56 protein-coding genes and 1 pseudogene (2 of these 57 running past the window's edge) are annotated in these 56979 nt (G+C 73.6%); 21 read left to right on the top strand and 36 right to left on the bottom strand.

Annotated elements, in window-relative coordinates:
* Both PSED_RS03820 and PSED_RS03815 read left to right on the top strand, forming a co-directional pair.
* A protein-coding gene (locus tag PSED_RS03820; protein ID WP_013672945.1) for an NADH-ubiquinone oxidoreductase-F iron-sulfur binding region domain-containing protein crosses the window boundary here: on the top strand, window positions 1–383 show its 3' end. The gene continues 892 nt to the left of window position 1, outside the view; 383 of the gene's 1275 nt are visible here — the last part of the coding sequence; its start codon lies off the left edge, out of view; it ends in the stop codon at window positions 381–383.
* Between the two features lie 14 nt (window positions 384–397).
* Entirely contained in the window at window positions 398–649 is a 252-nt protein-coding gene (locus PSED_RS03815; RefSeq protein WP_233899288.1) for a ferredoxin, read from the top strand.
* Between the two features lie 17 nt (window positions 650–666).
* On the opposite strand, the gene PSED_RS03810 is transcribed toward PSED_RS03815, so the two are convergent.
* The 13 genes from PSED_RS03810 to PSED_RS03750 form a co-directional block, all read right to left on the bottom strand.
* On the bottom strand, window positions 667–1230 hold the full coding sequence (locus tag PSED_RS03810; RefSeq protein WP_013672943.1) for a manganese efflux pump MntP: 564 nt from the start codon (window positions 1228–1230) through the stop codon (window positions 667–669).
* Complete coding sequence (gene pqqE, locus PSED_RS03805; RefSeq protein ID WP_013672942.1) at window positions 1227–2312, bottom strand: pyrroloquinoline quinone biosynthesis protein PqqE; 1086 nt, start codon at window positions 2310–2312, stop codon at window positions 1227–1229. The genes PSED_RS03810 and pqqE overlap by 4 nt, the downstream gene beginning before the upstream one ends.
* A complete protein-coding gene (pqqD, locus tag PSED_RS03800) occupies window positions 2309–2596 on the bottom strand; it encodes a pyrroloquinoline quinone biosynthesis peptide chaperone PqqD (RefSeq protein ID WP_143770347.1) in 288 nt (95 codons plus the stop codon). Before pqqD ends, pqqE begins: the two co-directional genes overlap by 4 nt.
* The gene (gene pqqC, locus PSED_RS03795) at window positions 2593–3291 is read right to left on the bottom strand and encodes a pyrroloquinoline-quinone synthase PqqC (protein WP_013672940.1); all 699 of its coding nucleotides are present in this window, start codon (window positions 3289–3291) and stop codon (window positions 2593–2595) included. The genes pqqD and pqqC overlap by 4 nt, the downstream gene beginning before the upstream one ends.
* Window positions 3292–3298: 7 nt before the next feature.
* Window positions 3299–4192 (bottom strand): pyrroloquinoline quinone biosynthesis protein PqqB, encoded by an 894-nt coding sequence (gene pqqB, locus PSED_RS03790; protein WP_013672939.1) that lies wholly within the window; start codon window positions 4190–4192, stop codon window positions 3299–3301.
* Window positions 4193–4254: 62 nt separating this feature from the next.
* Entirely contained in the window at window positions 4255–4353 is a 99-nt protein-coding gene (pqqA, locus tag PSED_RS03785; RefSeq protein WP_013672938.1) for a pyrroloquinoline quinone precursor peptide PqqA, read from the bottom strand.
* Between the two features lie 35 nt (window positions 4354–4388).
* A complete protein-coding gene (locus PSED_RS03780) occupies window positions 4389–6077 on the bottom strand; it encodes a methanol/ethanol family PQQ-dependent dehydrogenase (protein ID WP_013672937.1) in 1689 nt (562 codons plus the stop codon).
* 14 nt (window positions 6078–6091) lie between these two features.
* Complete coding sequence (locus tag PSED_RS03775; RefSeq protein ID WP_013672936.1) at window positions 6092–6553, bottom strand: MSMEG_3727 family PQQ-associated protein; 462 nt, start codon at window positions 6551–6553, stop codon at window positions 6092–6094.
* 206 nt (window positions 6554–6759) lie between these two features.
* Window positions 6760–8955 (bottom strand): catalase/peroxidase HPI, encoded by a 2196-nt coding sequence (katG, locus tag PSED_RS03770; protein ID WP_013672935.1) that lies wholly within the window; start codon window positions 8953–8955, stop codon window positions 6760–6762.
* A 232-nt stretch (window positions 8956–9187) separates the two neighbouring features.
* Window positions 9188–10579 carry a DNA-binding protein gene (locus PSED_RS03765; RefSeq protein ID WP_013672934.1) on the bottom strand — a complete coding sequence of 464 codons (1392 nt, stop codon included), beginning with the start codon at window positions 10577–10579 and terminating at the stop codon, window positions 9188–9190.
* 293 nt (window positions 10580–10872) lie between these two features.
* Window positions 10873–12201, bottom strand: a complete 1329-nt coding sequence (locus PSED_RS03760) for an acyl-CoA dehydrogenase family protein (protein WP_013672933.1) — start codon at window positions 12199–12201, stop codon at window positions 10873–10875.
* 51 nt (window positions 12202–12252) lie between these two features.
* Window positions 12253–12699 (bottom strand): RrF2 family transcriptional regulator, encoded by a 447-nt coding sequence (locus tag PSED_RS03755; RefSeq protein WP_013672932.1) that lies wholly within the window; start codon window positions 12697–12699, stop codon window positions 12253–12255.
* An 85-nt stretch (window positions 12700–12784) separates the two neighbouring features.
* Window positions 12785–14095, bottom strand: a complete 1311-nt coding sequence (locus PSED_RS03750; RefSeq protein WP_013672931.1) for an acyl-CoA dehydrogenase family protein — start codon at window positions 14093–14095, stop codon at window positions 12785–12787.
* A 230-nt stretch (window positions 14096–14325) separates the two neighbouring features.
* On the opposite strand from PSED_RS03750, the gene PSED_RS03745 reads away from it, so the two are divergent.
* Window positions 14326–15216: a diacylglycerol/lipid kinase family protein gene (locus PSED_RS03745; RefSeq protein ID WP_013672930.1), complete on the top strand. Its 891-nt coding sequence runs from the start codon at window positions 14326–14328 to the stop codon at window positions 15214–15216.
* Window positions 15217–15283: 67 nt separating this feature from the next.
* Here PSED_RS03745 and PSED_RS03740 read toward each other — a convergent pair whose 3' ends face one another.
* Complete coding sequence (locus PSED_RS03740; protein WP_013672929.1) at window positions 15284–17659, bottom strand: arylsulfatase; 2376 nt, start codon at window positions 17657–17659, stop codon at window positions 15284–15286.
* 260 nt (window positions 17660–17919) lie between these two features.
* Here PSED_RS03740 and PSED_RS03735 point away from each other — a divergent pair, with 260 nt between their 5' ends.
* From PSED_RS03735 to PSED_RS03720, 4 genes are all read left to right on the top strand, one after another.
* The gene (locus PSED_RS03735; RefSeq protein WP_013672928.1) at window positions 17920–18828 is read left to right on the top strand and encodes a formylglycine-generating enzyme family protein; all 909 of its coding nucleotides are present in this window, start codon (window positions 17920–17922) and stop codon (window positions 18826–18828) included.
* An 84-nt stretch (window positions 18829–18912) separates the two neighbouring features.
* Window positions 18913–19848, top strand: coding sequence for an HAD family hydrolase (locus tag PSED_RS03730; RefSeq protein ID WP_013672927.1), 936 nt, complete (start codon window positions 18913–18915; stop codon window positions 19846–19848).
* 268 nt (window positions 19849–20116) lie between these two features.
* The gene (locus PSED_RS03725) at window positions 20117–20518 is read left to right on the top strand and encodes an LOG family protein (protein ID WP_041759249.1); all 402 of its coding nucleotides are present in this window, start codon (window positions 20117–20119) and stop codon (window positions 20516–20518) included.
* 28 nt (window positions 20519–20546) lie between these two features.
* A complete protein-coding gene (locus PSED_RS03720) occupies window positions 20547–21524 on the top strand; it encodes a nucleoside hydrolase (protein WP_013672926.1) in 978 nt (325 codons plus the stop codon).
* On the opposite strand, the pseudogene PSED_RS03715 reads toward PSED_RS03720, so the two are convergent.
* Window positions 21515–21667, bottom strand: a pseudogene (locus PSED_RS03715) (acyl-CoA dehydrogenase family protein); the annotation flags it as partial. The gene PSED_RS03720 and the pseudogene PSED_RS03715 sit on opposite strands and share 10 nt — an antisense overlap.
* Window positions 21668–21805: 138 nt before the next feature.
* Here PSED_RS03715 and PSED_RS03710 point away from each other — a divergent pair.
* Window positions 21806–22168: a hypothetical protein gene (locus PSED_RS03710; protein WP_013672925.1), complete on the top strand. Its 363-nt coding sequence runs from the start codon at window positions 21806–21808 to the stop codon at window positions 22166–22168.
* 133 nt (window positions 22169–22301) lie between these two features.
* Here the strand turns inward: PSED_RS03710 and PSED_RS03705 are convergent, their stop codons facing one another.
* Together PSED_RS03705 and PSED_RS03695 are read right to left on the bottom strand one after the other, a co-directional pair.
* Entirely contained in the window at window positions 22302–22973 is a 672-nt protein-coding gene (locus PSED_RS03705; RefSeq protein WP_013672924.1) for a maleylpyruvate isomerase family mycothiol-dependent enzyme, read from the bottom strand.
* Window positions 22973–23566 (bottom strand): TetR/AcrR family transcriptional regulator, encoded by a 594-nt coding sequence (locus tag PSED_RS03695; RefSeq protein ID WP_013672923.1) that lies wholly within the window; start codon window positions 23564–23566, stop codon window positions 22973–22975. Before PSED_RS03695 ends, PSED_RS03705 begins: the two co-directional genes overlap by 1 nt.
* A gap of 148 nt (window positions 23567–23714) precedes the next feature.
* On the opposite strand from PSED_RS03695, the gene PSED_RS03690 reads away from it, so the two are divergent.
* Window positions 23715–24359, top strand: a complete 645-nt coding sequence (locus PSED_RS03690; RefSeq protein WP_013672922.1) for a response regulator — start codon at window positions 23715–23717, stop codon at window positions 24357–24359.
* A gap of 37 nt (window positions 24360–24396) precedes the next feature.
* Here PSED_RS03690 and PSED_RS03685 read toward each other — a convergent pair whose 3' ends face one another.
* From PSED_RS03685 to PSED_RS03675, 3 genes are all read right to left on the bottom strand, one after another.
* A complete protein-coding gene (locus PSED_RS03685) occupies window positions 24397–25242 on the bottom strand; it encodes a universal stress protein (RefSeq protein WP_013672921.1) in 846 nt (281 codons plus the stop codon).
* Window positions 25239–26153, bottom strand: coding sequence for a universal stress protein (locus PSED_RS03680; RefSeq protein WP_013672920.1), 915 nt, complete (start codon window positions 26151–26153; stop codon window positions 25239–25241). The genes PSED_RS03685 and PSED_RS03680 overlap by 4 nt, the downstream gene beginning before the upstream one ends.
* Window positions 26154–26215: 62 nt before the next feature.
* Window positions 26216–27859 carry a sensor histidine kinase gene (locus PSED_RS03675; protein WP_013672919.1) on the bottom strand — a complete coding sequence of 548 codons (1644 nt, stop codon included), beginning with the start codon at window positions 27857–27859 and terminating at the stop codon, window positions 26216–26218.
* 170 nt (window positions 27860–28029) lie between these two features.
* Here PSED_RS03675 and PSED_RS03670 point away from each other — a divergent pair, with 170 nt between their 5' ends.
* From PSED_RS03670 to PSED_RS03660, 3 genes are all read left to right on the top strand, one after another.
* Window positions 28030–29031: an Acg family FMN-binding oxidoreductase gene (locus PSED_RS03670; protein ID WP_233899286.1), complete on the top strand. Its 1002-nt coding sequence runs from the start codon at window positions 28030–28032 to the stop codon at window positions 29029–29031.
* Window positions 29032–29153: 122 nt separating this feature from the next.
* Complete coding sequence (locus PSED_RS03665) at window positions 29154–30062, top strand: universal stress protein (protein ID WP_013672917.1); 909 nt, start codon at window positions 29154–29156, stop codon at window positions 30060–30062.
* Between the two features lie 56 nt (window positions 30063–30118).
* Entirely contained in the window at window positions 30119–31096 is a 978-nt protein-coding gene (locus PSED_RS03660; RefSeq protein ID WP_013672916.1) for an Acg family FMN-binding oxidoreductase, read from the top strand.
* A gap of 8 nt (window positions 31097–31104) precedes the next feature.
* On the opposite strand, the gene PSED_RS03655 is transcribed toward PSED_RS03660, so the two are convergent.
* Window positions 31105–31698 carry an Rv1733c family protein gene (locus PSED_RS03655; protein ID WP_013672915.1) on the bottom strand — a complete coding sequence of 198 codons (594 nt, stop codon included), beginning with the start codon at window positions 31696–31698 and terminating at the stop codon, window positions 31105–31107.
* A 279-nt stretch (window positions 31699–31977) separates the two neighbouring features.
* Between PSED_RS03655 and PSED_RS03650 the strand changes: the two genes are divergently transcribed.
* Both PSED_RS03650 and PSED_RS03645 read left to right on the top strand, forming a co-directional pair.
* Complete coding sequence (locus PSED_RS03650; RefSeq protein WP_013672914.1) at window positions 31978–32523, top strand: flavodoxin family protein; 546 nt, start codon at window positions 31978–31980, stop codon at window positions 32521–32523.
* Window positions 32524–32740: 217 nt separating this feature from the next.
* On the top strand, window positions 32741–33592 hold the full coding sequence (locus PSED_RS03645) for a universal stress protein (RefSeq protein ID WP_013672913.1): 852 nt from the start codon (window positions 32741–32743) through the stop codon (window positions 33590–33592).
* A gap of 112 nt (window positions 33593–33704) precedes the next feature.
* On the opposite strand, the gene PSED_RS03640 is transcribed toward PSED_RS03645, so the two are convergent.
* From PSED_RS03640 to PSED_RS03625, 4 genes are all read right to left on the bottom strand, one after another.
* Window positions 33705–34319, bottom strand: coding sequence for a CBS domain-containing protein (locus PSED_RS03640; protein WP_013672912.1), 615 nt, complete (start codon window positions 34317–34319; stop codon window positions 33705–33707).
* A 169-nt stretch (window positions 34320–34488) separates the two neighbouring features.
* Window positions 34489–35418, bottom strand: coding sequence for a universal stress protein (locus tag PSED_RS03635; protein WP_013672911.1), 930 nt, complete (start codon window positions 35416–35418; stop codon window positions 34489–34491).
* Window positions 35419–35545: 127 nt separating this feature from the next.
* Window positions 35546–35899 carry a three-helix bundle dimerization domain-containing protein gene (locus PSED_RS03630; RefSeq protein ID WP_013672910.1) on the bottom strand — a complete coding sequence of 118 codons (354 nt, stop codon included), beginning with the start codon at window positions 35897–35899 and terminating at the stop codon, window positions 35546–35548.
* Window positions 35896–36780: a universal stress protein gene (locus tag PSED_RS03625; protein WP_013672909.1), complete on the bottom strand. Its 885-nt coding sequence runs from the start codon at window positions 36778–36780 to the stop codon at window positions 35896–35898. Before PSED_RS03625 ends, PSED_RS03630 begins: the two co-directional genes overlap by 4 nt.
* A 169-nt stretch (window positions 36781–36949) precedes the next feature.
* On the opposite strand from PSED_RS03625, the gene PSED_RS03620 reads away from it, so the two are divergent.
* From PSED_RS03620 to PSED_RS03610, 3 genes are all read left to right on the top strand, one after another.
* Window positions 36950–38197 carry a PP2C family protein-serine/threonine phosphatase gene (locus tag PSED_RS03620; RefSeq protein WP_173400035.1) on the top strand — a complete coding sequence of 416 codons (1248 nt, stop codon included), beginning with the start codon at window positions 36950–36952 and terminating at the stop codon, window positions 38195–38197.
* 238 nt (window positions 38198–38435) lie between these two features.
* Window positions 38436–40505: an MMPL family transporter gene (locus PSED_RS03615; protein ID WP_013672907.1), complete on the top strand. Its 2070-nt coding sequence runs from the start codon at window positions 38436–38438 to the stop codon at window positions 40503–40505.
* 92 nt (window positions 40506–40597) lie between these two features.
* On the top strand, window positions 40598–41620 hold the full coding sequence (locus PSED_RS03610) for an adenosine deaminase (RefSeq protein WP_013672906.1): 1023 nt from the start codon (window positions 40598–40600) through the stop codon (window positions 41618–41620).
* Between the two features lie 105 nt (window positions 41621–41725).
* Here the strand turns inward: PSED_RS03610 and PSED_RS03605 are convergent, their stop codons facing one another.
* The 7 genes from PSED_RS03605 to PSED_RS03575 form a co-directional block, all read right to left on the bottom strand.
* Complete coding sequence (locus PSED_RS03605) at window positions 41726–43282, bottom strand: FAD-dependent monooxygenase (RefSeq protein WP_013672905.1); 1557 nt, start codon at window positions 43280–43282, stop codon at window positions 41726–41728.
* Window positions 43283–43338: 56 nt separating this feature from the next.
* Window positions 43339–45612: an ATP-binding protein gene (locus PSED_RS35455; RefSeq protein WP_041759241.1), complete on the bottom strand. Its 2274-nt coding sequence runs from the start codon at window positions 45610–45612 to the stop codon at window positions 43339–43341.
* Between the two features lie 12 nt (window positions 45613–45624).
* Window positions 45625–46776, bottom strand: coding sequence for an RNA polymerase sigma factor (locus PSED_RS03595; protein ID WP_013672903.1), 1152 nt, complete (start codon window positions 46774–46776; stop codon window positions 45625–45627).
* Window positions 46773–47183: a YciI family protein gene (locus PSED_RS03590; protein WP_199796637.1), complete on the bottom strand. Its 411-nt coding sequence runs from the start codon at window positions 47181–47183 to the stop codon at window positions 46773–46775. The genes PSED_RS03595 and PSED_RS03590 overlap by 4 nt, the downstream gene beginning before the upstream one ends.
* Window positions 47184–47311: 128 nt before the next feature.
* Window positions 47312–48019 (bottom strand): flavin reductase family protein, encoded by a 708-nt coding sequence (locus PSED_RS03585; RefSeq protein ID WP_013672901.1) that lies wholly within the window; start codon window positions 48017–48019, stop codon window positions 47312–47314.
* A gap of 194 nt (window positions 48020–48213) precedes the next feature.
* A complete protein-coding gene (locus PSED_RS03580; RefSeq protein ID WP_013672900.1) occupies window positions 48214–48495 on the bottom strand; it encodes a hypothetical protein in 282 nt (93 codons plus the stop codon).
* A 136-nt stretch (window positions 48496–48631) separates the two neighbouring features.
* Complete coding sequence (locus tag PSED_RS03575) at window positions 48632–49702, bottom strand: tartrate dehydrogenase (protein ID WP_013672899.1); 1071 nt, start codon at window positions 49700–49702, stop codon at window positions 48632–48634.
* Between the two features lie 116 nt (window positions 49703–49818).
* Here PSED_RS03575 and PSED_RS03570 point away from each other — a divergent pair, with 116 nt between their 5' ends.
* The 3 genes from PSED_RS03570 (at window position 49819) to PSED_RS03560 (ending at window position 51918) form a co-directional block, all read left to right on the top strand.
* Window positions 49819–50736 carry a LysR family transcriptional regulator gene (locus PSED_RS03570; protein WP_013672898.1) on the top strand — a complete coding sequence of 306 codons (918 nt, stop codon included), beginning with the start codon at window positions 49819–49821 and terminating at the stop codon, window positions 50734–50736.
* A 354-nt stretch (window positions 50737–51090) separates the two neighbouring features.
* Window positions 51091–51390: a hypothetical protein gene (locus PSED_RS03565; RefSeq protein WP_013672897.1), complete on the top strand. Its 300-nt coding sequence runs from the start codon at window positions 51091–51093 to the stop codon at window positions 51388–51390.
* A 207-nt stretch (window positions 51391–51597) separates the two neighbouring features.
* Window positions 51598–51918, top strand: coding sequence for a hypothetical protein (locus PSED_RS03560; RefSeq protein ID WP_013672896.1), 321 nt, complete (start codon window positions 51598–51600; stop codon window positions 51916–51918).
* Here the strand turns inward: PSED_RS03560 and PSED_RS03555 are convergent.
* Window positions 51905–52444 (bottom strand): DUF1707 SHOCT-like domain-containing protein, encoded by a 540-nt coding sequence (locus PSED_RS03555; RefSeq protein ID WP_013672895.1) that lies wholly within the window; start codon window positions 52442–52444, stop codon window positions 51905–51907. The genes PSED_RS03560 and PSED_RS03555 overlap by 14 nt on opposite strands.
* 49 nt (window positions 52445–52493) lie before the next feature.
* Complete coding sequence (locus PSED_RS35450; protein ID WP_013672894.1) at window positions 52494–53786, bottom strand: M23 family metallopeptidase; 1293 nt, start codon at window positions 53784–53786, stop codon at window positions 52494–52496.
* A gap of 205 nt (window positions 53787–53991) precedes the next feature.
* Between PSED_RS35450 and PSED_RS03545 the strand changes: the two genes are divergently transcribed.
* Entirely contained in the window at window positions 53992–55209 is a 1218-nt protein-coding gene (locus tag PSED_RS03545) for an MFS transporter (RefSeq protein ID WP_013672893.1), read from the top strand.
* 143 nt (window positions 55210–55352) lie between these two features.
* On the opposite strand, the gene PSED_RS03540 is transcribed toward PSED_RS03545, so the two are convergent.
* Both PSED_RS03540 and PSED_RS03535 read right to left on the bottom strand, forming a co-directional pair.
* Window positions 55353–56492 carry a 3-isopropylmalate dehydrogenase gene (locus PSED_RS03540; protein ID WP_013672892.1) on the bottom strand — a complete coding sequence of 380 codons (1140 nt, stop codon included), beginning with the start codon at window positions 56490–56492 and terminating at the stop codon, window positions 55353–55355.
* A gap of 24 nt (window positions 56493–56516) precedes the next feature.
* Window positions 56517–56979, bottom strand: the 3' portion of a protein-coding gene (locus tag PSED_RS03535) for an asparaginase (RefSeq protein WP_013672891.1). The gene runs 545 nt beyond the window's last position; only the last 463 of its 1008 coding nucleotides appear in the window; its start codon lies off the right edge, out of view; its stop codon occupies window positions 56517–56519.

Below are 56979 nucleotides of genomic sequence, written 5' to 3'. Positions count from 1 at the left end.
GATCGGCACTCGGCGTCCCGACGCTGCTCGCGCTGCCCACCCGCGTGTGCGGGCTGGGTCAGACCGCCCACCTGCTCGACCATCTCGCCGCCGAGTCCGCCGGGCAGTGCGGACCGTGCCGGTTCGGCCTGCCGGCGATCGCCCAGGACCTGCGGGCGATCGTGCACGGCTCTCCCGGCGCCCCCGACGCGCACGCCCGCCTCCAGCGCCGGCTGGGGACCGTCGACGGCCGTGGCGCCTGTGCACATCCGGACGGCTCCGTCCGGCTGGTGCGCAGCGCCCTCCGGGTCTTTCGGCACGACCTGCACGATCACCTGCGGGGCCTGCCGTGCGCGGGTGCGGCCGCACCGGCACTCTTCCCCCTGCCGGGCCGTGCCCGATGAGCGATCGCCGCCGGGTGTCGGACGTACGTCTACGCGTCGACTTCGTCGCCTGCGACGGGCACGCGCTCTGCGCCCAGCTGCTGCCCGAGGTGATCACGCTGGACGAGTGGGGATACCCGATACTCGCGAACGGGCGGACGAGCGACCCGCTTCCGCACTCGCTGCTGCGACTCGCCCAGGCGGCGATCGACGCCTGCCCCACCCTGGCGCTGCAGCGAGACCGGCAGGATTCCCCGCGGCACCCCCCACCTGCCGCGGGAGTCTGACGATGCGGGCAGGCGCGTCAGGAAGAGAACACGAGCGGCAGCACCACGGCGGCGGTGACGAGCGAGATGCCGGAGAGCAGGTCCGCGCGGATCGGGATGGCACGGGCGACCAGCCGCCCGATGAACAGTCCCGCCAGCGACATCACGACGGTGGCGAGGCCGAACACCAGCGCCGGGACGACGGGCGCGACGCCGAGCAGACCCAGACCCGTACCGGCCAGCAGGTTGTCGACGCTCAGCGCGAGCGGCATGCCCAGCAGCGTCACCCAGGGATGGTCCACCTCCTCCGGCTCGGGTTTCCGCAGCGCCCCGATGAGCAGGTACAGCCCGTAGACGCCGAGGACGACCGGGCCGACGTACTCGGAGACGTCGCCGATCGCGTCGCCGACGAGGTGGCCCAACTCGCCGCCCACCAGGGGCGCGACGAAGTCCCAGAGCCCGAAGACGAGTGCGATCTGCACCGCCCGCCGGATCCCGAACGGGACGGTCCCGATCGCGATCGCGGACCGGAAGTTGTCCAGGCTGAGGAAGAAGGCGAGGACGGCGATGCTGATCGCCGAGTCGGCGTTGATCTCGGTCACGACGCGCCCGCCCGGTGCGGCCGCGGCACGAGCTCCAGCTCCACCGGCTCCCCGTTCGCGACCCGCACCGCCTCGTCGACGAGGTGGTGGTCGGGTGAGAGGTGGCAGACGGGATCCGTGCGCCCCGCGTCGCCCGTGAGCTGGAACGCCTGACACCGGCAACCGCCGAAGTCGATCTCCCGCCGGTCACAGCCGCGGCACGGGTCGGGCATCCAGTCCGTGCCCCGGTAGCTCTCGAACAGCGGCGAGCTCGTCCAGATCCGTTCGAGCGGGTCCTCGCGCACGCTCGCGCGCGGCAGGGGCAGCGACTGCGCTGCCGGGCAGGGCAGCACGTCGCCGTTGGGCGCCACCGTGAGCTGGCGTTCGGCCCAGCCGCCCATGCACGGCTTCGGGTAGCGGCTGTAGTAGTCGGGCAGCACGTACACGACCTCCATGCGGCCGGCCAGCCGCGCCCGGGCCGCGCTGACGACCGGCTCGGCCTCGGCGAGCTGCGCCCGGCTGGGCAGCAGCGCGTCGCGGTTGCGCCAGGCCCACCCGTAGTACTGGGTGTTGGCCAGCTCGATCCGGTCGGCGTCCAGCTCCTCGGCCAGCGCCAGCAGGTCGCCGACCCGGTGGATGTTCTGTCGGTGCAGCACGACGTTGAGCGTGAGCGGCCAGCCCAGCTCCTTCACGAGCCGGCACGCCTCGATCTTGCGGTCGAACGAGCGCGTGCCGGCGATCCGGTCCGACATCTCCTGCTCGTCCGCCTGCACGCTGACCTGCACGTGATCGAGGCCCGCTGCGCGCAGCCGCTCGGCACGGCGACGGTCGAGTCCGAGCGCGCTCGTCACGAGGTTCGAGTACATCCCCAGCTCGCGGGCGGTGGCCGCCAGCTCGACGACGTCGCGGCGCAGCAGGGGCTCCCCGCCCGACAGGTGCAGCTGCAGCACACCCAGCTCCTGGGCCTGCTCGAACACGCGGCACCACTCGGCCGTCGTCAGCTCGTCGCCGTACTCGGCCAGGGTGACCGGGTTCGAGCAGTAGGCACACGACAGCGGGCAGCGGTAGGTCAGCTCGGCGAGCAGTCCGAACGGCCGGTTCATCGCACCTCCACGCAGCGTCGCTCGGCCATCTGCCGCAGGAACTCGCGCACGTCCGCCTCCTCGACGTGGTCGTACCGCGCCCGCAGCTCCGCGACGATCTCGGCGACGGTCCGCCCGTCGCACAGCAGCAGGATGTCCGCGCTGGTCGCGTTGAGCACCGCGACGGTCTCGGGGCTGAGCAGGACGTGCCGGCCACGGACGGCGTCGAACCTCAGCCGGACGTGCGGGGCGAGCCGCGGCCTGCGGACGTCCTCGACGACCTCCCCGCCGTCCACGGCGGTCACTCCGGGTACGCCCGGTCGATGCCGTCCAGGATGCTCCAGAGCACGTCGCACTTGAACGCCAGTGCGGCCACGGCGCGCTGCTGGTCCTCCGGCGTGCGGCAGTGCTCGGTGACGACCTCCAGCGCGTGCTCGGAGTCGCGCGGCGCCTGGTACAGGCGGGCACGGAAGTAGGCGAGGCCGTCGCGGTCGATCCAAGGGTAGTGGCGCTCGAACGCGGCGAGCCGCTCGGCCATGAGGTCGGGGGCGAACAGCTCGGTCAGCGACGAGGCGACCGCGTCCACCCACGGGCGGGTGCGCGCGAAGGTCACGTACGCGTCGACGGCGAACCGCACGCTCGGCACGATGAGGGTCTCGGCGAGCATGTCCTCGCGCGAGAGCCCGACGGCCTCGCCCAGCCGCAGCCAGGCCTCGATGCCGCCCTCCCCGGGCCCCGTGCCGTCGTGATCGACGATGCGCCGGATCCAGCGCCTGCGCACCGCGACGTCCGGGCAGTTGGCGAGGATCGCGGCATCCTTGCGCGGGATGGCCAGCTGGTAGCAGAAGCGGTTGGCCACCCAGCCCTGCAGCTGGTTGCGGCTCAGCAGTCCTGCGTTCATCCGCACGTGGAACGGGTGCTGGTCGTGGTAGGCACGCGACTGCGCGCGCAGCGCCTCGACGAACGCCTCGGTGTGCGACGTCTGCAACGACGTGGTCATGGGCCCCCTACACCTTCACTTCGAGACCGTCCTCGGCCACGTCCAGGCCGCGGTCGGTGAGCGTCCGTCGCTGCGCGGAGTCCTCGAGCAGGACGGGGTTGGTGTTGTTCATGTGGATGTAGATCGTGCGCTCGACGTCCAACCCGGCCAGCTGCTCCAGGCTCCCGCCGGGACCGCCGATCGCCAGGTGCCCCATCTCCTGCGACGTCTTCGCCGCGAGCCCGAGGCGGATCAGCTCGTCGTCGTCCCAGCAGGTGCCGTCGAGGAACAGGCACGCGCAGCCGTCGATCTCCGCGCGCACCTGGGGGGTGAGCCGCTGCATGCCCGGCAGGTGGACGGCCGCCCGGCCGCTGCGCCCGTCGGTCAGCCGGTAGCCGACGACCCGGCCCTCCAGCGGACCGCCGCCGAAGCGCGCCCGCTTGGTGGTCGGGACGTCGAAGGCGCGGTAGGTCAGGCCGTCGGCGAGCGGCACGTCGACGCCGGGTACGACCGTCCGGAGGTCCACGTCGCAGTAACGCTCCAGCGTCGCGAGCACGCCGCTGCCGTCGCGCAGGGTCGCGGCGACGGCCTCGGTGGCGTGCACCTCCAGGCGCTCGGCCTCCCGCAGCAGGAGCAAACCCAACGTGTGGTCGAGCTCCCCGTCGGTGAGCAGGACCGCGCCCAGCGGAGTGGCCCGGCCGGCGCGCGGTTGCAGGGGCGGGAACGCCTCGACCTGGCTGCGGACGTCCGGCGATGCGTTGAGCAGGAACCAGCGCTGCCGGTCGGCACTCACCGCCACGCAGGACTGCGTCCGCGGGCGGGCGGGTCGCGAGCCGTCGCGGACCGCGCGGCAGCCCGGGCACCCGCAGTTCCACTGCGGGAAGCCGCCGCCCGCAGCCGAGCCGAGCACCTGCAGCCACATCGCGGACCTCCCCGTCCGACGGACGCGGGGCGCCGACCGTGCGGCCGGCGCCCCGCGCGCCCTCAGTCCTCCTTGCGGGCGACGTACATCGTCACCTCGGGAGCGCAGCCGATCTCGTCGAACTCGGGTGCCTCCCACTCGCTACGAGCGGTCGTTTCCACTGGTCACCTCCTGTCTGTCGATCGCGGGCGGGTGGTCACTCCGGCGGCAGGGCGAAGACCATCAGCGCGCTGCCGTGGCCGGCGCCGAGCATCCCGGGCAGGAAGCCCTCGGCCCAACCGCCCCAGCCGACGGGGACGGCGACGAACTGCCGGCCGTCGACGCTGTAGCTGACGGGGCTGCTGTGGTGGCCGCTGCCGCACTGGAACTGCCACAGGTGCTCGCCGGTGCGGGCGTCGAGGGCGTTGAACATGCCGTTGGGCTCCCCGGCGAAGACGAGGCCGCCGCCCGTGGTCAGCACCGACGCACACATCGGGAGCTTGGCGCGCCAGCGCCACTTCTCCTCGCCGTTCGCGTCGTAGGCGCTGACGTAGCCGGTCATGTCCTCGATGTCGACCTGCACGCCGGCACCCCAGTACGGGATGCTCTCCTTGAACTCGCGGCGGCGCCGGGTCGCGGTGGCACCGACGTCCTGCACCGGTACGTAGAACAGCTCCGTCTCCGGGTTGTACGCCGCGTGCGTCCACTCCTTGGCACCGGCCGGACCCGGGAAGAAGTGGACCGGCTCGCCCTCCTTCTCCGGATAGCGCGACGGTGTGACCTTGCCGTCGCGGGTGATGTTGCCCCAGTCGATCCGGTCGACGAACGGCGTGATCCGGACCAGCTCGCCGTTGGTGCGGTCGACGACGAAGAAGTATCCGTTCTTGTCGAAGTGCCCGAGCAGCTTGCGGCCCTCGTGCTCGAACAGGATGCACTCGGAGATCGAGTCGTAGTCCCACACGTCGTGCGGCGTGCACTGGTAGTGCCAGCGGATCTCACCCGCGTCGGCATCGATCGCGACGATGCTGTCGGTGTAGAGGTTGTCGCCCTCGCGCACCTCGCCGTCGAAGTCCGGGGCCGGGTTGCCGGTGCCCCAGTAGAGAAGGTTGGTCTCCGGGTCGAACGTGCCGGTGAGCCAGCAGTTGCCGCCGCCGCGCGCCCACGCCTGTCCCTCGGACGGCCACGTGTCCGAGCCGGGCTCGCCGGGCTTGGGCACCATGTAGCAGCGCCACGCGTGCTCGCCGCTGTCGAGGTCGAAGGCGTCGAGGTGGCCGCGGACGCCGAACTCGCCGCCGGAGCTGCCCACGATGACGAGGTTCTTCACGATCAGCGGGGCGCACGTCGCGCTCTCCCCTGCCCGCACGTCGCCGTAGGTCCGGTCCCAGAGCTTCTTCCCGGTGGTCGCATCGAGGGCGATGAGGTGTGCGTTCGGCGTGACGCTGAAGACCTTGCCCTTGGCGACGGCGACGCCGCGGTTGACGTTGCCGCAGCACAGCGACACGTCGTACGGGGTCGCGTGCTTGTAGCGCCAGATCTCGTTGCCGGTCGCCGCGTTCAGCGCCCAGACCCAGCCGTCCCAGCCCGAGACGAACATGACCCCGTCGACCACGAGCGGGGCGGCCTCGAACGCGTAGGTCGAGGCGCCCGCGATCATGCCGCTGGACCCCGCCTGGAAGACCCAGGCCGGCCCGATCCGCTTCACGTTCTCGGTGTTGATCTGGTCGAGCGGGCTGAACCGCTGCCCGTTGTAGGCGCCGTAGTAGGTGAGCCAGTTCTGCGGCTCGGAGCGGGCCTCGAGGATCCGCTCGTAGGTGACGCCCTCGACGACCGGCGGCGCGGTGCCGTGGTTGCCGCTGAGATCTCCCTGGTCGATCGCCTCGCCGGCGTCGACGTACTCGACGGTCATGGCGTGTGCTCCTCCTATGGGCGCGGCTGGTCGGGTCGGTCGAGGCGCGCTTCCGGCGGCACGTCGCCGAGCACGACGATGGCACCGGTCAGACCGCGGCCCTCGTCGTTGCCGGTCGGCGAGCTGTACCAGTAGCAACCGGGGCCGTCGAGGTTGAGGGTCGCCCGGCCGCGCGAGTGGTTCACCAGCCAGATGAACTTGCGGTCGCCGTTGCTCGGCAGCAGCGCGCAGTGGGTGTTCTGGTCGTCGTTGATGAGCTCGAGCTCGATGTCGCCGCCGTGCGGCATGACCAGGATCTGCGGGTCCCAGGTCAGTTCGTCCGGGTTGATCCGGATCGTGGCCGTCATGCGGCCGTCCCCGTGTTCCTTGGCCTCACCGACATTGCCCGAATTGAGCAGCCTCCCGATCGCCGCTCTGTTCTGCACGTTCAGCCCGAGTTTGCCCATCAGGTCCGATCGCTCCTGAGCACTGGTCACGGGCGTCACCTCCCTGAGCCTGGAATCCGTTTCTCGACAGCATTCTTGGTCCGCGGGATTGAATTCGAGACCCCTCGCGGCAATGCTTTGCGAATTCGGTATTCGGAGCGTACGCCCGCCGGATTTCCGCTCACAAGAGCCGCGCCGCTCACCCTGACCCGCCTACCGTTCGTGTGAGCAGGGGCACCGCTCGTGCCACGCGTGGGTCATCGGAGGTCGAAGCGGTCGAGGGTCATGACCTTGTCCCAGGCCGCCGCGAAATCCGTGACGAACCGCCCATGGGCGTCGTCGGCGGCGTACACCTCCGCGATCGCGCGCAGTTCGGAGTTCGAGCCGACGGCGAGGTCGACGCGACTCGCGGTCCACCGGAGCTCCCCGGTGGCGCGATCGCGGCCGTCGAAGGCGTCGGCGCCCGCGGGGGTCCACGACGTGCCCGGGTCGAGCAGGTTCACGAAGAAGTCGGTGGTCAGCACACCGGGCGTCGCGGTGAGCACCCCCCGCCGCGACCCGCCGACGGTCACCCCGAGCGCCCGCAGGCCCCCGAGGAGCACCACCGTCTCCGGTGCGCTGAGGCCCAGCAGGGCGGCGCGCTCGACCAGCGCGTGCTCGCCCGGCAGCCGGCAGCCCGGGCCCCGGTACTGGCGGAAACCGTCCGCGACGGGTTCCAGCGCCGCGAACGAGTCGACGTCGGTCTGCTCCTGGGTGGCGTCGGTGCGGCCCGGCACGAACGGGACCTGCAGGTCGTGGCCCGCGTCGGCCGCGGCCCGCTCGACGGCCGCGCACCCGCCCAGGACGACGAGGTCGGCGAGCGACACCGGGTGCGGTGCCGCCGCCCGGACCTGCTCGAGCGCGTCCAGGACCTCGGCGAGCCGGGCGGGCTCGTTGACCTCCCAGTCGCGCTGCGGACGCAGGCGGATCCGGGCACCGTTCGCGCCGCCGCGGCGGTCGCTCACCCGGAACGTCGAGGCCGACGCCCATGCCGTGGTCACGAGCTGCGCCACGGACAGCCCTGCGGCGAGGAGCCGCCGCTTCAGGTCGGCGACCTCCGCCGGCCCGACCAGCTCGTGGTGGACGTCGGGGACGCGGTCCTGCCACAGCTGTGGCTCCGCGGGGACCAGCGACCCGCGATAGCACTGGATCGGGCCCATGTCCTGGTGGGTGAGCTTGAACCACGCGTGGGCGAAGGCGTCGGCGAACAGGTCGGGCCGTTCGAGGAAGCGCCGCGAGACCGGCTCGTACCCGGGGTCGTAGCGCAGCGCCAGGTCCGTCGTGAGGAACGTGGGGACATGGGTGACCGCCGGGTCGTGGGCATCGGGCACCGTGCCGGCACCGGCCCCGCCGGACGGGACCCACTGCCAGAGCCCGGCAGGGCTGAGCACCGCGTCCCAGTCGTAGCGGTAGAGCGTCTCCAGGTAGCCGTGGTCCCAGCGGGTCGGGTGCGCCGTCCAGACGCCCTCCAGGCTGCTCACGATCGCGTCGGGTCCGACGCCGGTGCCGTGGTCGTTGCGCCAGCCCAGACCCTGCTCCTCCAGCGGGGCGCCCTCGGGCTCCGGCCCGAGGTGACGGTCGTGCGCGGCACCGTGGGTCTTGCCGAACGTGTGCCCGCCCGCGATCAGGGCGACCGTCTCCTCGTCGTCGAACCCCATGCGCCGGAACGTCTCCCGGATGTCCCGCCCGGCGAGCCACGGATCGGGGACGCTGCGCGGGCCCTCGGGGTTGACGTAGATCAGGCCCATCTCCGAGGCGGCGAGCGGCTCGTCCAGCTCGCGGACACGGGTGTGCCGCTCGTCGGCGAGCCAGGCGCGCTCCGGGCCCCAGTCGACCGAGTCGTCCGGCGCCCACGCGTCCTCGCGGCCACCACCGAAGCCCAGCGTCGGCACGCCCATGGTCTCCAGCGCGACGGTACCGGCGAAGATCATCAGGTCGGCCCACGACAGCGCGCGGCCGTACCGCTTCTTCACCGGCCACAGCAGTCGCCGCGCCTTGTCCAGCCCCTTGTTGTCCGGCCAGCTGTTCTGCGGCGCGAAGCGCTGGTAGCCGCCGCGGGCACCGCCGCGCCCGTCGCGGACGCGGTAGGTGCCGGCGGCGTGCCACGCCATGCGCACCATGAGCGGGCCGTAGCTGCCGTAGTCCGCGGGCCACCAGGGCTGCGAGGTCGTGAGGACCCGCTCGATGTCGCGGCGCACGGCGGCGAGATCGAGCGTCTCGAACGCGGCGCCGTAGTCGAAGCCCGCAGCCCACGGGTCGGCGGCGTCGGGCGCGAGGACCGTCAGGTCCAGCCGGTGCGGCCACCAGACCCGGTTGGCGCCGCCGCGCGTCGGGTGCGGGAGGGCGGCGCGCTCGGCGTTCCGCGTACGGAGGACGACGTCATAGGTGGCGGACACGTCATGGGTGGCGGACACGGAATTCCTTCGGAGACGCTCCAGAACTGTCACGACGGCGCGGCGGAATCGTCACGCCCACGGCGGCGCCCGCCCCGCGCTCGCACACACGCGAATCCGGGCCGGCACCCGTTCGGGCCGTCCCGGGAGAACGACTCTACGCCCGCCGCGATCGGGGTCCGCCGAGTTCACCGTCCGTTCCCCGGAACGCGCCGTTCGCGGACCGATCGACACCGTTCGCACCCGGTTCCGCTCAGATTCCGAGCGCGCGGCGGACGGCCGCGGAGTTGCGTCGCGAAACGGGCACCGCTTCCCGCTGCCGACCCTCCATGACCAGCAGCATCTCGCCCCGCGGCCCCCGCTCGATCTCGCGGATCCGGTCCACGTTGACGACGTAGCGGCGGTGGACCCGCAGGAACCCCGAGTCGGCGAGCTCGGCGTCGAGCTTGTCGAGGCCGGGCGTGGCCGCGCGCAACCGCCCCTCGTCGGTCGCCAGCCAGACGTCGTTGCCGTCGGACTCGGCGAAGGACACCTCCGGCAACCGCAGCAGCACCATCCGGTCGTCCCGGACGCCCACCAGGCGCCGGACCGGCATGCGGGGGTGCGCGGCCCCCTCGCCGGGCGCGAGGCGCTCGCCGTCCGAGGACCCGAACGCGATCAGGCTGCCGACCAGGTGCCCGGACAGGAAGACGGGCCGGATGCTGACGGGCGTCGGGTCGTCGGCGAGGTGGGTGAAGACCTGGGTGGAGCCGACCCAGGCGGGGTTGTGCGCAGCGTGCACGCTGGCGTATCGCGCGGCGCCGATGATGTCGGGTAGCCCGGAGTTCCAGCGGACCGTCGGATCCACCGCCGGCGTCGATGCCGGCACGCCCATCAGCACGCTCGCCGGGTCGTTCGCGATCACGACCTTGCCGGCGGTGTCCACCGCGGCCAGCGGGCTGCTCGACTGCCCCTTGGCCTGCGTGAACGCGGCGACGAGCTCCGCGCCGCTGTCGCGGGCGCGGCGTTTCAGGATGCTCTGGGCCCGCATGACCGCGTTGGCGAGCCAGCCCGCGGTCGACCGGGGCAGCGCGGTGCGCCAGCACGAGACGTTCAGGACCGCGATCGGCTCGCGGGTCACGACGTCACGCACGGCGACGCCGGCGCACACCCAGTTGTGGAACGCCTCGCACCAGTGTTCGGCCCCGCCGACCAGCACAGGGCCGTGCGTCTCCAGTGCCGTCCCCATGCCGTTGGTGCCCGCGGCGCACTCCGACCAGCAGTGCCACGGCTTCAGGTTCGCCTCGTCGGCGCGCAGCCGGGTGGCCGGGTCACCCCAGACGGCCAGGACACGGCCCGTGCAGTCGGTGACGGTGACGATGCCGTTGAGGCCCTCCACCTCGCGGGTCGCGGACGCCGCGACCCCACCCATCTCGGTGAAGACCACACCGTGCTCCAGCGCGTGCTCGCCGGCGGCGGGGGCCGCGGGCGCCTCGGTGAGGTGCGGGTCGACCTTGTACTTCTCCCGGCAGCGCAGCCACGACACCACCACTTCGGGCCGGACCCCACGGATGTGGTCGTCGCCCTGCTGGAACCGCTCCCATGCGTCCAGCACCGAACCGTTGCCCGTTCCGGGTGGTGTTGCGAGCCGCTGTCCGTCGGTCATATGGAGAACCGCCTTTGGTTCGTCCGAAGCCGGCCCGGTGCGTACCGGCCCCGCGCGTCCACGGTCGGGCGACGCTGCCGCAAGCGGATCTTCCGATGGCCGCCCCAGGAGTACGCATTCCGGTGTACGCGCCGACCGCGGTGCGACGCAATAACGCAAACGAGGCTCGCCGGTCACTCACCCGTCGGAACCACACGAGTGAGCCCGCCGCCACGGCCGACGGCACCCGAACCGGATCTTCCGGCGGCGCGTCTCGCGCCCGCTGTCGCGGCGGCCCGCCCGCCGGCTCACGGTCAGGGGAGGCCGGGTACGCCCCCGGCGCCGTAGCCCTCCATCGCCTTCGTGAACGGCAGCGGGTCCCCGTCCACGAAGGTGTCGGGGCTGAATCCGCGATCGGCCATGACCCCCCAGGCCCGGCGGCGCTGCATCCCCAGGTTGCCCGCGTCGTAGAGCGGGAACACGACCGACTCCCGGTAGAGGCGCGCCAACGGGAACCGCGTGTCGAGGGCGTTGACGCCGACCAGACGCATGCAGTCGAAGACGACCCTCTGCATGAGGTCGCCGCAGAAGGTCTTGTTCATCGCGCCGATCGCGTGGCCGCCGTCGGGATGGGCGTCGAGGTAGTGGGCGGCCTTCCAGCAGAAGTACCGGGCAGCCTCGATCCTGGCCGCGATGTCGGTGAGCAGGTGCCCGACGGCCTGGTGCTCGATGATCGGCCCCGCTCCCCCGCCGGTGTAGGACTTCGCCCACTTGAGCGCGAAGTCGTAGGCCCCGCGCGCCACGCCGACCGAGGCGATCGCGGCGATGGGGCCCGACCACGTGAAGTTCCGACTGATCAGCAAATCCCCGTCGCCGGGGCAGAGGAGGTTCGCGGCCGGGACCCGGGCGCCGCGGAACGTCATCGTCACGTTCTGACAGGTGCGGTGCGCGAGCTTGTCGATGGATTCGTAGGTGATGCCCGGGGTGCCACGCTCGACGATGATCGCGCTCAGCGCCTCCGTGCCGCCGCCGGACCGGTCCGTCCGCACGATGCAGACGCTCATGTCGGCCCCGTCGAGGTCCCAGCCCCCCGAGTTGCAGGGCCAGTGCTTCTCGCCGGTGAGCACGTACTCGTCGGTGGCCGCGTCGAGCTCGGCGAGCAGCTGGATCCCGGCGCGCGGGCTCGGATGGTCGAAGTTCGCGGTGCCACCCCGTTCGCTCACGGCCCAGCCCGCCAGGAAGTCGCTGCGGCGCGGTCCGGTCGCGTACCCGAGCCACCTCTCCCGCTGCTCGTCGGTGCCGTGCCAGAGCACGGGCATGAGGGCCAGCCCGTTCACGAGCAGGATCGTCGGGAACCCCGGGTCGACCGCGCAGAGCTCCTCGATGGCGATCAGGAAGTCGACGTTCGACGCGCCGCCCCCGCCGTACTCCGCGGGCAGGAACATGGTGGTCATGCCCGCCGCAGCGGCCTGCTCGTACACCGGCTTCATGGCCCGGAACGCCTCGTGCGGATCGGCGATCCGGTCGGCCGCCTCCGCGGCGGGCCGCAGCACCTCACGGGCGAACTCACGAGCATTGCGCTTGAGCGCACGCTGCCGATCCGTGAGCGCGAAGTCGACGGCCACGATGTCCCCTTCAGGCACGAGACGATGGTCCCCGGGGCGTCACGACGGCCGTCCGGGAACGCGAGCGGTTCAGTGTCCGGTGCCGCCGCTCAGACCGAGCGCGCCGCGCAGACCGAGGTCGTTGTCGGCGATCTCCTCGAGCGTGGCGTCGTCGAGCACGGCGAAATAGGCGTCCAGTGCGCGCGAGAAGACGTTCCGCGCCCCGCAGACCCCGGCCACCCGGCAGAACCGCGCCGGGCCCAGGCACTCCACCACCGCGTAGTCGTTCTCCATCGCCCGCATGATCTCGCCCAGCGTGATCGAGGCCGGATCCCGGACGAGGCGCACCCCGCCGCCGCGGCCCCTGGCCGTCTCCACCAGCCCCGCCGCGGCCAGCCCGGTGACGACCTTGTCGAGATGGTGACGGGAGATGTGGTGCGCGGTGGCGATGTCGCCGACCGAGCCCCGCCTACCCGGCGCGACCCGGAGGTAGAGCAGGACACGCAGCGCGTAGTCGGCGTGGTTGGTGTGTCTCAACTTCGGCTCGTCTCGTTTGGGACGGCCCGAACCTACCCGATACCGGCCCGGCCCGGCGGAGCAGCGCCGGGCCGGGCCGCCCGGCTCAGCCGGCGATCGTGTCGATCTCCTCGTGGTGCTTCCCGAACACCACGTAGTCGTCCTCCATGATCGCCCGCGGGTTGAACAGCGGGTCGGCGAGGATTCCGTGCACCCGGCGACGCTGCATACCCATGTTCCCGCCGTCGTAGATGGGCAGGACGGAGGCCTCACGCAGGATCTTGCCGAAACCGTTCTTGGTCTCCAGGCTGTTCACCCCGACGATCTGCATGCACTTGTACACGCACTCGAACATCAGCTCGGTGACCTGGATCTTGTTCATCGCCCCGACCAGCTCCGCGTGCTGGTCGTGCTTGTCCAGGTAGTCCGCGGCCCGCCAGGAGAAGTAGCGGCCCATCTCGATCTTCGCCGCGACGTCACCGAGGACGTACCCGACGTTCTGGAAGCCCATGATCGGCTTCAGCGCACCGGCGGTGTTGCCCTTGGCGAAGTCGAGCGCCATCTCGTAGGCCGCCCGCGCCATGCCCACCGCAGCGATCGCCGCGACCGGCCCGGACCAGGCGAAGTTCCTGTTGATCACCAGATCGCCGTTCCCGACGGCACCCGGGAGCAGGTTCGTCGCGGGGATCCTGGCGTTCTCGAAGACGATCTCCGCGTTCGACGCCAGCCGATGCCCCGTCTTGTCGAGGTGCCGGTAGGTGACGCCCGGGGTGTCCCGCTCCAGGACCAGGGCCGAGAGACCGGAGGTGCCGCCGACGTTCGGGTCGGTCCGGACGATCAACGTGCCCGCGTTGACCCCGCGTTCGTCCCAGCCCGCCGATGACGGCCAGTACTTGCGGCCGTTGACGACGTAGTGGTCACCATCGAGCTCGGCGGTGAGGCCGACCCCGGCCGGCCGCGGCAGCGGGATGTCGAAGTTCGCGGTCCCGGACGGGTTGCCGGGCGGTTCGCTCGCGGTCCAGCCACCGAGGTACTCGCCGGTCGGGTCCGAGGTCGCGGCACCCAGGAACTTCTGCTTCTGCTCCTCCGAGCCGTACCACGCCACCGGCATCAGGCCGAGCCCGTTGCACAGCACGGTGCAGGCGAACCCGGGGTCGACGACGCAGATCTCCTCGGCGGCGATCACCAGGTCGACGCAGGAGATGCCGCCGCCGCCGTACTCGGCCGGCAGCATGCACATGGCGATCCCGGCCTTGTACGCCTCGACGTAGGCCGGCTTGGTCATCTGGAAGCCCTTGAGCGGGTCCGGTTCCGCGTCGGCTGCGGCGACGATCGGCTTGAGCACGTTCTCGGCGAACGCACGCACGTCGTACTGCAGCTTCTTCTGCTCGTCGGACATCGTGAAGTCGATGGTCATCGATTCTCCAGGTGGGGTGTGGGACGAGGACTCGCCGGTGCCCGGGTGTGCACGGCCACGGCCGCCGGCTCGATGACCTTCCCGAATCCGTATTTCACATGCGTTTTTTCGACGTTGCGGGCCGGTTGCCCCGTGTTGCGTTCCGCCGACGGGCTCGTACCGTGCAGTCCGGGGCTCGGCGAGTGCCTGCCCGAGGCGGAGGACGACACGGGACACCGCGGGAGGCAGACGTGACCACCCGGCCCCGGTTCGATCGCATCGTCGTGATCTTCAACCCGCACAGCACGGGTTCCGCCGCCGAGCTGGCGGCGGAACTCGGCGCCGAGCTCACCCGGCGCCTGCCGCGGACGACGGTTCGCCTGCGCCCCACCGAACGCGCGGGCCATGCTCGCGAGCTGGCCGGGGAGGCGGCCCGCGTGCCCCGTTCCCTGATCGTCTCGGTGAGCGGGGACGGCGGCTACAACGAGGTCGTCGACGGCGTCATGCAGGCGGGCGACACCGGAACGGTCTGTGCGGTCATGGCCGCGGGCAACGCCAACGACCACCGCCGGACCACCCGCGAGCAGGCCCTCGGCGACGCCATCGTCGCCGGCGAGGTACGGCACCTCGACCTGCCGCGCCTCACCGTCGGCGAGGGGCCCGGCACCGTCGTCCGCTACGCGCATTCCTACATCGGCGTCGGCCTCACCCCGATCGTCGCCATCGACCTGGAGAAGGGGGGCAAGAACTCACTGCGGGAAATCGTCTCGGTGGTGCGCACGTTCGCGCGGTTCCGCCCGTTCGCCGTCACCCTGGACGACGGCACCCGCCGCAACCTCGACAGCCTCCTCTTCGCCAACATCGCCCAGATGGCCAAGTACGCGACGATCAGCGCGACCGGGCGACCCGACGACGGCCGGTTCGAGGTGATCGCGCTCCCGCACGTGTCGAAATGGAAGGTCCTCGGCGTCGCGATAAGGGCGGCGACCCGCGGACTGGGCCCGCAACCGACGGCGACCGCCTACCGGTTCGTCACCCACAAGCCGACCCCCCTGCAGCTCGACGGAGAGGTCCTCGCCGTCGAGGCGCACACCCCCGTCCGGGTCGAGATCGCACCCGGCGCTCTCGCGACGGTCGGCTGAACCGCGGTGCGGCCCGCTCCGGGGGATCGGCTGTCGCCCACCGATCCCCCGGAGGACGCACGTGCCGCTACTCCCTCGCCATCATGGCCTGGGCCTCACGCTCCAGGTCGACGTACAGGTCACCGCTGACGTCGACGGCGACGCGCCGGATCGTTCCGCCGGTGAACGCGAACGGGTGCTCGCCGGGGTAGTCCGACGTCACCGCCTCGCCGCTGTCGCGCCCGACGCACAGGCCTTCCCCGGCCAGGCTGTAGAGCCCGGGCTGGGTCTTGATCCGGCCCTCGCCGACCTTCCGGTCGGCGTGGTAGAGCGACAGGATCCCGGTGGCGACACCCTTGGGGTCCTCGCCGTCCTTGTCGAACGAGGCCGCGAGCAGCAGCTTCTCACCGGTCGGCAGGTCGACCGTGCCGTCGATCTTCTGCTCCGTCAGACCGACGAAGTTGTTGACGTAGTGCAGCCGGCCCTCCTTGACGTAGAGGGCGTGGCCGCCGAAGCGTGAGCCGTGGGCGAACAGCACACCCTGCGCGCCCGGGGCCGGGATGTCGACGAGCGCGCCGATCGAGAACGACCGGTTGCGGACGTTGACCGCCTGCTGCTCGGGAACCTCGGCGGTGTTCGGGTAGTAGATGTATCGGTCGCGCTCGGCCGTCACCTGTGGGCGCGGCGTGATCATGATCTCCAGCGCGGACCGGTCGTCGAGCGGGAAGGCACCGTTGTCGCCGGCCTCGGCGTACCACAGGCTGACCAGCTCACGCAGCTTGTCGGGCTGCTCCTCCGCCAGGTCGTGCAGCTCGGCCCGGTCGACGTCGACGTGGTAGAGCTCCCAGGTGTCGTTGTTGAAGTCGCTCCAGCCGCTCAGCGTGGGGTGGGTCGTGACCGCCTTCCAGCCGTCGTGCCAGATGCCGCGCGAGCCGAGCATCGAGTAGAACTGCGTCGTCCTCGCCGACGGCGCGGACGGGTCGCCGATGCTGTAACGCATGCTGACGCCGTCGATCCGGCTCTGCACATGACCCTTGATCGTGTCCGGGGCCTCGACGCCGAGCGTGTCCAGGATCGTCGGCACGATGTCGATCGCGTGGTGGTACTGGTGGCGCAGCTGACCGTTGCCCGCCACGTCGGCCGCGGCGCCGGCCGTGGGCCAGGAGATGATGCACGGGTCGGCGGTGCCGCCGTTGAACTCGTAGCGCTTCCACATCTTGAACGGCGTGTTGAAGGCCATCGCCCAGCCGTTCGGGTAGTGGTTGTAGGTGCGCGTGCCGCCGAGCTCGTCGAGCATCGCCAGGTTGGACTGCATGTCGTCGGGGATGCCGTTGGCGAACTTCATCTCGTTGATCGACCCGTCGGGGCCGCCCTCGCCGCTGGCGCCGTTGTCCGACACCACGATGATCATCGTGTTGTCGCGCTGTCCGGACTCCTCCAGGTAGTCCAGCAGCCGGCCGATGTGATGGTCGGCGTGCGCGAGGAAGCCGGCGTACACCTCGGCCATCCGCGTGAACAACCGCTTCTCGTCGTCGCCCAGCGAGTCCCAGGGCCGGGTCTCGTCCAGCGGCGGGAACGGCTGCCCGTCGGGCCCGGTGCGGGTCTCCGGCGTGCCGAGCGGGTTGATGGGCGGCAGTTCGGTGTCCTGCGGGACGATCCCGAGCTCCTTCTGCCGCGCGAGGGTCTGGACGCGCATGGCCTCGTAGCCCATGTCGAACTGCCCGGCGAACCTGCTGATCCACTCCTTGGGGGCGTGGTGCGGGGCGTGCGCCGCACCGGGGGCGTAGTAGAGGAAGAAGGGCTTCTCCGGCGCGATGGTCTTGGCGTCGCGGATGAACTCGATCGCCTTGTCGGTGAGGTCCTCGGTGAGGTGGTAGCCCTCCTCCGGCGACTTCGGCTGGTCCACCGGGTGGTTGTCGTAGACCAGGTCGGGATACCACTGGTTCGTCTCCGCCCCGAGGAACCCGTACCAGCGCTCGAAGCCTCGCCCGGACGGCCAGTTCCGCCGGGTCGAGGCCAGGTTCATCTCGACCGTCGGGCACAGGTGCCACTTGCCGACCATGTAGGTGTTCCAGCCGCGCTCGCCCAGGATCTCGGGCAACATGCCGTTCTCCGGCGGGACGGTGCCACTCGCGTTCGGGAAGCCGACGGCCGCTTCGGTGATGCAGGCCATCGAGTTGCGGGTGTGGTTGCGCCCGGTCAACAGGCACGACCGCGTCGGCGAGCAGAGGGCCGTCGTGTGCCACTGGGTGAAGCGGACCCCGTCGTCGGCGATGCGGTCGATGTTCGGGGTCGCGATCGGGCCGCCGTAGCAGGACATGGCCGAGAAACCGACGTCGTCGAGCACGATGTAGACGACGTTCGACGCGCCGTCGGGCGCTCTCGGCGGCTCGAACGGCGTCCAGTCCGGTTTCGAGTCGCGGATGTCGACGTTGATCACACCGCGGAACGGTCGTGGTGCCATGGAACTGTCTCCTCTGCCGCCTCGTCACCAGGACGCGCGCCGCCGCGGACCCGGCCCGCCGATCACGCCCGTGCGCGGTCCGGTCCGCGCGAGGTGTGAGGCGGAGGACGGCGAGGACTCAGACCCTGCCCAGCCCGGGGCGCGCCACGGACCACCCGGCGAGGGTGAGCGAGCCAGGCTCGGGCGGGGCGCGGCGCGGCGGCGGCCCTCACCCTTCGCGAGTGATGCGATGAGGTGGGCGGGCCGCCGATAGTCGGGCCGTGACCCGACCCGTCGGTGCCGGCAGCGACACGTGCTGCTGTCCGTCCTCGCCGACCATCCGGGCCACCGTCGAGGAACCGGGTCCCGGCGCGCGCGCACCGGCGGAGACCGCACTCGTGGCGCTCGCCGGGGGCGAGTTCACGATGGGCTCCGACGAGCAGCGCTACCCCGAGGACGGTGAAGGCCCCACGCGGGTCGCCAGGGTCGCGCCGTTCGGGATCGCGGCACACGCGGTGAGCAACGACGACTTCGCGGCGTTCGTCGACGCCACCGGGTACCTCACCACGGCCGAACGGGAGGGCTGGTCCTTCGTGTTCGTGGGTCTGCTGCCCGACCGGTTCCCCCCGACCCGCTCGGTCGTCGGGGCCCCGTGGTGGCGCCAGGTCCACCTCGCCGACTGGCGCCGACCGGAAGGCCCGCGGTCGGACCTCGAGGGTCGCGGCGACCATCCCGTCGTCCACGTCTCGTGGCTCGACGCCCGCGAGTACTGCCGCTGGGCCGGCGGGCGCCTGCCGTCGGAGACCGAGTGGGAGTACGCGGCGCGCGGCGGGCTGGACGGCGCCCGCTACCCGTGGGGCGACGAGCTGACGCCCGGCGGCCAGCACCGCATGAACGTCTTCCAAGGCCGCTTCCCCGCACACGACACCGGCGCGGACGGCTACCGCGGTACGGCGCCGGTGCACGCGTTCGCGCCCAACGGGTATGGGCTGCACAACATGACGGGCAACGTCTGGGAGTGGTGTGCCGACCGGTTCGGCCCGGGCCGGCCCGGGCAACGGAACATGCGCGGCGGGTCCTACCTCTGCCACGAGTCCTACTGCTGGCGCTACCGCTGCGCCGCGCGTTCGGCCAACACCCCCGACAGCAGCGCCGGCAACATCGGCTTCCGCATGGCGGCCGATCCCTGACCCTCCCCCACCCGAGCACGACCGGCCGCCCGGTCGTCGGACCAGAGCAAGAGCAGCGGCGCACCGAGCCCAGGAGGACGAGTCGTGGCCGACACCCCACTCGCGACGTGGCGCGACGGACCGACGAAGGACGCCGTCCTCGACTTCGTCCGGCGCACCTGCGGCGAGGACGGATCCCCGCCGGTGCCGGTCGAGGAACGCGTCGCCGTGTTCGACAACGACGGCACCCTCTGGTGCGAGAAGCCGATGCCCATCCAGCTCGACTTCATCCTGCGCCGGCTCACCGAGATGGCGGAGGCACGACCGGAGCTGCGCGAACGTCAGCCGTGGGCGGCCGCCGCCACCGGTGACCTCGGCTGGTTCGCCTCCCTGATGACCGCGCACTACGCCGGGGACGACACCGATGTGCGGACGCTGGCGGGCGGGATCCTCGCCGCCTACGCCGGGATCAGCGTGGAGGACTTCGAACGCCAGGCCGACACGTTCCTGCGCACCGCGACCCACCCCACACTCGGTCGCGGCTACCTGCGCTGCGCCTACGCCCCGATGGTCGAGCTGCTCGACCACCTGACCGACAACGGGTTCACGACCTACATCGCCTCCGGCGGCGGCCGCGACTTCATACGTCCGGTCAGCCAGGACATGTACGCCATCCCCCGCGAGCGCGTGATCGGCAGCAGCAGCACCTTCACCTACACCAGCAACGACGTCGGCGGGACGATCACGCACAGGCCCGAGGCCGACTACCTCGACGACGGCCCCGAGAAGCCGATCCGGATCTGGAACCGCACCGGCCGCCGTCCCCTCCTCGCCGCCGGCAACTCCAACGGTGACGTCCCGATGCTCGAGTTCACCCACCGCCCCGACGCGCCCACCCTGCGGCTCCTCCTGCTGCACGACGACCCCGAGCGCGAGTTCGCCTACACCGCCGGCGCCGAGGAGGCGCTCTCGCGGGCGAAGACCGACAACTGGACCGTCGCGAGCATCAGGAACGACTGGACCACCGTCTTCCCGGCCTGACCTCCGGGGCCTCGCGGCCGACCGGCGAGCGAGCGGACCCTTGCCTCGTGAATCGATTCTATCCTCGCAGGCCTTCTTGAGTGGCGTGAGCCATGACCACTCCGATTCGGCAGCCGCCGTCCGTCGTTGACCGCGTTCGCGTTCGGACTCCACAGTGACAGAAACGTTTCTCTCCCCGCTCGCCACTCCACTGCCCGGCCGGTCGGTCCGCGATCGACCGAACGCCACGTCGACGCCCGAGGTGACCTGTGGGCACGATCGACACCCTGTGCGTGTTCTGCGGATCGAACGTCGGCCTACCTCGACGCCGCACGACGGCTCGGCACCCGGCTCGCCACCGACGGCATCGGGCTCGTGGACGGGGGCGCCGCCGTCGGCACGATGGGCGCACTCGCCGACGCCGTTCTCGCCGCCGGGGGCCGGGTGGGCTCGCGGACGCCCTGCCTGGTCGCAGCTGGGCATCCACGCGAAGCCGACGGCGCTGCTCGACACCGCCGGGTACTACGACCATTTCCTCCGCTTCCTCGACCACGCCGTCGAGCAGGGCTTCCTCCGCGCGGCCGACTGCGCACTCGTCCTCTCCGCGACCGACCCCGCCACGCTGCTCGACCGGCTGCGGGCGTGGCAGCCTCGACATGACCGGCGGTGGGAGCCGGTGGAAGGCTCCTGACCACGAGCCCGACGACAGGAGACGAGCGGTGACGAGCGGTCCGATCCCCATGATCATCGACACCGACCCGGGTGTCGACGACGCGTTCGCGCTGGTCCTCGCGCTGCGGAGCCCCGAGTGCGACGTGCGGGCAGTGACCGCGACGTTCGGCAACGTCGGCCGGGAGCAGACGTTCCCGAACCTGCGGCGCATCCTCGCGCTCGCCGACCGCGCCGACGTGCCGGCCGCTGCCGGCGCGGTCCGTCCGCTCGTCCACCCGCAGGCCGAGACCGCGCCCGACTGGCACGGCGTCGACGGTCTCGGGCTCCGCGCCGACGCGTTCCCCGCGCCCGGCCCGGGCGATGCCCGGTCGGCCGTCGAGCTCATGGCCGACGTGCTCACCTCCGCGGAGGCCCCGGTGACGATCGTCTGCCTGGGCCCGATGACCGACGCCGCGCTGCTGCTCGGGAGCCACCCCGCGCTGATCCCCCGGATCGGGCGGATCGTCGCGATGGGCGGGTCGCTGGGCAGCGGGAACACCCGTGGCGCCGGGGAGTTCAACATCTACGCCGATCCGGAGGCGGCACACCGGGTGCTCACCCAGGCCGACGTGCCCGTCACCCTCGTGCCGCTCGACCTGACCATGCGCTGCGCCGTCGAGGGCACGTGGCTCGACGAGCTCACCGCGGCGGGCCCCCGGTGCGCCACGCTCGCCGGGACCGCCGCGCTCTACCGCAGCACCTTCCTCGGCCGCTACGGCCGCGACGCCCTGGTCCTGCACGACACGCTGGCGGTGCTCGAGGCCGCCGTCCCGGGCACGCTCCGGACGACCGCGTTCCGGCTCGGCGTCGCGTGCACGATGGGCCCGGAGCGGGGGCTCATGGTCCCGGACCGCCGCCCCGAGGCACCCGGCGCACCCGTCGAGGTCGCCCTCGACGCCGACGTCGACGCGGTCCTCACCGAGATCCTGCGGCGGCTGACGACGCTCGACCGGGTCGCGCACGCGGCGCAGCCCGGTCACCGGTAGGCGGCCTGCCCGGTGAGCGCCTGGCCGACGACGAGGGTGTGGACCTCGTCGGTGCCCTCGTAGGTTCGCACCGACTCGAGGTTGTTGGCGTGCCGCAGCGGCGAGTACTCGCCGGAGATCCCGTTGCCGCCCAAGATGTGCCGGGACAGGTGGCCGTCCGCGGTCGCTCGGCCCGTGTCACCGCGTTCACCGGACGAGGAGCACCGGCGAGGTCGTGCGTCTCGTCCCCGCTCGGAGGTGCCGAGTTGCCCGGCCCGCGGCGGCGCGGCCATCCTGGACGGGTGAGCGAGAAGTCAGTAGCCCTGGACCTCGACGACTCCGGCCTGGCCCGCGGCCTCCCGCGGCCGGATCACCGGCACGACGCGATCCAGGACGTACCGTTCCGGCCCGTCGGATTCCGCGACGACGACCTGCCCTCGGCCCTGGAGCGTTCGGCCCGTTGGCTGCGGGAGGTCCAGGAGTGGCTCGGGGAGCCCGTCGACGTCATCGGCATCCACCTCGACTACGACGACAGCCCCGACGGCGTCTACTACGAGGTCAAGTTGCTGTGCAACGACGAGGACCTCGCCGGGGCGCCGATCGCGGTGCGCGCCCACGAGGGCACCGGTCAGCAGGCAGCCGGGGAGTCGTCAGCCGCCGGGTGACCCTGCGGCCCGACAGGAACCCCTCCTGACCCGACGCACCGGCACGCGGCCCGATCGACGTGGGGCCCGGCGATGTTCGCCGGGCCCCACGTCGTCACCCGCGGCCGCGCCGCTCCGGAGGCGCGGCCGGGTGTCACGGCGCCGCGGGGGCGCGCAGCGCGGGCACCCCGGGACCGGTCAGCCGGTCCAGCGCGGCGGGGCGGCCGGTGAGCAGCAGGAGCAGGGCGCCGATGGACCCGCGGACCTCGCGGCCCGCCCCGGCGGCCCACTCGATGTCGTCGGCCACGAACCGGTATCCGGCCAGCCGCCGCCGGGCGTGGAACATCGCCCCGTGCGACCACACGCGGTCGGCGGCCAGGGCGGCGAGCCGTGGCGGCATCGCGAGGGTGCGCCCGAGCGGGAGGGCGATGTCCTGCCCGTGCACGAGGTAGTCGATGGCGGTCGCGTGGTGGGTCAGGGTCGGCAGCGGACGCCAGACCCCGATCCGGACGCGGATCTCGTCGACGATCACGTCGACCGGGAGTTCCGCGTGCCGGCACGCCGCGGCATGGATCGCCGCGTTCATCCCGCCGTGCCGGATCGTGTCGACCATCGCCCGTGGCATGTCGGACCAGCCTGTGTTCTGCAGCGCGATGTGCGCGGCCACCTGGCGGACGGTCCAGCCCGCGCACAGCGAGGGTCGTCGCCACTCGTCTGCCGACAGATCCTCCAGCAGCCGCACCAGGTCCTGGCGGTGCGCGTCGATGGCGGTCCATGCCTGGGTGCGGTCCATCTGGGCCGGGCTCCAGGGTTCCTGGCGCGTCATCAGATCGTCCTCCCCGCGGTCTCGGACTCGTGTGTGCCGACGGCCGCGACCAGGGACTCGAGGAAGCCGGCGATCATGGCCGTCGGGTCGAACGCCGGGTCGGGCACGGCGAGCTGGTGCAGGATCAGCCCGGTGAGGTAGTTGGCGACCAGGTGCAGATGGCCGGGATCGTGGGACCCGATGAGCCGCAACCAGACGGCGAACCACGCATCGACCCTGCTCCCGTTCTCGGCGACGCGCCGGCGGATCGCGGCGTTGTGCCCGGCCTCGACGAGGATCGCGTACCGCGCGAGCGTCAGCTCGCGGTGCACGCCCGCGGCGTCGCGGGCCGCCGCACCGAGGACGCGGGCGAGCTCGGCCGGGGTCGTCGGCGAGACCGTCCTGGCGATCTCCTCGAAGTTCGCGCGTTCGCGGGCCGAGATCCGTTCGACGATCGCGCCGAGCAGCGACTCCCGGTTCGGGAAGTAGTTCGCGGTCGAGCCGACGGGCACGGCCGCCTCCGCGTCGACGGCCCGGTGGGTCAGCGCCCGCATCCCGCGGCCGCCGAGCACCCGGACCGCCGCGTCGAGCAGGACCTCGCGCCGGTTGGACACATCGCGAAACTACAGCTGTAGTGTCATCCACAACAAGTGTTGTCGAACAGTCAGGGACCTTGGTCCCGCGACGTGAGGTCGTCGGGTCGGTGCCCCGGGGGACGAACGGGGGTTAGTGTCGAGGGCACGGCACCCCAGGAGGCCCCCGGTGACGATCTCGGTGTTCCTGCTCGACGACCACGAGATCGTCCGACGCGGCATCGCCCAACTCCTCGAGACCGAGGACGACATCCAGATCGTCGGCGAAGCCGCCACCGCCGCCCAAGCCCTCGCCCGCATCCCCGCCGTCCGCCCCGACGTCGCCATCCTCGACGTCCGCCTCCCCGACGGCGAAGGCGTCGCCGTCTGCCGCGACGTCCGCTCCGCCACCTCCCCACCACCCGCCTGCCTCATGCTCACCTCCTTCTCCGACGACGAAGCCCTCTTCGGCGCGATCATGGCCGGCGCCTCCGGCTACCTGCTCAAACAAGTCGCCGGCACCGACCTCATCGGCGCCGTCCGCACCGTCGCCGCCGGCGGCTCACTCCTCGACCCCAAAGCCACCGCCTCCGTCCTCGAACGCCTCCGCCGCGGCGAGGACACCGAAGACCCCCGCTACGCCGGCCTCTCCCCCCAGGAACGACGCATCCTCGACCTCGTCGCCGACGGCCTGACCAACAAACAGATCGGCGCCGAACTGTTCCTCGCCGAGAAAACCGTCAAGAACTACGTGTCCTCACTGCTGCACAAGCTCGGCTTCTCCCGCCGCACCGAGGCCGCCGTCTACGCCGAACGACGCCGCGCCGGCCAGTAGCCGCCGGGTCGCCCGACGACGCGGCGCACGGGCACGGTCAGGCGCGTCCGTCCCGGCTGCGCACGACGACCGTCGGGCAGCGGGCGTGGCGCAGCAGCGCGCGGTGGACGTGCCCGCGTGGCGACCACGGACGGCGCCGCACCCGGGTTCCGAGCACCACGAGCTGGGCGGTCGCCGACAACCGGGTCAGGACGTCGACCGGGTCGCCCTCGACGACGCGCGGAACGACGTCCACCGAGGGACGGCGCCGGGTCTCGTCGGCCAGCAGGCCGTCGAGGGCGGCCCGGTCGTCGGGCCGGGCCGTGCGGACCACCCGCACGACGTGCAGCGCGGCGGCGCGCCGCTCGGCCTCGTCGAACGCGAAACGCACCGCCTGCGCCGCGCCGGCCAGGTGCCCGACACCGACGACGACCGGATCACCGTCGGCGCGCAACGCCTCCCACCACCCGCGCTCGTGCACCACGACGACGGGACACGGCCCGGTCTCCGCGAGCGTGCGGCCCACGGAACCCAGCAGCGCCCCGGTGACGGGCCCCCGGCCGCGGGAACCGAGCACGACGAGCTCGGCGTCGCGGCCTGCCGCGGACAGCACCGCCGCCGTCGGGCCGCGGCCGGCGGCCCGGGTGACCGGAACGGTCGGCGCCACCGAACGCACGAGGGCGGCGGCCGCCGCCAGCTGCTCGGCGGCGCACCCGTCGAACAACCTGTCCGCCGACGGCGCACGACGGCGCGCGGGCCACCGCGCCACCGCGACCAGCCGCAGCGGCAGCCCGCGCAGGGCCGCGTCCGCCGCGGCCCAGCGGACGGCGTCCGACGCGGCGGCCGACCCGTCGACGCCCACGACGACGCAGGGCCGTGTGGACGTCCCGTTCGGGTGCGTCACGGCTGCTCCAGGAGGGCGGCCGCGTCCACGGTGCGGCTGCGCACCACGGCCACCGGGCACGGCGCGTGCTGCAGCATCGCCTGGCTGACCGAGCCCAGCAGCAGCCCCCTGGCCGCGCCGTAGCCCCGGGACCCGACGACGACGAGGTCCGCGCCCGCGGCCGCCGACAGCAGTGCGCGGGCCGCGCCGTCACGGACGACGACCTCGCGCACCTCGACACCCGGGTACTTGCCGGTCCAGGGCGCCAGCGCGTCGGTCAGGACCCGGCGTTCCTCGAGCGCGACGGACTCCCAGTCGACGTACGGGACCAGGTACGGGTCGACGACCGTCTCGATCCAGGAGTGGACGGCGACGAGCGGCACCCCGCGGCGGGCGGCCTCGTCGAACGCGAACGCGATCGCCGCCTCGGCCTCGGCCTCCTCCCCCACACCCACGACCACCGGTCCGTCGGGGCGCACGGGCCGGGCGGCGTCCCCGCGAACGACGACGACGGGGCAATGGGCATGCGCCGCAACGGTCACACCGACCGACCCGAGCAGGAGCCCGGTGAAGCCGCCACTGCCCCGGTTGCCGACGACGAGCAGCGCGGCCGCGGCGGACTCCTCGACGAGCACCCGGGCCGGCACGCCGCCACGGACCTCGCGCTGCACCTCGACGCCCGGCACGGTCGCGGTCGCGGCGTCGGCGGCGGCGTCGACCATCGCGTGCGCCGTCTCGAGGAGGACGCCCCGCTCGTACTCCTCGCCGAGTGCGGGCAGGCCGATCGGCGACCAGGTCGCCCAGCCGACCGCGGAGACCAGGCGCAACGGCAGCCCACGCCGGCACGCCTCCACCGCGGCCCACCGGGTGGCGGCGAGTGCGTGCGCGGACCCGTCGATCCCGACGACCACCGATCCGATGTGGATGTCCATCGTCCCTCCCGCTCCGTCCCCGCTCACGACGATGGCCGTCCGCGGCGGGGCGCGGCAGCGGCTCAGTGACCCGCCGGCGCAGGTCCTTCGGCCCGTCCCGCAGCGGCCGAGGTCCCGCCCTCCTCGACGGGGGCCGGACCCGCGGGGACGTCGCTGTGCTCGCCGCCGGGATCCCCGTCGAGATCGTCGTCGAGCGGTACCCGCCAGACGATGCGCGTCCCACCGCCGAGCCTGCGCTCCACCGATGCCGTTCCGCCCAGGTCGCGTGCCCGGGCGACGATGTCGGCCAGTCCGTCGCCCGCCGCGCCCGGACGGATGCCCATGCCGTCGTCCACGACGCGGACCACGAGGTCCGCGCCGGCCCGGACGGTCAACGTGACCAGGCGGGCGCCCGAGTGCCGGACGGCGTTGGCGACGGCCTCCCGCGCGACGGCCAGGACGTGCGGGACCAGGTCAGGCCCCACCACGGTGTCGACGGGCCCGTCGGTGTGCAGGGCGACCCGGATCCCCGAACCCGCACCGGCCCTGGCGACGAGGTCCAGCAGCGCACGGCTCAGGCCGGGGTCGCCGTCGTCGGGCTGCGGGTCGAACACGGACGCGCGGATGTCGCGGACCGTCCGGTCGAGCTGGTCGACGGCGCGCCGGACCCGGCCGGCGACGTCGTCGTCGGTGGTCCGCCGCAACGCGCTCTGCAGCTGCAGCCCCGTCGCGAACAGCCGCTGGATGACGCGATCGTGCACCTCGCGCGCGATCCGCTCACGGTCCGCGAGGACGTCGAGACGGCGCTGGGCACGGGCCTTCTCGGCGATGTCGAGCGCGAGCACGGCCTGCTCGGCGAACGACGTCAGCAGCGGCACCTCGGCCGGCACGAACGCGTCGGCACCGGCCGGGCGGACGGCGAGCAGGACCCCTTCGACCCGCTCGCCCGCCAGCATGGGCACCGCGAGCCACGGCCCGGCGGGATCGCCCGCGCCCGCAGGCGGCCGGGCGCCCAGCACCGGTCCGCGGCTCTCGGTCACCTCGTCGAGCACACCCGGCATCACGGACGGGGCGTCCGGCGGCGCGCCGGCGGACGCGACCGCGCGGTAGCGGCCGTCGTCGTCGGGCCCGAGCAGCACGACGGCCGACGTGGACGCGGTCAGCTCGACGGTGCGGGTCGCGACGAGCGTGAGCACCTCGGCGGTCGTCGCGCCACCGAGGACCTCACCGCGGACGTCGCCGAGCGCCTCGAGCCAGCGCTCGCGCGTCCGCGCGCGTTCGAGGAGGACGGCGTTGTGCACCGCGACGCCCGCGGCCGCGGCCAATGCCTGGACGAGGCGTTCGTCGGCGGCGGTGAAGGCGTCCTGCGCGGTCAGCCAGAGGTTGCCGAAGACCACGTCCCCGGCCCGGATCGGGACGCCGAGGAACGTCCGCGCCGCGGGCGGTGCGACAGGGGTGGCTCCAGGATTACGGTCCCAGATCCGGTCGCGGTCGCCGGACCCGACCTCGACGACGCGCACGACCCGGCCGTCGGCCCCGAGGACACCGAGCGCGCCGTACCGGGCGTCCACCAGCGCGGTCGCGGCCTCGACGACCCGGTGCAGCGTCGCCTCGAGCTCCGAGCCGGACGCGACGGCCAGCGCGGCCTCGACCAGACGAGCACGGTCCACGTCGAGGCGAGCGCCGTCGGACGTGATCGTGCCCGTGCCGCCGATGTCGTACCTCATCGCCGAACGGTGACACGGCCCGGCGCGCCGCGGCACGGGTCGGAATCCCGGCCGCCCCCGCTGGAAGACCCCCCTCGGCGGGACCTTCGTCGGGTGTCCGTGCGCGCGACCGCGGTCGCAGGCTGGGCCCGATCGGCGGACGACGCCCGTCCGCCTCGACGACGGTGGGCATGATGATCGAGACCGCGGGAGCGCTCGGGCTGTCCGGGACCCAGGTGCGCGACGCGCTGAGCACGGCAGGCATGGCGCCGTCGCTGCACAACAGCCAGCCGTGGCGGTTCCGGACGACGCCCGACGCGATCGAGCTGCACGCCGACCGCGACCGGCAGCTGCGCGTCGCGGACCCGGACGGTCGCGAACTGCGAATCGCTTGCGGCGCAGCGCTTTTCACCCTTCGGCTGGCGTTGCTCGGCGCCGGGATCCGGCCGCTGGTGAGCATCCTCCCGGACCGGGACCGCCCGGACCTGATCGCCTCCGTGCGGCGCAGCGGCGACCGCCCCGCCGGCCCGCGGATGCTGCAGCTGCTCGACGCCGTGCCGCGCCGGCGCACCAACCGCAACCCGTTCGCCGACGTCGAGGTGTCGACGGTCGCGCGGTACGAGCTGCGCCGCGCGGCCGTCGAGGAGGGCGCGTGGCTCGATCTCGTCACCGACCCCGAGACCCGTTGGGAGCTGAGCGATCTCGCCCGCCGGGCCCACGAGAAGCAGGTCGCGGACCCCGCGTTCGCGGCCGAACTGGAGGCCTGGACCGGCCACACCGCCGACCGGCCGGACGGAGTGCCGGCGTGGGCGGGCGGCCCGTTGCCGCCGCCCAACTCGACCTGGGTCCTGCGCGACTTCAGCGGTGGCACCGCGCCGGGCGACCGCGTCTACGAGGACGAACCCCTCATCGCCGTGCTGAGCGTGCACGGAGAGGGTCCGCGCGAGGAGATCCGGGCGGGCGAGGCACTCCAACGCGTCCTGCTGACGGCCACCGTGCACGGGTTGGCGGTGTCGTTCCTGTCGCAGCTGATCGAGGTGCCCGAGGCCCGCGACCGGATGCGCCGGCTGATCAGCGGGTCGCGCCCGCCGCAGGTCGTCCTGCGGATCGGCCACGGCTGGCCGGTGGCCGCGACCCCACGACGACCGGTCGAGGACGTCCTCGGCAGCGACGACGGACCCGACCGGCCCTGACCCGGGGCGGCCCGGCGGGGACGCGGGCCCACCGGTCCACGGGCCCGGGACGTTCGGCCCGCGCGCCGTCCACCATTTTCGACGCACCGTCGAACATGCCCACCAGACGTCGGGAGACGGACATGAACGAGCCACGACCCGGGGCGGCCATGGCGCTCGCGGGTGCCGCCGAGCCGGCCGACCTCGTCGCCCCGGCCGGTGTTTCTCCGGTCGTCGGTGCCCCGGTCGTCGGTGCCCCGGTCGTCGGTGCCCCGGTCGTCGTCGCCGTCGACGACAGCGCGACGGCGTTCGGAGCGGTCGCCTGGGCGGCGGACGAGGCGGCGGCCCGCGGGTGCGGGCTCGTGGTCCTCGGTGCGGTCGACGATCTCGGCGTCGGCGCCGGCCGGCACCCGGGCGGCGTCCTGGAGCACGCGCGCGGCGTCGCCCGGCGGCGGCAGCCCTCGCTCGTCGTCGGGGTCCGCCGCGTCGACGACGAACCCGTCGCCGGCCTGCTGGACGTCGCCGAGGACGCCCGGCTCCTCGTGCTGGGTGCGGCCCGCGGACCGGGCCCGTCGGACCTGGTCGGCCGCACGTCGTGCCCGGTCGTGGTCGTCCTGGCGAGCCCCGACGGCCCGGTGGGCCCCGACGGTCCCGTGATCGCGGGCGTCGACGGCACGACGGCCGACACCGCGGTCCTCGCCGCGGCGTTCGGTGCCGCCGCGGCGCACGACCTGCCGCTCACCGTGGTGCACGCCGGTCACGGTCCGCGCCCACGCGTCCCCGACGACGTCGACGACCAGTTGGCGGCCTGGTCCGTCCCCTACCCGTCCGTGCGTGTCACCGCCGATGCGGTGCAGGAGGAGCCCGCGACGGCCCTCGCCCTGAGGTCGTCCGGGGCCGCCCTGGTCGTCGTCGGCGGCGGCCGGCACGGGGGCGTCGGGACGGTCGGACGGGCCCTGCTCACCGCGAGCGCGTGCCCGCTGCTGTTCGCGGCCACCCCGCTCGGCGGCCGGGAGCGCACGGGACCCGGCACCGCCGACGCGGCGTCGTGACAGTGCCGCTGCCCCATCGCGGCCGCACGGCCGCCCTCGATCGAAGGAGTTCGACCATGCTCGACACCCGTGACGCCGCGACCGTGCGGGCGGCCGTCGGCCTCGCCTGCATGGCACCGTCGGTGCACAACAGCCAGCCGTGGCGCTGGCTCGTCGGGCCGGCGAGCCTGCACCTGCACGCGGACCTCGGCCGGTGGTTGCAGGTCACCGACCCCGACGGCCGCGACCTCGTGATGAGCTGCGGCGCGGCACTGCACCACCTGCGCGTGGCGCTGGTCGCCGCGGGTCGGCACGCCGTCGTGCACCGGCTGCCCAACCCCGCCGACGGCGACCATCTCGCCGCCGTCGAGCTGCGCGCGGACGGACGCCCGGACACCGAGACCGACATCGGCCTGGCCTCGGCGATCCCCGTGCGGCGCAGCGACCGCCGCCGGTTCAGCACGTGGCCGGTGCCGCCCGCGTTCCTGGACGAGCTGGTCGCAGCCGCGGCTGCGAACGGTGCCCGGCTGACACCCGTCGAGCCGGCCGACCACGCTGCCGTGCTGCGGGCGATCCGCGACGCCGGGCTCGCGCAGCAGTCGCTCCCCGGCTACAGCACGGAGCTGGCGATGTGGAGCGGGGGACTCGTCGGGCCCGACGGGGTGCCCGCGGCGAACCTGCCCGCCGATCCCGGCGCCGCCGGTCCGGCCGTACGCCACTTCACCCCCGGCGTGCTGGAGGAGCGGTACCCCGACGTCGACGACGGCGCGCAGCTGCTGATCATCGCGACGTCCTCCGACGACCCCCTGTCGTGGCTGCGCGCCGGGGAGGCGCTCTCCGCCGTCTCGCTGCGCGCGGTCGTGCAGGGTCTCGCCTCGTGCCCGCTCAGCACCCCGATGGAGGTCACCCGCACCCGCCTCGCGCTGCGCGACGACGTCCTCGGCGGCACCTCGGTCCCGCAGCTCGTCCTGCGCGTCGGCTGGCCGCCGTCGGGCGAGCTGCCGCGCACGCCGCGCCGGCCCGTGTCCGACGTCCTCACGACGGTCGAGGACTGACCCGGGCCCTACCGCCGTCCCGAGTCCTCACGGCCGCTCCAGACCGGCTCGACCCGGCGCCAGCCGGCGCCCCATTCCGCCGCCCGCAGCCGGTCGAGCAACCGGCGCTCGCCCAGCACCGCGAACACGATCAGGACGAACCCGGCCAGGAGGGTGAACACGACGCTCGTCGCGGTCATGACCAGGGGGAACTCCGAACCCAGTGGAGGCGCCACGACGTCGCCCCTGTCGTCGGTCCAGACCGTGACGGCACCCCCCGCCTTCGTCAGCGGCGGAACCTGCGCGGACCCGGCGCGCTCGGTTCCGTCGGGGGCGGTCCACCGGACGGTGCCGTACGTCGGTCCGACGCCGCCGTCCCCCGGAACGACCGGCGCGTCGGCAACCGCGACCGCCGGGACCGGCCGACGGTCGCTCTGCTCGGCACGGATCCTGTCGGAGGCGAAGGCGTGCACCCAGCCGCCGACGAGTGCCGTGGCCACCAGGGTCGCGGCGACGAGCCCGCAGAGCACCCACGTCGTCAGCGCCTCCACCCGGTCGCTGCGGCGCCGCGGCAGGCGCCGCGGCCGACGGGCCCGGCGCTCGGGCTGCTCGTCCGTGCGCATGACGTCCTCCCGAGGGCTCTCGGCGACCGCTGAGCCCGGCTCCCCCGGCGGCCGCGGACGGTTCACCGGCGAGCACACCGCATCGGTACGCCCCCGGCCTAGGGCCAACGGTCCGTCACCGGCTCCCGGAGGTCCCGGTTCGTCCACCGGGGACCCGGGACGCTGGTCCCGCCGGTGGCGGGCCGGGCGGCCGTGGCAGATGTCGCCGTCGCGCAGCATCGTCGGTGTCCCTCGTCCGGCCGGGACCCGCCCGGCCGACGAGCCGAGGAGGCGACAGCCGTGCAGGCGCTCGTGGTCTACGAATCCGTGTTCGGCAACACCCGGCAGGTCGCGGAGGCGGTCGCCCGCGGTCTCACGGGGGCGCTGCCCGCCACCCTCGTCGAGGTCACGGCGGCACCGGCGACGCTGCCGGACGACCTCGACCTCCTGGTCGTCGGGGGCCCTACCCACGCGCTCGGCATGAGCCGACCGACGACCCGCCGCGACGGCGCGGAGCAGGCCGGTCGCGACTACGACGCCGACGCGATCGGCATCCGCGAATGGATCGAGGGCCTCGCACCGGCCCGGGGAACGGCCGCCGCCACGTTCGACACGCGGGTCCGGCGCCCGCGCGTCCCGGGCTCGGCCGCGCACCGGGCCGCGGCGCGGCTCCGGCGTCTCGGGTTCCGGATGCTCGGCTCCCCGACGACGTTCTGGGTCGACGGCGTCCCCGGGCCGCTGCTCGACGACGAGCTGGACCGCGCCCGGCGGTGGGGCGAGGAGCTCGGCGCCCGGTTCGCCCCCGCCCGCGGCCGTACCGACGGCGGGACCGTCACGTCGGGCTGAGCACCCGCCGTCCCGCGTCCCGCACCGACGGCCTGCCGACGCGCGCCGGGACGGGCCCCACACCCGCCGCACGCCCGCCGGGCCCGAGTCGACGGGACCGGCCACCCGGGACCTTCGCCTCGGGCGCCGTGCCACCGTCTGGGCGCACCGTCGGTCGCACATCGACGAGCGCCGCGGATCGGTCGACGCCGCCGGGCCCGGCACCCAGGGAGCAGCCATGAGCCAGCAGCACGCATCCGATCGCGGAACCGACGTCGCCGTCGGGGTGGACGGCACGTCGACCGCGCTGCACGCGGTCGCCTGGGCCGCCGAGGAGGCCGCTGCCCACGACGGGTCGCTCACGATCGTCCACGCCGCCCCGTACGCGGTGGACGAACACGGCATCCGCCGGGCGAACGGGATCCTCGGTCGCGCCAAGTCGGTCGCGGAGCACGAGCGTCGGGGACTCCCGGTCCGCACCCGCCTCAGCACCGAGCACGCCCTGCCGGGGTTGATCGACGAGGCCGAGGGCGCCCGCCTCCTCGTCGCCGGCCTGGTCTCCGAGACCGTCGCCGACGCCGTCCTCGGCTCGGTGACGCTGGACGTGCTCGGCCATGCCACGTGCCCGGTCGCGGTGATCCGGCGCAGCGACGCGATCGGGGGTGCCGGTGTCCTGGCCGGGATCGGTTCCCCGGCCGCCGACGCCGGCGCGCTCGCCCTCGCGTTCGCCGAGGCCGACGCGCACGGCGACCCGCTGACGGTCGTCCACGCCGACGGGCACCGGCACGGCCTTCCCCCCACCGAGCTGGTCGACGAGGTCGACCGGTGGGCGAAACGGTTCCCGCAGGTCGGCGTCCAGATCGAGGGGGTGAGGGGATCGGCGGCCGACGTCCTCGCCGCGCGCTCGGCGGGGGCGCGGATGCTGGTGGTCGGGAGCCGGGGGCACCATCGTGTCGCCCGGGTGCTGCTGGGCTCGACCAGCCGGGTGCTCGTCTGGAACAGCGCGTGCCCGGTCGTCGTCGCACCCCACGCGGGCCTGCACGACGCGGGCGTCGCCGCGGACGACCCGGCGGGCCGCGCCGACTCCTGACACGGCCCGCCCGGCGGCGGGTCCGGCACACGTCGTCGCACCGGGCGCGCCCCGAATGCTCGACGCCCGTGGCCCTCGCAAGGGCCACGGGCGTCGTCAGGGTCGGGGCCGCTCAGGTGGCGGCGGCCATCGGCACGTCGCCCGCGATCCTGCAGCGGGTGGTCCCGATCACCGACTCCGCGATCCGGATCGCGAGGCTGCGGTCCGGCACGTCGGCGGGCCGGTCCGAGGTGAGCAGGACGTCCCCGTCGTCCACCTGAACCGTCCAGCGGTCCCCGAACCGCAGCGCGAGCCGGCGGTGGGCGTCCGCTGCGATCTCGGTGTCCGGCCGGGCGAGCGCGTGGACGAGGTCCCGCCAGGTCACGACCCCGACGACGACGTCGTCGTCGACGACCGGGATCGAGCGCAGACCCCCTTCGCGCATCACGACGAGCATGTCGCTCGCGCCGTCGCGCGGGGAGGCCGTGAGCACGTCGCGCCGCATGACGTCCTCGACGAGGCGGCCGATCGTGCGCGTGGGGCGGGCCGGGACCGGCAGCCGGGGATCCGGTGGGAGCCGGTCGGCCAGGACGTCGGCCTCGCCGACGATGCCGGCCAGCCGTCCGGCGGCGTCGACGACGGGCAACGCGGTGAAGCCGTGTTCGTCCAGCAACCGCGCCGCCTCCTTGACGGTGGTGTCGCACGCGACGACCACGGCGGGTGCCGACATCACCTCACGGACACGCATGACTCTCCTCCTCCGAGCACCGGACCCGGCCCGATCCGGGGCCCCTGGGTTCGACGTTAGGTCGGCGACGAACGCCGCGGCTGCCGACGAAAGGCCCGAGCCGACGGGCCTCCGGACTCGGTTTCCCCGGGACCGGAGCGGGTCCTACGGCCCGTCGCCCGGGGCCCGCTCAGTCCGCCACGCGGACGTCCTCCGGTGCCGGCGCGGTCGCACCCGCGCGCATGCGCGGCCCGACGACCATCACCGGGCACCGGGCCGTCGTCACGATGCGCCGGCTCACCTGCCCGAGCCCGAGCCCCCCGGAGCGGCCGCCGGCGCCGATCACGACGAGGTGGGCGTTCGCGGAGAGCTCGCGCAGCGCCCGCTCGGGATGGTCGCGGGTGGTGCTGTGCCGGACCTCGACGTCGGGGTGGCGCCGGGCGTACGGCGCGACCCGCTCGTACACCGACGCCCGCACGCCCGAGGCGAAGTCGCCGAACTCGACGGCCGGATCGGCACAGGCGTCCAGGGGGACGTCGCTCCAGGCGTGCAGCACCCGCAGGTACACGTTGCGGTCGCGCGCCTCGGCGAACGCGACCTCGAGCGCCGCGTCGGAGTCCGGCGAACCGTCGACCCCGACCACGACCGGGTCGTCGGGCCCGGCGTCGGGCAGTTCGTTGACGAAGACGAGCGGGCACGCCGACCGGCCGGCCAGCGCGACCCCCAGCAGCGTCCCGCCCCACCCGCCGACGGGCCGTCCGATCGCGAGCAGCGCGGCGTGCTCGGACGCCTCGCCGAGCACGTCGACGGGCACGCCGTCGCAGACCTCCGCCGACACGGGCATGTCGGGGAGCAGCGCGTCGACGTGGGCCGCGGTCCGGTCGACGTCGCGGCGGGCGATCGAACGCAGCTCGGACCGGACCTGGGCGGCGGCCCGGACCGCCTCCGGATGACCCGCCACGACGCCCTGCCACTCCACGACCTCGACCAGCCGCAGTCGGAGGCCGCGCCGATCCGCCTCGCGCGCGGCCCAGACGGCCGCGTCGAGGCAGTGGCGGGAGCCGTCGACGCCCACCACCACCGATCGTTCACCGTGCGGCGACGCCTCGGAACCGGCCATTGCTACCTCCCGGATGGTCTCCGCCGAGCCTGACAAACGGGCCCGCCGGCCGACTGCGGCGCATCGGCCCGCCGGACGGGGCCTTTCGTCCCGACGCCGACAGCGCCTCGTCCGCGTCACGTCCGCGTCACCCCGACTCGGACGCCCGGCCCGCGAGCTGCAACAACCGCTGCCGGGCCAACCGTTCCACGAGCTCGGGCAGCGCGGGCGGCGGCGCCGCGTCGAGGTCGGCCCGGCAGCTCACGACGGTGCGCCGGACCGTCCCGCGGTCGACCCGGCCGGCGAACTCACCGGCGAGCCGCGCGACCGCGGCGGTCACACAGTCGTCGTCCTCGGCGCCGTCCTCGGCGCCGACCTCTACGCCGTCCTCGGCGCGGACCTCGGAGGGGTGCGTCGTGCTCTCCCGCGCTGCGGCACGCCTGTCCCGGCGCGACCGGGCGGACCCGACGGCCGGGTCACGCCGGTCGGGCGACGGGGTCACCGCGTCGGCGGCGCCGACGCCACGTCGGCCGGCGCCCGGTCGGAATCGACCGCCGCGTGCACGGCCGGCTGCGCCGGAACGGCGACGATCGGGCACGGCGCGAACTCGACGAGCCTGCGCATCGTCGACCGCGTCGACACCGGTTGCAGATGATGCCCCACCACGATCACCCGCGCCGCCGTCGCGAGGTCCACCAGTCCCTGCCCGGCCCCGTCCTCGACCACCTCACCGGCCACCGCGACCTCGGGGGCCTGGTCGGTGATCCACTGAACACCACGGTCCACGAGCCGTCGAGCCGCGTCGTCGTCCGCCGAGCTCGTTCCCGACGACGTCGGGCCGGGTGCGCAGTGCACGACGAGGACCGACGCCCCGGACGCCCGGGCGAGCAGCAGTGCGGTGTCGAGGACGCCCGGCCCGGTCCCGAGATCCTCGAGCGCCGCGACGACCGGGCCGCCACGCGCGGGCGGGACTCCCGGCGACGTGCCCCGGACCACGGCGACCGGGCAGCCCACCCGCCCCGCGAGGCCGAGCGCGATGTGCCCCACCAGCGTTCCCGACCAGGCACCGTCGCCGTAGCTCCCCACGACGAGCAGGCGGGCGTGGCGCGCGCGCGTGTGCAGCAGGTCGACGGTGTTGCCGTGGACGATCTCCACCGACGCCCGCGCCACGCCGCAGCGCTCGGCGTCCGCGACCAGTTCTCGCATGTAGGGCGGGAGCGGCGCGGATGCCAGGTCCGCCGAGCCGTGGAGCTGCGCGTGCAGCAGCACGAGCGGTGCCCCGATCGCCGCCGCGAGCTCGGCCGCCCAGTGCAGGGCGTCGCGCGCGGACGCGGACTCGTCGACACCGACGACGACGGGGAGGGGACGGGGCGCGCTGGACATTCGACAACTCCTCCTCGACGCCTGCTCCGGTCCTTCCAGCGTCCTCGCGACCCGCCCGCAGGCACAGAGGCCGTCGTCGGGCGGTTCCGGGACCAAGGTCCCCCACCTGCCACGATCGTGGTTCGCACGACGGCGGACGACGCCGCTCGGCCCTCATATGCTCACGGCCATGCCCGACGGGAGCGTCCAGGTCACGGACATGCAGACGCTGCTGGAGCGCGTCGAGACGGCTGCACCCGTCGACGCGATCGACGTCGCGGCCGACGAGCTCGCGGCGCTGCTCGGCGCGCGCGAGGTCGGACTCCTGATCGTGGACTACAGCGGCCGGATGCTCGTCCGGCTCGGACGGACACCCGCCCGCGGCGAGCGCACGCACGACACCGAGAACGCGGAGTCGGTGCCGCTGCCCGGGACGGTGTACGAGGAGGTGCTGCGCACCCAGCAGGTCGCCGTCCGCGAGGTCGGCGACGGCGCGCGCGTCACGGCTCCGGTGACGGTGCGCGGAGATGTCATCGGCGCGATGGACCTCGTGCTGCCTGCCCCGCCGACGCCGCGACAGGTGGCCGACATCGCGGGGATCGGGCACCTCCTCGGCCACGTGATCGTCGTCAACCGGCGCTACACCGACCTGTTCGAGTGGGGCCAACGCACCACGCCCGTGTCGTTGTCCGCCGAGATCCAGCGACGGCTCCTGCCGGCCGCCTTCACCTGCGAGGCGGGGCAGTTCACCCTCGCCGGCTGGCTCGAACCCGCGAGCACGGTGGGTGGTGACACCTTCGACTACGCGTTCGATCGCGGGACCCTGCACCTGTCGATCACCGACGCCGCGGGCCACGACGTGCAGGCGGCGATGCTCGCCACCGTGCTCGTCGGTGCCCTGCGCAACGCGCGGCGCGCCGGGATGGACCTGGCCTCCCAGGTCGTCCGCGCGAACGACGATCTCGCGGCGTACTCCTCGGCCGGCTGGTTCGTCACCGGTCAGGTCGTGCGGATCGACCTGGGCCGCAGGACCGCCGCCATCGTCAACGCCGGCCATCCGAGACCCCTGCGGCTGCGCGGGGGCCGGGTCGAGGAGGTCGAGCTGGCCGTCGACATCCCGTTCGGTCTCGAGCCGGGTAGGCCGTTCCGGGTGCAGCCGCTCCCGCTCGAACCCGGGGACCGGATCGTGTTCGTCACCGACGGGATGCTCGAACGGCACGCCGCGGAGCTGGACTTCCACGCCACGCTGCGCGACACCGCCCACCTGCACCCGCGCGAGGTCGTGCACGCGCTCGGTGCGGCGGTGCTGCGGATCACCGGCGGCGCCCTGCGCGACGACGCCACCGTCCTCTGCCTCGACTGGTACGGCGGATCCGCGAGCCGCGAGGCCCGGCACGGGGCCAGCCCGGAGTACGCATCGCCCACCGAGCGGGCATGACCCGCGTACTCGAGTTCGCGTGTGAGCCGCACCTCGCGTGCGCACCCCCGTTGAACAGGCGACTTCTACAGAGCGTCGATAACATCGGGTGATGCGCCTGAATTCGGACCCTTCGCCCGGATCATCGCCGGGGGAGAGCCCGGCGGCGGACCCGTCGCCCGGCTCGCCGACGGCGAACCGAGGCAGCTCCGGGTCCGGGTCGGGGTCCCGCCGGGCCTCGGTGGTCCGGTGGGCGGTCGTGGCGGGGCTACTGCTCGCGTGGCTCGCCATCGGCGGCATCAGCGGCCCCTTCCAGGGGCGGCTGGCGGAGGTCCAGACCAACGACAGCAGCACCTTCCTGCCCGCCGACGCCGAGTCCACCCGCGCCGCGCAGGAGCAGCAGGAATTCACCGGCGCCCAACCGCTGCCGGCCGTCGTCGTCTACGAACGCACCGACGGCCTGACCGCACAGGACCTCGACGCGATCCGCGGCCACGCCGCCGCGGCCGCGGCGGCCCCGGGGGTGCAGGACGTGTCGCCGGTGATCCCGGCGCCGGACCCCGCGGCCGCACAGTTCGTCGTCGCCTACCCGGGGGCCGAGCGCGGTGAGCTCGACGAGCTCGTCCCCGAACTGCGTGACAGCCTGGCGACTGGCCTGCCCGCGGGCCTGTCCGTGCACGTCACCGGGCCAGCCGGGCTGGCCGCGGACCTGAGCGCGGCGTTCGCCGGCATCGACGGCCTGCTGCTCCTGGTCGCCGCCGGGGTGGTCGCGCTGATCCTGCTGATCGTCTACCGCAGCCCGCTGCTGCCGGTACTCGTGCTGCTGTCCGCGGGGCTCGCGCTGTGCCTCGCGGTCGTCGTGGTGTACCTGATGGCCGACGCCGGGTGGATCACGTTGTCGGGGCAGACGCAGGGGATCCTGTTCATCCTCATCGTCGGCGCCGCCACGGACTACGCCCTGCTCCTGATCGCCCGCTACCGCGAGGAGCTGCGCCGCACCGAGTCCACCTGGACGGCCATGCGCCTCGCCTACCGCGCCACCGTCGAACCGGTGCTGGCGTCCGCGGGCACGGTCATCCTGGGCCTGTTGTGCCTGCTGCTGTCGGGCCTGAACTCCAACCGCGGTCTCGGGCCGGTGGCCGCGATCGGCATCGTCGCCGCGGTGCTGGCCGCGCTGACGTTCCTCCCCGCCGCCCTGCTGCTGTTCGGGCGCGCGGCGTTCTGGCCCTTCCGTCCGAAGGTCGGGACCGCGGGGTCGACCAGCGGGCTGTGGAGCCGGATCGCCGCGGCCGTCGGCAGGCGGCCCCGGCGGCTGTGGATCGCCTCCGCGATCGTCCTCGGTGCGCTCGCCGCGTTCGTCCCGCAGTTCCAGGCGTCCGGGGTCGCGCAGTCGGACTTCTTCGTCGACAAGGCCGCTGTGGACTCCGTGCAGGGCCAGGAGGCGCTGAGCCGGCACTTCCCCGGCGGCACCGGGTCGCCGGCGGTCATCATCGTCGCCGCCCCGGCCGAGGAGCGGACCGTCGCGACGGCGCGGACCGTACCCGGCATCGTGTCGGTGGACCGCGGCTCCCCGCAGGTCGTCGACGGGCGGGTGCAGCTGTCGGCGATCCTCGCCGACCCGGCGGACAGCGAGGCCGCCGTCGCGACGGTCACCGAGCTGCGACGGACGCTGGCGACCGTGCCCGGCGCGGACGCACTGGTCGGCGGGGTGACGGCGACGCAGCTCGACAGCCAGGACACCGCCGCGCGCGACCTGCGCGTCGTGGTGCCCGCGGTGCTGGTCGTGGTGTTCCTCGTGCTCGCCCTGCTCCTGCGCGCGCTCGTCGCGCCGTTGCTGCTCATCGCCTCGGTGGTGCTGTCGTTCGCGGCCACGCTGGGGATCGGTGCGCTCGTGTTCAACCACGTGCTGGACCTACCGGGCGCCGACCCGAGCGTCCCGTTGTTCGCGTTCGTCTTCCTCGTCGCACTCGGCGTGGACTACAACATCTTCCTGATGAGCCGGGTGCGGGAGGAGGCCGAGCAGGTCGGCACCCGCGACGGTGTGGTCCGCGGCCTGGAGGTCACCGGAGGGGTGATCACCTCCGCCGGGGTGGTCCTGGCCGCGACGTTCGCGGCGCTCGCGGTGCTGCCGATCCTCTTCCTCGTGCAGATCGCGTTCCTCGTGGCCGTAGGCGTCCTGGTCGACACCCTCATCGTCCGGTCGGTCCTGGTACCCGCGCTCGCCCTGGACATCGGCCGTCCGATCTGGTGGCCCGGTGCCCTCGCCCGACGGGACCCGAAGGGCGAGGACCGGCCCGTCGTCGCCGCGGGGACCGCGCCGCCGGCCTGAACCGCGCGCCGCTCGGCCCACGGGGAGGTACGTTCGGCCGGTCGGGACCGGCGTCTCTCGCGCCGGTCGGGGCCGGCGCGAGAGGCGGTACGGTGCGCGAGTTCGTCATGGGCCTGCCCAAGGCGGAGCTGCACGTCCACGTCGAGGGCACGATCGAGCCGGCGACCGCCTTCGCGCTCGCCGCGCGCAACGGTGTGCGGCTGCCCTGGGCCACACCCGACGAGCTGGCCGCGGCGCACGACTTCGCCGACCTGCAGTCGTTCCTCGACGTCTACTACGCGGTCATGGCGGTGCTGTGCACGCCGGCCGACTTCGCCGACGTCGCGGACGCCTACCTCGCACGCGCTGCGGCCCAAGGCGTCCGCCACGTCGAGATGTTCTTCGACCCGCAGGCCCACGTCGCCCGCGGCCTGCCGATCGAGACGGTGATCGACGGGCTGTACGCCGCGACGTCGACGGCGCGGGAGCGACACGGGCTCACCGCCGGGCTGATCCTCTGCATGATGCGCGACCGTCCCGTCGACGACGCCGCAGCCACCCTCGCCGCGGCACTGCCGCACGTCGACAAGCTGGTCGGTGTGGGTCTCGACTCCGCAGAGGTCGGGTACCCCCCGGGCCTGTTCGCGCAGGTCTTCGCCGACGCCCGCGCGGCGGGCCTGCACGTCGTCGCGCATGCGGGTGAGGAGGGTCCGGCGGAGTACGTGTGGGAGGCGATCCGGACGCTCCACGTCGAACGGGTCGACCACGGCCTGCGGTCGCTGGAGGATCCGGCGCTCGTCGCGCATCTCGTCGGGACGGGGCTGCCGCTGACGGTCTGCCCGTTCTCGACCGTCCGGCTGCGCGGCTGCGACACGCTCGCCGACCATCCCGTCGCGCGGATGCTGCGAGTGGGGCTCAACGTGTCGGTCCACTCCGACGATCCCGCCTACTTCGGCGGCTACGTCGGGGACAACCTCGACGCGGTCCGCGAGACCCTCGGCCTCACCGTCGCCGAACTGCAGACGCTCGCGGCGAACTCCTTCCGGTCGTCGTTCCTGCCCGCCGACGCCGTGCAGGCGCACCTGCGTGGACTCGACGAGTACGTTTCGGCGCGGGCTCAGTACAGCGAGGGGTAGCCGGCGTACCCGGTCGGGGTCGAGACGCCGGGCCCAGGAAGGGACGCCCCCGGGTCCCGGCTCGTCACGGTGCCGCACCTGTGCCCCGTTCTCAGGTCGGGGCGGCTACGCGGATGCGGCGAGCGCGTAACCACCGGCCCGCCCGAGGGCGAGGTCGACGGCGGCGAGCAGCCGGCCGACGGGCTCCGCGGCCCTGGCGCAGGTCCAGGCGACATGGCCGTCCGGGCGGACGAGCACCGCGCCGCCGGAGGCGACGCCGTACCGCCGGGCCAGCCGCTGCGCGTCGCACCCCAGCTCCCGGCCGATTCCGAGGACCTGCACCGGCACGGGCGAGGACGCCGCGGCGGCCCGCCAACCGTCCGCGTCGGGGCCGACGATCAGCGTGAGCCGGCCGTCGAACAGGTCCAGCAGTGAGCGGCGGCGGCCGGCGACCGACACCCAGGCGTGTGGCGCCCGGCGTCCGGGGAGCACGCCGCCGAGGTGCGACCCGGTCGGCGCGATCACAGCGGAGACGTACCGGCGGTCCAGGTCGACGGTCCACTCGCCGTCCGTCGGAGGCACCTCCAGCATCTCCAGCGACCGGCGCGCGTTCCGCTCGCCCGCCGGCTTGCGCTCGGCGTGGTAGGTGTCCAGCAGCGCCTCTCCGGCCGACCCCCGCGCCACCCAGGCCAGCTTCCAGCCCAGGTTGTGCGCCGACTGGATCGCCGTGTTCATCCCGAGCGCGCCTGCGGGCGTCATCCGGTGCGCCGCGTCGCCGACCACGAAGGCGTTTCCCGCGCGGAAGGTGGCTGCCAGCTCACCGACCATCGTGAACGGCATGTGCGTCAGCACTCGTACGTCGAGGGCCGGGTCCCCGGCGGCGGTGCGGACGAGCTCCACGCAGCGGTCCGGCGTGAAGTCCGCCGGTGACTCCCCGCGTTCCGGGAACCACTGCCGGGCCAGGGACCACCGGTCGCCGCCGGCGCGGACGACGACCACCTCGGCGTCCGGATGGGTGACGACGTACATGCCGAAGCGGCGGTCCTCGCCGAGCAGGTCGTCGAGGTTCGCGGCGAAGTGCACGAGGACGAACTCCCCGATTTCGCCGAGGCGCTCCAGCGGAATCCCCGACAACCGCCGGACGACGCTGCGCGTGCCGTCCGCCCCGACCACGAACCGGGCCCGCACGACGGAGGCGGCTCCGGTGGCCCGGTCGCGCAGGGTCGCGGTGACCCCGGCGCGGTCGTCGACCAGGTCGACGAGCTCCACCCCGAACCGGACCTCGCCGCCCAGCGCCCGCAGGTGGTCGAGCAGCACCGGCTCCAGGCGGTCCTGCGGGCAGCAGACCGGCAGCACCGGGCTGACCGCGAGCACCTCCCTCGGGTCGGTCGGGTAACCCATCGGCACCGGGGTGGCCTCGCGCAGGGTCGGCGACACCGACCGCAGCGGACGGACCCGGGCGTCGAGCGCTCGGACCTCGCGGCGCAGACCCCAGGTTCGCAGCAGCTCCATCGTGCGCAGGTGCACCCCGGTGGCCCGCGGATGAATGGACGTGCCCGGGTGCCGCTCGACCACCAGCGCCCCGGCGCCGTTGCGGATGGCGGTGATCGCGGTGGCCAGCCCGGCCGGGCCGGCGCCGATGACCAGCACCTGGCAGTCCGCCGAACGTGTGCGTGTCGTCATGGCGGCAACGGTGGACCGGCCGAGCGGCGACGTCGTGAGAAGGACTACGTAGGTCGCTACGTATTTCCGGGGGCGAGACCGTCCTGGTGCAGCCACGCGGCGAGCTGGGTGCGCGTGCGGAGCCCGACCTTGGTCAGGGCGTGGTCGACGTGCACCTCGACGGTGCGCACCGAGAGCTGGAGCCGCCCCGCGATCTCCCGGTTGGTCATGCCGGTGGCCACCAGCGCGGCGATCTCGCGCTCGCGGCGGGTGAGGCCCGCCCCCGGGCCGGCTCGCCACGGGTCCTCGGGCGCGTCGGCCAGACCCAACGCGACGGCCTGGTCGACGGTCATCCCGCGCCCGCCCTCGACGAGCTTCGCGGCTGCCGCACCGACCGTCGCGCGAGCCGGCTCCAGCCACGCGTCGAGCCGCGCGCGGACGTTCTGCGGCCGGTGGGTCTGGTTGACCTCCTCGTAGGCCGCGGCGGCACCGGCGAGCCGCAGCGCGACGCGGGGTCGTCCGGTCCTGGCGGCCAGTCCTGCCAGCAGGCTCAGCCCGACGGCGATGGCGAAGCGGTCCCCGAGGTCGACGACGGCGGGCACCGCCCTCGTCAGCACCGCCCGTGCCCGCGCCAGGTCGCCGAGCTCGAGATCGGCCATGGCGTGCAGCTGGCGGGCCCGGGCCTCGATCGCCGGCAGGCCGCGCGCCTCGCACAGCGCCACGCAGCGTTCCAGCCGCTCGCGGGCGAGCCGGTGGTCCTCCCCGAGGATGGCGACCGCGCCGCCCAGCCACAGGGCCGCGGCGATGCCCGCGTCGTCACCCGTCTCGAGCTGCAGCTCCAACGCCCGTTCGATGTCGGCCCGGCCGGCGGGATCACCGGCGATCGCCGACGCCCGGCCCCGGTAGTACAGGACCGTGGCCTCGCCCGCGCGGTCCCCCGCGGCCCGGGCGCGGGCGAGGGTCTCGTCGAGCAACGGGACGGCCGCGGCCCCGTCCCCCTGGTCGGTCGCGAGCCACGCCGCACCGTTGAGCGCGTCCACCCGCTCGGGGTCGTCGTCCGGGACCCGGGCGAGCAGCTCGCCCAGCCGCCGCCTGCCCTCGGAGAAGTGCCCGCGGATGGACCAGAAGGCGGTGAGCCGGTTCGCGAGGCGCAGCGCCGTACCGGGCTCCGTCTCGCCGTAGTGGTCCAGCGCGGCACGGAAGTTGTCGTGCTCGCGCTCGACCAGGTCGAGGCCCACCCGGTCCGGGCCCGCCGGCGGGCGGGCCAGTCCCTCGGCCAGCGCCCGGAACGCCGCCGCGTGCGCCGCGCGGACCCGCTCGTGGCCGGGTAGCGCCACCAGCTGTTCGGCCGCGAACTCGCGGACGGTCTCCAGCATCGCGAACCTGGGGGCGGCACCGAGCACCGGATCGGCCCGGACGAGGCTGTGGTCGACGAGCTCCGTCAGCGCGTCCAGCACGGGGACGGGCAGGTGGACCGCCTCCCTGCACACGCCTTCGAGGACGGCCAGGTCGATGCCGCCCCGGAAGACCGAGCAGACGGCGAGCAGCGCCTTCGCCGCCTCGCTCAGGAGCTCGTGGCTCCAGAGGATCGTTGCGCGCAGCGCCCGGTGCCGGTCCGGGGCGTCCCGGCGACCGCCGACCAGCAGCCCCAGGGAGTCCTCCAGCCGCGCCAGGATCGCCGCCGGCTCCAGGACCTTCACCCGTGCGGCCGCCAGCTCGATCGCCAGCGGCAGCCCCTCGAGGCGCTCGGCGATCCCGGCGACGGCCGCCGCGTTCTCACCGGTGACGGTGAACCCGGGCGCCGACGCGGCCGCCCGCGCGACGAACAGCCGCACCGACTCGCATCCGGCGACCGACGCCGTCGAGGCGGCGGGGCCACCCGGCGGGACGCCCAGCGCGGGCACCGGGAACTCCTGCTCCCACGACAGGTGCAGCGGCGAGCGGCTGGTGACGAGGATCCGCGGCCGGGTGGTGGCGGCGAGCAGGTCGGCGACGAACCCGCGGGCGGCGAGCACCTGCTCCATGTTGTCCAGGATCACCAGGGCGTCCCGCTCGGACAGGTAGCCGCTGAGGTGCTCCAGCAGCGGCGTGCCCCTGGCGTCCTGCAACCCGATGCCGCGGGCCGTCGACACCGGCACCAGCGCGGGGTCCCGCACCGCCGCCAGTGACACGAAGTGCACGCCGTCCGGGAAGTCCTCCGGCGACCTGCCCGCCAGCTCGATCGCCATCCTCGTCTTGCCGCAGCCACCGGGTCCGGTCAACGTCAGCAACCGCGTGCCGAGCAGCAGCGCCCGCGCCCGGGCCAGCTCGCCCTCCCGGCCCACGAAGCCGGTCGACGGTCGTGGCAGCACAGCCGCATCGTCTCACCTCTGTGCCCTCGTGAGCTGCCGCAGCCGCGCGGCCTCCCGGGTCAGGTGGTCGCGCTCGGGAACGCTCGTCGCGACGCGCGCGGCCTCGGCGTAGCGGGCGGCGGCACCGGGCAGGTCGCCTGCCCGTTCGAGCAGGTAGGCGGTCGCGGCGGCGTGGCGCGGCAGGGCCGGGTCGAGGTCGGCCAACGCGGCGAGACGGGCCTGCGGACCGTCCGCCTCGCCGACGGCGACCGCCCGGTTGAGCCGCACGACGGGCGAGTCCGTGAGCGCCAGCAGCTCGTCGTACCACTCGACGATCTGCACCCAGTCGGTTTCGGCCGCCGTGGGCGCGTCGGCGTGCAGCGCGGCGATCGCGGCCTGGGCCTGGTACTCGCCGAGGCGGTCGCGGGCGAGCGCGGCCTGCAGGATGGCCACCCCCTGCTCGATCATGCGGGTGTCCCACGACGACCGGTCCTGCTCGGCCAGCGGCACGAGCCGGCCGTCGGGCGCGGTGCGGGAGGCGCGCCGGGCGTGGTGCAGCAGCATGAGCGCGAGCAGGCCCGCCGCCTCGGGCTCGGCGGAGAGCGCCGCGAGCTGGCGGGCGAGCCGGATGGCCTCGGCCGCGAGGTCGACGTCGCCGCCGTAGCCCTCGTTGAACACCAGGTAGAGCACCCGCAGCACCGTCGTCAGGTCGCCCGGCGCGTCGAGCGGCAACCCCTCGATCCGACGCTTGGCGCGGCTGATCCGCTGCGCCATCGTCGCCTCGGGGACCATGTGCGCCGCGGCGATCTGGCGCGTCGTCAGACCGCCGACCGCCCGCAGGGTCAGCGCGACCGCGGCCGCGGGCGACAACGTCGGGTGCGCGCAGAGGAAGTAGAGCCGCAGCGTGTCGTCGGCCGCGGGCGCCGGAGCAGCGGGTGGTTCGGCGTCGGCGGCGAGCTCCCGGCTCCGGCGTGCCGACTCGGACCGGGTCGCGTCGAGGAACTTGCGCCACGCGGCCGCGATCAGCCATGCCTTCGGCTCGCGAGGCGGATCGTCGGGCCAGGTCTCCAGGGCGCGCACGAGCGCCTCCTGCACGGCGTCCTCGGCCGCCGCGAAGTCGGCTCCGCGGCGGACGAGCACACCGATGACCGCGGGCACCAGCTCGCGGACCAGCTCCGGGTTCATTCGCTCCCCGAGGGCGCCTCGGTGAGGAACGGCCGCACCTCGAGCCACTCGTGGATCGGCTCGCCGCGCGGCCCGGGTGCGGCCGACAGCTCCCCCGCCAGCTCGACGGCCCGCTCCCACGACTCGACGTCGATGACCATCCACCCGGCGACGAGGTCCTTGGTCTCGGCGAACGGGCCGTCGGTGACCGGGGGACGTCCCGCGCCGTCGGAGCGGACGAACGCACCCTCCTGCGACAGGGCCTGCGCGTCGACGAACTCGCCGGTCTCGACGAGGCGGTCGGCGAATTCGCGCATGAACCGCACGTGCGCGTCGACCTCCTCCGGCGCCCACCGGTCGATCGGCGGGTGGTCGACGACGGGGGTCGGTCCGCCTCGGTAGTGCTTGAGCAGCAGGTACTTCACGATGTCTTCCCTTCCTCGCCCGGCCCCGATGGCCGATCGTGCACCCGAGACGGAGCCGAGGTCGCGTTCTCGACATCCTCGCGAGGAAGTTTTTCGACTTTTCCGCCGCCGGGGACAGCCGCGGCCCGCCGTCAGTAAATGACGGACCCGGACGGGGACCAGGCCTTCGTGGCGATCGGCGAGAACTCCGTCGGCCGGCCGTCGAGCCGGTGCATCCGGGCGGGGTGGCGGGCCGCGAGGATCTCGTCGTCGAGCGGCGTGGTGAACACGTTCTCCACCAGCGTGTACTCGGCTGCCAGGCGCCCGACGGGCCCGAGGGCGGCGGTGTCGACGCGGCCGCCCTCGAGGTAGAGGTCGTCGCGGATGTGGACCCGCTGCACGATGCCGAAGACGACGTGATCGTCGTTGCCCACGGGGATGACGCGCTCGAGCGTGCACTCGAACGAGATCGGGGCGCCGTCGACGCGGGGCACCGCCACCACGTCCGACGGGGCCTTGCCGAGGCCGAGCACGTCGAACTCGTCGACCTCGGTGGGGAACTCCGCGGCCGAGCGGTGCGCATGGTGGGCGTGCGGCAGGGAGACCAGGTTGAAGCAGAACTCACCCGTGTCGCGGACGTTGACGAAGGTGTCCTTCAGCTGCCCGTCGGACCGGGGCTGCATCGTGATGGACACCATCGGCGGCTTGCGGCCGACGCATGTGAAGAAGGAGATGGGCGCGAGGTTCGCGACACCGTCGACCGACATCGTGCTGATCCACCCGATCGGCCGCGGGACGATGCTCCCGATCAGCAGTTTGTACGCCGAGGCGGCGTCGAGCGTCGAGGTGTCGATGATCATCGGACGGCTGGCTCCCATCGTGCGCTGCGGGAGGGACAGGCTCCCGACGACGTAATCAATGAGAGATTACCTATGTCGTCCCGGCCCGCAAGGCGCCGCCCGGGTCGCCACACACGGGTACGCGCCCGGGGCGAGGCCCATCGCCCGGGCGCGTAACCGCTTCCTGATCGATCCTCCCCCCACGAGAGGACCGGTCAGCTGTTGCAGTGGGAGTACTTGTCGTCGTGGCAGCCCCACTTGTCGTCGTCCCACTTGTCGTTGCGGTCGTACTTCGAGTCGCAGTCCCACTTGTCGTTCTCGTAGTGGTCGGACCTGCTGTCGTGGCAGCCCCACTTGTCCTCGTACTTGTCGTGGTGCTTGCCGCCGCCGTAGCCGCCCCACTTGTCGTCGTACTTGTCGTGGTTCTTGCCGCCGTAGCCGCCGCCGTCGTTCCACTTGTCGTGACCGGACCTGGAGGGGCAGGTGCTCTTGAACATTTGGGGGCTCCGTCGCTTCTCGTATGAGGAGAGACCTTTGTGTCGCTCCGTCCGATGAGAAGAACTTTGCCCGTTTCGCGAACCGCGGGACAGCGAGCGGGCCCCCGTTCCCGCGGGGGCGATCCCTACTCGTTCCTCAGCCGATCTCGGCCGCGACCGCCGCGCCCAGCCCGCTCGTCGTCCCGGTACCGCCCATGTCGGGTGTCAGGAGGTCGCCCCCGCGAGCGAGCACCCTCTCGATCGCGCCCATGACCGCCGCGGCCGCCTCGGTCTCGCCGAGGTGCTCGAGCATCATCGACACGCACCAGATCTGGCCGACGGGGTTGGCGATCCCCTTGCCCGCGATGTCGGGCGCCGAACCGTGCACGGGCTCGAACAGGCTGGGGTAGTCCCGCTCCGGGTTGATGTTGCCGCTGGGCGCGATGCCGATCGTGCCGGTACAGGCGGGGCCGAGGTCGGAGAGGATGTCGCCGAAGAGGTTGCTGGCGACGACGACGTCGAACCGGTCCGGGTTCATCACGAACTGCGCCGTCAGGATGTCGATGTGGTACTTGTCGACGCGCACGTCGGGGTAGCCCGCGGCCATCGCCTCCACGCGCTCGTCCCAGTACGGCATGGAGATCGAGATGCCGTTGCTCTTGGTCGCCGAGGTGAGGTGGCGCTCCGGGCGGGCCCGCGCGAGATCGAAGGCGTACCGCAGGATCCGGTCGACGCCGACGCGCGTCATCACCGTCTCCTGCAGCACGGTCTCCCGCTCGGTGCCCTCGAACATCCGGCCGCCGACGCTGGAGTACTCCCCCTCGGTGTTCTCCCGGACGACGAGGAAGTCGACGTCGCCCGGCTTGCGGTCGGCCAGCGGGCTGCGCACGCCGTCGAGCAGCTTGACCGGGCGCAGGTTGACGTACTGGTCGAAGCGGCGGCGGAACTGCAACAGGCTGCCCCACAACGAGACGTGATCCGGGACGACCTCCGGCCAGCCGACGGCGCCGAAGAAGATCGCGTCGAAGCCGCGGAGGGTCTCGAACCAGTCGTCGGGCAGCATCGTGCCGTGCTGCTGGTAGTAGTCGGCGGACGCGAAGTCGAAGTCGGCGAGCTCGACGTCGAAGCCGTGGGCCGCGGCCGCGGCGCGCAGCACCCGCACGCCCTCGGGCACCACCTCCTTGCCGATTCCGTCGCCGGGGATCACAGCAATGCGGTGCGTCGTCATGCGCTTCCTTTCGAGATCGCCTGAGCTGCTCTCTGTAGCCTAGGTAGCACAAAAGGGCAGTTCCAGGCGAGATTCGGCCCAAGCACCTTTGCGCGAGACGAAAGGAGTACGCCGAGGTGGATCTCCCCGACCTCGACGACCTCGAGTTCTTCGACGGCATCGCGACGGCCGTGACGCTCACCGAGGCCGCCCGGCGCTGGGGGGTGTCGACGTCGGCGGTGAGCAAGCGGCTCGCGCACCTGGAGCGCCGGCTCGGCGCACAGCTGGTGCGGCGCAGCACCCGCCGGCTCAGCCTGACCGACGAGGGCGTCCGCTACGCCGCCGGCGCGGCCCGGCTCCTGCCGCTGATCAACGACCTCGAGGAGGACGTCGGGCACCGCCGCGACGTCCTGCGCGGCAGCGTCGCTGTGCACTGCACGATGGGGCTCGGGCGCGCCCACGTCGCTCCTGTCATGGGGGCGTTCGCCGCGGCCCACCCGGCCGTCTCGGTCGAGCTGGAGCTCTCGCACCTGCCACTGCACGTGGCCGGGAGCCCGTTCGACTTCGCGATCCGCGTCGGGCGCCGTGACGACACCTCGGTGCGGACGCGGATGCTCCTGCCCAACCGCCGCGTCGTCTGCGCGTCGCCCCACTACCTCGCCACCCGTCCGGCGCCACGCGGCCTCACCGACCTCGCCGACCACGACTGCATCGTCATCCGAGAGATCGACACCGACCACGCCCTGTGGCGCTTCGGGTCCGACGGCGCCGAGACGACGGTCCGGGTGCCGGGCACCATGGTGACCAACGACGGCGACGTCGCGACCCGCTGGTGCCTCGACGGGCACGGCCTGATCATGCGCTCGCTCTGGCACGTCGGTCCGCTGCTGCGCGACGGCGCCCTCGTCCGCGTCCTGGAGGACGTGCCGACGCCGCGGGCCGACGTCGTCGCCGTGCACCCGGCGCACCACGCCCTGTCCCGGCGGGCCGCCGCGGCGCTCGACCATCTCGCCGTCGAGCTCGACCGTCGGCTCGGGGCCGCCACCGCTTGCTGACGATGCCGGGTTCGTGATCGAACCGGCCCGACGTCGAGGTCGGCGGAGCCCTGGCGCGCGGTCCGAGCCCGCATCAGCGCACGTCCCGCCGCGCCTCACCACCTGCGGCATCCCGCGCTCCGCCGACGGCCCGATCTTGTCGGCCCGATCCCGACCCCGAGGCGCGCCCGGGGGCCAGATGATCCACGAGGACTTCCACCATCTATTGGCGGACGAGGGCTGAGGGGGCCGAGCGGGGGACACGGGCGTCGCCCCGCGCACCCACCGGCCGACTGACGGTGCCGGGGCGGATTCGGGACGAACCTCGAGGCATCGGGGAAACAGCCCCGGGCCACACGGATCGGAGACCGGATCATGGACGCGCCCTTCACCCCCACCAACCCCTTCGCCCCCGTCGAGCGCTCGCCCCGCGAAGCGGAGACCCTGCGCCACAACGCCGTGCGCGCCGTCGCGCTGGTGTTCGGAGCCGGTATCGCGATCGCGTTCGCGTCGAGCGCCCACACCGCGGTCGACGTCTCGCTGCTGATGCTCGGCGCGCTGCTCCTGCTCGTCGGCACCGTCACCTACGGCCACGTGACGGGGAGCCGCCGGCTGCGACTCGCCCAGTTCCGGCCCGCGGCCCCGATGGCGGGGACGCTGCCCAGCGAGCGCTGACCCACCCGACAGGGGATCGCCACCCGATCCGCCCCGCCTCGCCCGGCCCGTGGCCGGGCTCGCGGCGTGTCCGGGGCGTCCCCCGATCGACCGACACCGGTCTCGTCCCCCGCACCCTCCACCGGGCCGACCGCGCCGACGCCCGCTCCGGACCACGCTCGAGGCATCGGGAACGACGCCTCACCAGCACGGATCGGAGACCGGACCATGAACACCACCATCGCCACCGCCGCCCCCGCGGCCGAGCCCGAGCAGCCCTCGGCGCCGCGTCGCCACCCGGGCGTCCGCCTCGCGGCTCTGCTCGTCGGTGCCGGCGTCGTGCTGCTCGTCGCCGGCTGGCTGCACGTCGCGGTCATCGTGGGCCTGCTGATGCTCGCCGGGGTCGTCTGGGTCCTCGACAGCACCGTGCACGACCACCGGACGGGGCGGCGCCCGCTCGACGAGGCGGGGCTGCCGACGGCCGGGCCGTTCTCCGGCTCCGCCCGCCGAGGCCCTGCTCCCCCGCCGAGGACCGTCAGCGGATCCTGATGTCGCCCACGTACATCCGGCCGGTGACGACGATGTGCGGGTCCCCGCGCCGCCCGGACGCGCCCGTCCTGTCCTTCACGTGGCCCACGTGGGTGCGGACGCCGTCGAGATCGACCGACCCACCGGGCGGCAGTCGCAGGTCGACGTCACCGACCCACATGTCCACGGCGACCGTGACCGACGGCTCCATGAAGCGGGCGTGGCGGAAGTCGAGCCCGGCGTCGCCGAACCGCGACCGCAGCACGATCCGTGGCGGGACCAGCCAGTCGCCGGAGCGCTTCAGGTCGCCCCTGCCGCTGGTCCACTCCAGGACCTCGCGCGCCCGCACCGCGTCGACCCCGGGCAGGTCGATCAGCAACCCGTTGAGGTCGGCGCGCGTCACCGCGACCGCCGCCGCGGCGCTGCGGGTCTCGTACTCGTCCGGGGTGAGCCGCCCGGCCTCGAAGTGGGCCGTGAGCAGGCGGGCTACGTGCTCGCGCTCGGCGTGGGACACCCGCAGATCACGCCGCGCCACGCCGTCCCCCACGGCCCCACCGTAGCGGCGGACCGACGGAGGATCACGGGGCAGGGGCGGCTCAGCAGAATGTGACGACGTTGCGGTCCAGGGGCATCTGTCCGCTCCGCCGGCTCGTGTCCGTCGCCGCCGCGTACGGCAGCACCGGGTCGGGCTGCAGGCCGAGGACGTCGTCCCAGATGCGTTCGGTGACCTGGCCGTTCACCGCGAAGCAGTCGAAGGCGAACGGGGTGCTGTCGGTCGGGAAGAACGTCGGCTCGGTCATGATCTGGAAGTGCAGGTGCGGGGCCGTGGAGTTCCCGGAGCTGCCGATGTGGCCGAGGACGTCGCCGCGCTTGACCGTCTGGCCGGTCTTCACCGCGACGGTGTTCGGCTTGAAGTGCGCGTAGAGCAGGTAGACCCCGGGCGCGATCATGACGGTGACGTGGTTGCCGACGGTGTCCTTGATCGGCGGCAGCGGCGGCGGCTCGGGTGCCGAGGTGGTCTCGGCGATGCCGTCGGTCGCGTCGACGACGACACCGTCGGCAGCCGCGAGCGCGGGCTTGTCGTAGGCGTAGTAGCTGGTCAGCTTGCTGGGATCGCCGGTCCAGGCGCGGTGCTGGTCGTCGAGCAGGTACCAGTCGATCGCGTAGCGCTGCGGGACGAGCAGCGTCCCGTTGATCGGCGCGAGGCCGCGGCGGTGATGGGTGTCGTCGGCGCAGCAGCCGTCGCTGGCGTACCAGGGGCCACCGGCCATGACCGGGCCGAGGACGGGCGCCTTCGCGGTGGAGACGTCGACGCGGCCGACGGTCGACTCCAGGGGCCGGTCGCCGCCGGGGGTCGTCATCGTGGCGGCGACGCGGTGGGTGAGCGCGGCTGGCGGGGCGCCGTCGACGGTGACGTCGAGCCACACGACCGTGGTGGCCGAGCCCGGGATCGGCGTCCCGACCGTGGTGGGTTCGGCCGTCCCCTCGTCGCCGGTGTCGCCACCGACCAGGTTGCTCGAGGCGGCGAGCGCCGGGCCGCTCAACGAGAGCAGCACGTTCCGGGAGCCGGCGTCGAGGACGTCGACCTCGTCGAGCCGCAGCGGAGCCGGGCTGGCGTTGGTGAGCAGCAGCTCGTAGGCGAGGTGGGTCTTCCCGTCGGTGCCGGTGACGGGCGCCGGCGTGGTCAGAGTCGTCGCGGAGACCGGGGTGAACGCGGTCGCGGGGTCGATGCCGCCCTGCGGGACCGCCGGCTGCGCGGTCGGCTGCGCGGTCGGCTGCGAGCTCGTCGACGACGCTGCCGGAGCGGCGGGGGTTCCGACGCACGCCGTGACGACGAGCGGCGCGACGAGGACCAGGACAAGGCTGCGACCAAGGCGACGTGCGGGCATCAATGCCTCCAGATGGTCTCCCCGGCCCGGCGCGAGCGTACGACGTGAACTACTGCATTCGGAATAGTCGTTCGTCCGATCGGAGTTGCCCACATCCGAGTTGCCCCTGGACGGATCCGTCCGCCGGCACCGCCTGTGCCGCAGCCCACGACGCGACATCGACGCCGGCAGCGCAGGATCGGACGGTGACGTCGAGCGCCGCCGCGTGAGCGGCATCCAGGTCCGGTCGGACGCGCCCGCGGTGATGACCCGCGGGCTGACGTTCCTCTTCGCCGTCGCGGGCGGTGCGGCCGTCGGCAACCTCTACTGGGCCCAGCCCCTGCTGGACTTCATCGCCGACGACCTGCACGCCCCCACCGCCGTCGCGGGCTGGCTGGTCACGGCGACCCAGGTCGGGTATGCGATCGGGATCCTGCTCATCGTGCCGCTCGGCGACGTCGTCGACCGACGGCGGCTGATCCCGTTGATGATGCTGTGCGCCACGGCCGCGCTCGTGGCGTGCGCGCTGGCGCCGTCGATCGGCTTCCTGCTGGGCGCGATCGCCGTGCTCGGTGTCACGACCGTCGCCGGGCAGATCCTCGCGCCGCTCGCGGGCGACCTGGCCGACGTCGCCGTGCGCGGGCGGGTCGTCGGGACCGTCGTGTCCGGGATGCTGACGGGGATCCTGTTGTCGCGCACGATCAGCGGTCTCGTCGCGGGGTTCGCGGGATGGCGGGCGATCTTCGCTGCGGCGGCGGCGCTGACCGTCGTCCTCGCGGTGCTGCTGTACCGGGCGGTGCCCCCGCTGGAGCCCAAGACGCGGCTGCGCTACCCGGCGCTGATCGCGTCTGTCGGCCGCGCCCTCGCGCACGAGCGGGTGCTGCGCTGGACGCTGGTCATCGCCGCGACCGGGTTCGGCGTGTTCTCGATGTTCTGGACGGCGCTGACCTTCCTGCTCAGCGGCCCGCCGTTCCACCTGCCCGTGACGGTGATCGGGCTGGTCGGCCTCGCCGGACTGGCAGGCGCGCTCGCGGCGCAACGAGCGGGGCGGCTGCACGACCGCGGCTGGTCACTGCCGGCCAGCGGTGTCGCCTGGGCGCTCGCGGTGGTGACGTTCGTGGTCGCGGCCTTCGCCGGGCACTCGCTGGTGCTGGTGCTGGTCGTCGTCGTCCTGCTGGACATCGCGATCCAGGCCCAGAACATCCTCAACCAGACGCGCGTGTTCGCGATCTCGCACGAGGCGCGCAGCCGGCTCAACACCGCACTCGTGGCCGGCAACTTCGTCGGCGGGGCGATCGGCTCGGCAGCGGCGACGGTGCTGTGGTCGGCCGGCGGGTGGACGGCGATCTCGGTGGCGGGGGCGGTGGCCAGCGCGTTCGCACTCGCGGTGTGGGCGGTCGGACGACGGGGGCCGCTGGTCGCCGCGTCGGGCAGCGCGGTCTGACCCCGGTCGGCTCTTCCGTGAGTGGCGATGGTCGCCATGGCGACCGTCGCCACTCACGACCGGCGTCCGCAGCCTTTCCCGTCGAGGACCTGCAGCCCCGGGCAACAGGGGCGGCGGTCCCGGCGTCGCACGGACCGCGCTGCTCAGCCGCGGTCGGGCACCGGCGCGATGGCGGCCATGGCGCTCATCAGCGACGTCGCGGGGTCGCCGATGGTCGCCGGGTCGGCCGTCGCCACGCGCGCGGCGATCCGCTCCCCGATCTCCGCCGTCGACGCGCCCATCGCCGCCCCCGACAGCGCGGGCAGCTCCGCGACGACGGACGCCGCCGCGGCCTCGCAGGCCAGCGCCGCGTCGCGCTCACCGAGCGCGGCGAGGCAGAGCGCGCCCGACAGCACGGCCGCGGCCGGGTTCGCCCAGCCCTTGCCCGCGATGTCGGGCGCGGAACCGTGGACGGGCTCGAACATGCTGGGGGCCGACCCGGTCGGGTTGAGGTTGGCGCTCGCCGCGAGCCCCAGTCCGCCCTGCACCGTCGCGCCGAGGTCGCTGATGATGTCGCCGAACAGGTTGTCGGTGACGACGACGTCGAACCGCTCGGGGCTCAGCGGCAGGTGCTGGCACATCGCGTCGACGTGGACGTAGTCGCGCGTCACGTCGGGGTACTCGGCGCCGACCTCCTCGACGACCTCGTCCCACAGCCGTCCCGCGTAGGTGAGGACGTTGGACTTGTGGCACAACGCCAGCCGTCCCCGGCGGGCCGCGGCGAGCCGGAACGCCACCTCCACGATCGAGCGGGTGGCCGACGCCGTGGTCACCGACTGCTGCAACGCGAGGGCGTTCGCCGTCCCCTCGTGGACGAGAGCGCCGCCGCCGGCGTAGAGGCCCTCGGTGTTCTCGCGCAGGATCACCATGTCGCAGCGTTGGGGCGTGATGCCACGCACCGGGCTCTGCACCCCCGGGTACAGCCGGACGGGCCGCACGTTGACCGACTGGGCCAGCGCGACCCGCAGCGCGAGCACGACGCCGCGCTCCAGGATCCCGGGAGCCACGCTCGGGTCCCCGATGGCGCCGAGGAGGATCGCGTCGTGGCCGCGCAACTGCTCCACGGCGGAGTCGTCGAGTGCCACCCCGGTGCGGTGGTAGCTCGCCGCGCCGAGGTCGAAGTCGGTGGTGGACAGGGTGAAACCGAACCGGTCGGCCGCGGCGCGCATGGCCGCGAGGGCCGCCGCGGTGACGTCCGGTCCGATCCCGTCGCCACCGATGACGGCGAGGTTGTGCGTGCGCATGCGGAGTGTCCTCCTGGGAAGGGCCTACGGGAGTGCGGAGAACCGGCGGAACGCGGCACGGACCCGTTCGGGCGGCTCGCCCGCGGCCGCCAGCAGGGTCAGCAGCACGCGCGCCTTGGGCGCGTCGAGACAACCGGCGCTGATGACTCCGCGACGGGCCAGCTCGGTCTCGGATCCGGAGAACCCGCTGTAGGTGGCGCGCAACGGTTCCCCGGCGTTGGCCCGCGACGCGAGCACGACCGGCACGGAGTCGAGCAGCTGCGCGAACGCCGGGTGCTCCGCGAAGGCGGCGGGCACGTGACCGCCCCCGAAGCCGGCGACGACGAGCCCGGCGAACCCGCCCGACGCGACGGCAGGCAGCAGGGCACCGTCGTCGCCCATGAAGGTGGTCAGCAGCGCGACGGCCGCGGACACCGGGAGGACCGGCGGGTCGACGCGCGGGGTCCGCGAGACCCGCAGCGGGATCACCGGGACACCCTCCGCGAGG

The organism is Pseudonocardia benzenivorans CB1190 (assembly GCF_000196675.2).
Classification (GTDB): domain Bacteria; phylum Actinomycetota; class Actinomycetes; order Mycobacteriales; family Pseudonocardiaceae; genus Pseudonocardia; species Pseudonocardia benzenivorans.
Note: the sequence above shows the minus strand (reverse complement) of the source record. Positions and strands in the feature narration are given on the sequence as shown.

Excerpts from the sequence above, each read along its gene's own strand:
- PSED_RS03560 (WP_013672896.1), top strand. The coding sequence starts at position 51,598 with ATGAACACCACCATCGCCACCGCCGCCCCCGCGGCCGAGCCCGAGCAG.
- PSED_RS03575 (WP_013672899.1), bottom strand. The coding sequence starts at position 49,702 with ATGACGACGCACCGCATTGCTGTGATCCCCGGCGACGGAATCGGCAAG.
- PSED_RS03620 (WP_173400035.1), top strand. The coding sequence starts at position 36,950 with ATGCCCGACGGGAGCGTCCAGGTCACGGACATGCAGACGCTGCTGGAG.
- PSED_RS03640 (WP_013672912.1), bottom strand. The coding sequence starts at position 34,319 with ATGCGTGTCCGTGAGGTGATGTCGGCACCCGCCGTGGTCGTCGCGTGC.
- PSED_RS03750 (WP_013672931.1), bottom strand. The coding sequence starts at position 14,095 with ATGACCATCGACTTCACGATGTCCGACGAGCAGAAGAAGCTGCAGTAC.
- pqqB (WP_013672939.1), bottom strand. The coding sequence starts at position 4,192 with ATGTGGCTGCAGGTGCTCGGCTCGGCTGCGGGCGGCGGCTTCCCGCAG.
- PSED_RS03680 (WP_013672920.1), bottom strand. The coding sequence starts at position 26,153 with ATGGACATCCACATCGGATCGGTGGTCGTCGGGATCGACGGGTCCGCG.
- PSED_RS03780 (WP_013672937.1), bottom strand. The coding sequence starts at position 6,077 with ATGACCGTCGAGTACGTCGACGCCGGCGAGGCGATCGACCAGGGAGAT.
- PSED_RS03585 (WP_013672901.1), bottom strand. The coding sequence starts at position 48,019 with ATGATCATCGACACCTCGACGCTCGACGCCGCCTCGGCGTACAAACTG.
- PSED_RS03605 (WP_013672905.1), bottom strand. The coding sequence starts at position 43,282 with ATGACGACACGCACACGTTCGGCGGACTGCCAGGTGCTGGTCATCGGC.
- PSED_RS03645 (WP_013672913.1), top strand. The coding sequence starts at position 32,741 with ATGAGCCAGCAGCACGCATCCGATCGCGGAACCGACGTCGCCGTCGGG.
- PSED_RS03625 (WP_013672909.1), bottom strand. The coding sequence starts at position 36,780 with ATGTCCAGCGCGCCCCGTCCCCTCCCCGTCGTCGTCGGTGTCGACGAG.
- PSED_RS03665 (WP_013672917.1), top strand. The coding sequence starts at position 29,154 with ATGAACGAGCCACGACCCGGGGCGGCCATGGCGCTCGCGGGTGCCGCC.
- PSED_RS03595 (WP_013672903.1), bottom strand. The coding sequence starts at position 46,776 with ATGAACCCGGAGCTGGTCCGCGAGCTGGTGCCCGCGGTCATCGGTGTG.
- PSED_RS03675 (WP_013672919.1), bottom strand. The coding sequence starts at position 27,859 with ATGAGGTACGACATCGGCGGCACGGGCACGATCACGTCCGACGGCGCT.
- PSED_RS03580 (WP_013672900.1), bottom strand. The coding sequence starts at position 48,495 with ATGTTCAAGAGCACCTGCCCCTCCAGGTCCGGTCACGACAAGTGGAAC.
- PSED_RS03655 (WP_013672915.1), bottom strand. The coding sequence starts at position 31,698 with ATGCGCACGGACGAGCAGCCCGAGCGCCGGGCCCGTCGGCCGCGGCGC.
- PSED_RS03540 (WP_013672892.1), bottom strand. The coding sequence starts at position 56,492 with ATGCGCACGCACAACCTCGCCGTCATCGGTGGCGACGGGATCGGACCG.
- PSED_RS03740 (WP_013672929.1), bottom strand. The coding sequence starts at position 17,659 with ATGGCACCACGACCGTTCCGCGGTGTGATCAACGTCGACATCCGCGAC.
- PSED_RS03670 (WP_233899286.1), top strand. The coding sequence starts at position 28,030 with ATGATGATCGAGACCGCGGGAGCGCTCGGGCTGTCCGGGACCCAGGTG.
- PSED_RS35450 (WP_013672894.1), bottom strand. The coding sequence starts at position 53,786 with ATGCCCGCACGTCGCCTTGGTCGCAGCCTTGTCCTGGTCCTCGTCGCG.
- PSED_RS03660 (WP_013672916.1), top strand. The coding sequence starts at position 30,119 with ATGCTCGACACCCGTGACGCCGCGACCGTGCGGGCGGCCGTCGGCCTC.
- PSED_RS03765 (WP_013672934.1), bottom strand. The coding sequence starts at position 10,579 with ATGACCGACGGACAGCGGCTCGCAACACCACCCGGAACGGGCAACGGT.
- PSED_RS03705 (WP_013672924.1), bottom strand. The coding sequence starts at position 22,973 with ATGACGCGCCAGGAACCCTGGAGCCCGGCCCAGATGGACCGCACCCAG.
- pqqE (WP_013672942.1), bottom strand. The coding sequence starts at position 2,312 with ATGAACCGGCCGTTCGGACTGCTCGCCGAGCTGACCTACCGCTGCCCG.
- PSED_RS03635 (WP_013672911.1), bottom strand. The coding sequence starts at position 35,418 with ATGGCCGGTTCCGAGGCGTCGCCGCACGGTGAACGATCGGTGGTGGTG.
- pqqC (WP_013672940.1), bottom strand. The coding sequence starts at position 3,291 with ATGACCACGTCGTTGCAGACGTCGCACACCGAGGCGTTCGTCGAGGCG.
- PSED_RS03565 (WP_013672897.1), top strand. The coding sequence starts at position 51,091 with ATGGACGCGCCCTTCACCCCCACCAACCCCTTCGCCCCCGTCGAGCGC.